The organism is Alteromonas confluentis, assembly GCF_001757105.1.
GTDB classification, from domain to species: domain Bacteria; phylum Pseudomonadota; class Gammaproteobacteria; order Enterobacterales; family Alteromonadaceae; genus Alteromonas; species Alteromonas confluentis.
In genome coordinates this window covers 1-53,614 of sequence record NZ_MDHN01000002.1, presented here as the reverse complement: position 1 = coordinate 53,614, position 53,614 = coordinate 1, and the positions used below count along the sequence as shown (strand labels likewise).

Here is a 53,614-nt window from a genome sequence, read left to right as displayed (position 1 = left end):
ACAACACCAGCACCTACAGTACGACCACCTTCACGGATTGCGAAGCGCAGACCTTCTTCCATCGCGATAGGAGCAATCAGCTCAACTACGAATTTCAGGTTGTCGCCTGGCATTACCATTTCAACGCCTTCTGGCAGTTCAACGGCACCAGTTACGTCAGTTGTACGGAAGTAGAACTGTGGACGGTAACCTTTGAAGAATGGAGTGTGACGACCGCCTTCATCTTTAGACAGTACGTATACTTCCGCTTCAAACTTAGTGTGAGGAGTGATTGAACCAGGCTTAGCCAGTACTTGACCACGCTCAACGTCGTCACGCTTAGTACCACGCAGCAGAACACCAACGTTCTCACCTGCACGACCTTCGTCAAGCAGCTTACGGAACATTTCAACACCGGTACAAGTCGTTTTAGTCGTATCTTTGATACCAACGATTTCTACTTCTTCACCAACTTTAACGATACCTTGCTCAACACGACCAGTTACAACAGTACCACGGCCTGAGATTGAGAATACGTCTTCGATTGGCAGGATGAACGGCTTGTCGATAGCACGCTCTGGCTCTGGAATGTAAGAATCCAGTGCTTCACCCAGTTCGATGATTTTCTTTTCCCACTCTGCGTCGCCTTCAAGGGCTTTCAGAGCAGAACCTTTGATTACTGGCAGATCGTCGCCTGGGAATTCGTATTCAGTCAGAAGTTCACGAACTTCCATCTCAACCAGTTCCAGCAGCTCTTCATCATCAACCATGTCACATTTGTTCATGAATACGATGATGTAAGGGATACCAACCTGACGACCCAGCAGGATGTGCTCACGAGTCTGTGGCATAGGACCATCAGTCGCCGCAACTACCAGGATACCGCCGTCCATCTGAGCAGCACCAGTGATCATGTTTTTAACGTAATCAGCGTGTCCTGGACAGTCTACGTGCGCGTAGTGGCGAGTAGGCGTGTCATATTCTACGTGTGAAGTAGAGATGGTGATACCACGTGCTTTTTCTTCAGGCGCGTTATCGATTTGATCGAAAGCCTGAGCTGAACCACCGTAAGTCTTAGACAGTACAGTAGTGATCGCAGCGGTCAGAGTGGTTTTACCGTGGTCAACGTGGCCGATAGTACCCACGTTTACGTGGGGTTTCGTACGTTCAAACTTTTCTTTTGCCATTTTTCTCGTTTCCTAAGTTAAAAGTCCGACCCAATACAGACCGGACCGAACCTTCATTAAGATTTAGTTTCTTGATTCGATAATCGCTTTTGCAACATTGCTAGGCGCTTCAGAGTAATTGAAGAACTCCATAGAGTATGACGCGCGACCCTGCGTTTGTGAACGCAGATCGGTGGCATACCCAAACATTTCTGAAAGCGGAACCTTCGCGCGAACAATTTTGATCCCGCCAATTCCGTCTTCCATTCCTTCGATCATGCCGCGACGACGATTCAGATCGCCTACAACATCACCCATCCAATCTTCTGGAGTTGTTACTTCAACTTTCATAGTGGGTTCGAGCAATACTGGATTTGCCTCAGCACAACCTTTCTTGAAACCCATAGAGCCGGCGATCTTAAACGCCATTTCAGAAGAGTCAACATCATGGTACGAACCATCGAACAAAGTAACCTTTACATCAAGTACAGGATACCCTGCCAGGACACCATTTTGCAGCTGCTCCTGAATTCCTTTGTCTACCGCAGGAATGAATTCTTTTGGTACAACACCACCAACGATTTCATTAACGAATTCGTAGCCTGCACCTTCTTCCTGTGGCTCGATACGCAGCCAGACGTGACCAAATTGTCCACGTCCGCCTGACTGACGGACAAACTTGCCTTCCGCTTCGACCTTACTGCGAATGGTTTCACGATAAGCAACCTGGGGTTTACCCACGTTACATTCAACCTTAAATTCGCGCTTCATACGGTCGACAATAATATCGAGGTGCAGTTCACCCATACCGGAAATAATCGTTTGACCGGTTTCGTCGTCGGTTTTCACCTTGAACGACGGGTCTTCTGCAGCCAGTTTACCCAGCGCAAGACCCATTTTTTCCTGGTCTGCCTGAGATTTTGGCTCTACGGCGATGGAAATTACCGGATCAGGGAATTCCATACGCTCAAGTGTAATAACATGATTCGGATCACACAAGGTGTCACCGGTAGTCACGTCTTTCAGTCCGATAGCTGCGGCAATGTCGCCAGCACGAACTTCTTTTAATTCTTCGCGGTCTTTCGCGTGCATCTGCACGATACGACCAAATCGCTCACGCTTTGCTTTCACTGGGTTGTACACAGTGTCACCGGTGTTTACCACACCTGAATAGCAACGGAAGAACGTGAGAGTACCGACAAACGGGTCGGTAGCAATTTTAAATGCCAGCGCAGAGAACGGCTCATTGTCATCAGCATGACGTTCTGCGTGTGTTTCTTTGCCATCATCGAGCACACCATCAATGGCCGGAACGTCTACTGGCGCCGGCAGGTATTCGATAACGGCATCAAGAACAGCCTGAACGCCTTTGTTCTTGAAAGCACTACCACAGGTAGCCAATACGATTTCGTTGTTCAGTACGCGGGTACGCAGACCCTGACGGATTTCCTCTTCGGTCAGCTCTTCGCCTTCCAGGTACTTTTCCATCAGTTCTTCTGACGCTTCGGCAGCCGCCTCGATCATCTCGGTGCGGTACTTTTCAGCTTTATCAGCAAGTTCAGCTGGAATATCTTCATAGGTAAAGGTCATACCCATGTCTTCAGCATTCCAGTTGATGGCTTTCATCTTGATTAAATCGATGACGCCACGGAATTCTTCCTCTGCACCAATATTCAGTTGAATCGGTACACAGGTCGCGCCTAAACGCTTGCGGATCTGACCCACAACACGTTCAAAATCCGCACCGGCACGGTCCATCTTATTGACGAAAACCATGCGCGGTACGTGATATTTATCAGCCTGACGCCAGACTGTTTCTGATTGAGGTTCAACCCCGGAAGACCCACAAAACACAACCACCGCACCATCGAGTACACGTAAAGAACGTTCTACTTCAATAGTGAAGTCAACGTGTCCCGGTGTATCAATGATGTTGATACGGTGTTGATCGTACTGCTGCTGCATTCCAGACCAGAAGCACGTGGTCGCAGCAGAAGTGATCGTGATACCACGCTCTTGCTCCTGCTCCATCCAGTCCATAGTGGCAGCGCCATCATGCACTTCACCAATTTTGTGTGATAGTCCTGTATAAAACAGAACACGCTCAGTAGTTGTGGTCTTACCCGCATCTACGTGGGCGACAATACCAATATTACGATAACGCTCAATTGGGGTCTTACGAGGCATACGTCTCTCTCAGTTTAAACGTTGATTACCAACGGTAGTGTGCGAACGCTTTGTTCGCTTCGGCCATACGGTGAACGTCTTCACGTTTCTTAACCGCAGAACCTTTGTTGTCTGCTGCATCTAACATTTCAGCTGCAAGGCGTTGTGCCATGGACTTTTCGCCACGTTTACGTGCCGCTTCAACCATCCAACGCATACCCAGCGCGTTACGACGAACAGGACGAACTTCTACAGGAACCTGGTAAGTAGAACCACCCACACGGCGTGATTTAACTTCCACTGTAGGACGGATGTTGTCCAGAGCGTCTTCGAACACGTCTAAGTGTGCTTTGCCGGTTTTTTCAGCAACAATATCAAGCGCACCGTAAACAATCTTTTCAGCAACTGATTTCTTGCCGTCGAGCATTACGACATTCATGAATTTAGCAAGCAGTTGTGAACCAAATTTTGGTTCTGGTAGGATTTTACGTTGACCTACGACTCTTCTTCTTGGCATTTTACAATTCTCCGTATGAATTCAGGGAAATCCCAAAACTCTAATTACTTCAGTTTGGCCTTACTAACGGAGAACCGTTAAGATTTAGGCCGTTTTGCGCCGTACTTAGAACGGGCTTGACGACGATCGTTAACGCCTGCGCAGTCCAGAGTACCGCGAACAGTGTGATAACGAACACCTGGTAAGTCTTTAACACGACCACCACGGATAAGAACAACGCTGTGCTCTTGTAGGTTGTGGCCTTCACCACCGATGTATGAAGACACTTCGAAACCGTTAGTTAAACGTACACGACATACTTTACGCAGTGCAGAGTTTGGTTTCTTAGGCGTAGTGGTATATACACGAGTACATACACCACGACGTTGTGGGCAAGCTTGCAGTGCAGCTACGTTGCTTTTTGCAACTGGCTGACGACGTGGCTTACGCACTAACTGGTTAACTGTTGCCATTAACTAGCTCCTGTTAGTAAATAATAAAAACCCGATACCATGGTCGGGTCTGCTAAACGGCTTAATGATTCCAAGACTTTATGTAAATGTGCTCTACATTTACCGGCCCCCAAATAAAAAAACCGCGCCCCTCGTTCAGACTGTCTCAGTTAAAAAATAACGGACTTACCTGAAATTGGGTCGCGGAATTCTAATGATCTCATAAGCCAGTGTCAAGATGTACAAAGGATAACCAAGGGATTATTCACTGTTCTACACCAAAACATCGTTGAGCAGCAGTTACCTACTACTCAACGAAAGGTCTTACTCGCCTGAGTCATCTCCGGCGTTTAATGCTTCGGTCAGTGCCTGTTCTGCTTCAGCCGCAGATACAGACATTTCCTCGATAGCTTCAGCACGCTTCTGCATACGACGCTCGTGGTATGCGAAACCGGTACCTGCAGGGATGAGTCGACCAACAATTACGTTTTCTTTCAGACCACGTAAATCGTCTTCTTTGCCCTGTACCGCAGCTTCTGTCAGTACGCGTGTTGTTTCCTGGAACGATGCTGCAGAGATGAAAGACTCTGTAGACAGTGACGCCTTGGTAATACCCAGCAACTGTGTTTCGTACAGTGCAGGCAGTTTACCGGCTTTTTCCATTTCACGGTTCGCGATCTTAACGTGAGCCACTTCGACCTGTTCGCCTTCCAGGAACTGTGTATCGCCTGGTGCGGTGATAATACACTTACGCAGCATCTGACGGATTACCACCTCGATGTGCTTATCGTTAATTTTTACACCCTGCAGACGGTAAACTTCCTGAACTTCGTTCACGATGTAGTTAGAAACCGCACTAATACCACGCAGACGCAGGATATCATGTGGAGACTCAGGACCATCGGCCAGAACTTCACCGCGCTCTACAGATTCACCCTCGAACACGTTCAGCTGACGCCACTTAGGAATCATCTCTTCGTAAGCATCTGCACCATCTTTCGGTGTGATAACCAGACGTTTCTTACCTTTGGTTTCTTTACCGAAACCAATGGAACCGGAGATTTCAGCCAGGATTGCAGGTTCTTTCGGCTTACGTGCTTCGAACAAGTCAGCAACCCGTGGCAGACCACCGGTGATGTCACGTGTTTTCGAGCTTTCCTGAGGAATACGTGCTAACACGTCACCAGCGTGTGCTAGTTTGCCATCTGCCGCTTCGATAGTGGTAAAGCTAGGCAGACGAATTTCCTGCAGACCAGTCTCGTCACTTTCCAGGATCAGCTTAGGTTCTTTCGCATTGAACTTAGACAGATCTTTAACCACAACACGGGTCAGACCGGTCAGTTCGTCCTGCTGCATCTCGGTGTTAGAGTCGTCGATATCAGCAAATGTGATCTTAGACGGACGCTCAACCACGATTGGGTGACTATGCGGATCCCAGTTCGCTACTACTTCACCGGCTTTAACTGCTGCGCCATCATCTACAGACAGAATTGCACCGTAAGGCACTTTATAACGCTCTTTCTCACGGCCGAAGCTGTCGATAACCGTCAGTTCGGTAGAACGTGAAACGATAACCACTTTGTCGTCCTGGTTGCGAACGAACTTAGCGTTATGCATTTTCAGGCTACCTTCAGTCTTAACCTGAACACTGCTTTCTGCTGACGCTCTTGATGCCGCACCACCAATGTGGAATGTACGCATGGTAAGCTGTGTACCTGGCTCACCGATTGACTGAGCAGCGATAACACCAACAGATTCACCTTTCGCCACCATGTGACCACGTGCAAGGTCACGACCGTAACACTTAGCACAAACACCGAAGTCGTTGTCACAAGTGATAACCGAGCGAACCATCATCTGGTCAACAGAGTTCTGCTCCAGCATGTCTACCAGTGCTTCGTCCAGCAGCGTGTTACGCTCAACCAGCACTTCGTCAGTACCTGGCTTGATTACGTCTTCTGCTACCACACGACCCAGTACACGCTCACGCAGCGGCTCTACAACGTCACCACCTTCAATCAGTGGTGTCATCTTCACGCCTTCAAACGTACCACAGTCGTCATTGGTGATAACCAAATCCTGTGCAACGTCTACCAGACGACGAGTCAGATAACCCGAGTTCGCAGTTTTCAGTGCCGTATCGGCAAGACCCTTACGCGCACCGTGAGTTGAGATGAAGTACTGTAGTACGTTCAGACCTTCACGGAAGTTAGCCGTGATTGGCGTTTCGATGATTGAGCCATCTGGCTTAGCCATCAGACCACGCATACCAGCCAGCTGACGAATCTGTGCGGCACTACCACGAGCACCGGAGTCGGCCATCATATAAACAGAGTTAAATGACGCCTGCTCTTCTTCTTCACCGTCACGGTTGATTACGGTATCAACCTTCAGGTTATCCATCATCGCACGGGCAACTTTTTCGTTGGCGTTTGACCAGATATCGATAACTTTGTTGTAACGTTCACCAGCAGTAACAAGACCGCCTTGGAACTGTTCCTGAATTTCAATAACTTCAGCTTCTGCAGCTTCGATAATGTCTTTCTTCGCAGCTGGGATAACCATATCGTCGATACCAACAGACGCACCCGCGATCATCGCGTAGTGGAAACCGGTATACATGATTTGGTCAGCGGCAATAACAGTATCTTTCAGACCCAGCGTACGGTAACACTCGTTAAGCAGTTTAGAGATCTGCTTTTTACCCATCGCTTGGTTGATAATTTCAAACGGCAGACCCTTAGGCAGGATCAGAGAGAAAATCGCACGACCAACAGTAGTGTCAGTTAATGTTACTTTCTCAGTTTTGGTGCCGTCTTCAGCAATATCATATTCAGTAATACGTACTTTTACGCGTGCGTGCAGTTCTGCCGCATCGGTACGGTACGCTTTTTCAGCTTCGTGCGGGCTGGTAAATACCATGCCTTCGCCGCGGCCGTTTACTTTGTCACGGGTCAGATAATACAGACCCAATACAACGTCCTGTGAAGGTACGATGATTGGCTCACCGTTCGCAGGAGACAGGATGTTGTTGGTAGACATCATCAGGGCGCGTGCTTCTAACTGTGCTTCGATAGTCAGAGGTACGTGAACCGCCATTTGGTCACCGTCGAAGTCAGCGTTGTATGCCGCACACACCAGTGGGTGCAGTTGAATCGCTTTACCTTCGATCAGGGTAGGTTCGAATGCCTGGATACCCAGTCTGTGCAGTGTTGGTGCACGGTTAAGTAATACCGGGTGTTCGCGGATTACTTCATCCAGAACGTCCCATACTTCCGGTGCTTCGCGCTCTACCAGCTTCTTAGCAGCTTTGATGGTAGTCGCCAGACCACGACCTTCCAGTTTGCCGTAAATGAATGGCTTGAACAGCTCAAGTGCCATCTTCTTAGGCAGACCACACTGGTGCAGACGCAGCGTTGGACCAACGGTGATTACAGAACGGCCAGAGTAGTCAACACGCTTACCGAGCAGGTTCTGACGGAAACGACCTTGCTTACCTTTGATCATATCGGCAAGTGATTTCAGAGGACGTTTGTTAGAACCGGTAATTGCACGACCGCGACGACCGTTATCAAGCAGCGCATCTACCGCTTCCTGAAGCATACGCTTTTCGTTACGTACGATGATATCTGGTGCTGCCAGATCCAACAGACGCTTCAGACGGTTGTTACGGTTGATAACACGACGATACAGATCGTTCAGGTCAGAAGTCGCAAAACGACCACCGTCCAGTGGTACCAGAGGACGCAGGTCCGGTGGCAGAACTGGCAGTACAGTCATAATCATCCACTCTGGCTTGTTGCCAGACTGTTGGAATGATTCAAGCAGCTTCAGACGCTTGGTGATTTTCTTACGCTTGGTTTCAGAGTTGATTGAAGGCAGCTCTTCACGCATTGCTGCAACATCAGCATCTACGTCGAGGACTTTCAACAGATCGAAAACGGCTTCAGCACCCATTTTCGCATCGAACTCGTCACCGTGTTCTTCCAGCGCATCCAGGTATTCTTCTTCGTTCAGAAGCTGGCTACGCTCTAATGTTGTCATACCAGGTTCGGTAACAACATAAGATTCGAAATACAGTACGCGCTCGATATCACGTAGAGTCATGTCCAGCATCAAACCGATACGTGACGGCAGTGATTTCAGGAACCAGATGTGGGCAACCGGGCTAGCCAGTTCGATGTGACCCATACGCTCACGACGTACTTTGGTCAGTGTAACTTCAACGCCACACTTCTCACAGATAACACCACGGTGCTTAAGACGCTTATACTTACCGCAAAGACATTCGTAGTCTTTTACAGGTCCGAAAATACGCGCGCAGAACAGACCGTCACGCTCTGGTTTGAACGTACGGTAGTTGATGGTTTCAGGCTTTTTCACCTCACCGAAAGACCATGATCGAATCATGTCCGGTGAAGAAAGACCAATTCGAATATTATCGAATTCTTCGGTCTTGTTTTGTTGCTTTAGAAACTTTAATAAGTCTTTCACATTACTCTCCCAGCGGAGTCAGTCTCTATAGCCCGGCGAACCGGGCCATCAAATCATACTATGGCGTTAGCCGTATTACTTTTCTTCCAGCTCGATGTTGATACCGAGTGAACGAATTTCTTTAAGCAATACGTTGAAGGATTCAGGCATGCCCGGCTCCATTCTGTGATCGCCATCAACAATGTTTTTGTACATTTTGGTACGACCGTTAACGTCATCCGACTTAACAGTAAGCATTTCCTGCAGGGTATATGCCGCACCGTATGCTTCCAGTGCCCACACTTCCATCTCACCGAAGCGCTGACCACCGAACTGTGCTTTACCACCCAGAGGCTGCTGTGTAACCAAGCTGTAAGAACCAGTAGAACGGGCGTGCATCTTGTCGTCTACTAAGTGGTTCAGTTTCAGCATGTACATGTAACCTACCGTTACCGGACGTTCGAACTGGCGACCAGTACGGCCGTCAAACAGGTCAATCTGTCCGCTTTCTGGCAGGTCAGCCAGTTTCAACATTGCTTTAATTTCTGCTTCTTTCGCACCAGAGAATACTGGCGTCGCAACAGGTACACCTTTACGCAGGTTTTCTGCCAAGCGACGTACTTCGTCATCAGTGAAGCTGTCGATGTCTACTTCCTGGTGATTCTCACCTAAGGTGTAAACTTCTTTCAGGAATTCGCGCAGCTTAGCCAGCTCTTCCTGCTCTTTGATCATGCGATCAATCTTCACACCCAGACCATGAGCCGCCATACCTAAGTGGGTCTCAAGGATCTGACCGATGTTCATACGCGATGGTACACCCAGCGGGTTAAGTACGATGTCTACCGGCGTACCGTTAACATCGTAAGGCATGTCTTCAACAGGGATTACTGTTGAGATAACACCTTTGTTACCGTGACGACCAGCCATCTTGTCACCAGGCTGGATGTGACGTTTAACCGCAAGGTAAACCTTAACAATCTTCAATACGCCAGGAGCAAGGTCGTCACCCTGGGTGATCTTACGACGCTTGTTCTCGAACTTCTTATCGAAGTCAGATTTGATTTCGATGTGCTGTTCAGCGATTTGATCCAGTTCCAGCTGTGAATTTTCGTTAGACAACGGAATTTCCAGCCACTTCTCACGAGGCATAGAATCCAGACGCGCTTCGTCAACACCGGCATTCAAGAGCAGGTTACGTGCACGAGAGAAGATACCGTCCGCCAGGATATTGAATTCGTCAGACAGGTCTTTCTTAACCTGACGTAACTGCATATCTTCAATTTCCAGAGCACGTTTGTCTTTCTCAACGCCGTCACGGGTAAATACCTGAACGTCGATAACGGTGCCGTGTACAGAGTTAGGTACACGCAGAGAGGTATCTTTTACGTCAGACGCTTTCTCACCGAAGATAGCACGTAGCAGTTTCTCTTCTGGTGTCAGCTGGGTTTCACCTTTAGGCGTTACCTTACCAACCAGGATATCGCCGCCTTTCACTTCCGCACCGATATAAACAACGCCAGATTCATCCAGCTTGCTCAGTGCAGCTTCACCAACGTTAGGAATATCAGAAGAAATCTCTTCTGGACCCAATTTGGTGTCACGAGCAATACAGCTCAGTTCCTGAATGTGGATAGTAGTGAAACGGTCTTCCTGAGCAACACGCTCTGAAATCAGAATCGAGTCTTCGAAGTTGTAACCATTCCAAGGCATGAACGCGATACGCATGTTCTGACCAAGTGCCAGCTCACCAAGGTCTGTAGAAGGACCGTCAGCCAATACATCACCAGCCACGATTGGGTCACCAACGTTACAGGTAGGCTTCTGGTTAATACAGGTGTTCTGGTTAGAACGGGTGTACTTAGTCAGGTTGTAGATATCGATACCTGCTTCACCTGGAAGCATTTCGTCTTCATCTACCTTGATTACGATACGGCTTGCGTCTACGTAATCAACCATACCGCCACGCTTAGCAACAACAGTAACACCAGAGTCAACCGCTACGGTTTTCTCCATACCAGTACCTACCAGCGGCTTATCAGCACGCAGTGTTGGTACTGCCTGACGTTGCATGTTCGCACCCATCAATGCACGGTTGGCGTCATCGTGTTCCAGGAACGGGATAATGCTCGCAGCAACAGAAACGATCTGCTGAGGCGACACGTCCATATATTTAATTTCTTCCTTCGGCATCAGCGTAGTTTCACCACGGTGACGTGAAGGGATCAGGTCGTCAATCAGAGCGCCGTTCTCGTCACAAGCAACATTTGCCTGTGCGATTTTGAACTGGCCTTCTTCGATAGCTGACAGATAATCGATTTCGTCAGTGATAACACCGTCTTCGATGCGCCGGAAAGGTGTTTCAAGGAAACCGAAATCATTGGTACGAGCAAAGCTCGCCAATGAGTTGATCAGACCGATGTTCGGACCTTCAGGGGTTTCGATTGGACACAGACGACCGTAGTGCGTTGGGTGTACGTCTCGAACCTCAAAGCCTGCACGTTCACGAGTCAGACCACCCGGGCCTAATGCAGAAATACGACGCTTATGCGTTACTTCTGAAAGCGGGTTGTTTTGGTCCATGAACTGAGACAGCTGAGAAGAACCGAAGAACTCTTTAACTGCTGCAGAGATTGGCTTCGCGTTGATCAGATCCTGTGGCATTACGTTGTCGAGGTCGCCCAGAGACAGACGCTCTTTAACTGCACGCTCAACACGTACCAGACCTACACGGAACTGGTTCTCGGCCATTTCGCCAACTGAACGAATACGACGGTTACCCAAGTGATCGATATCATCTACTTCGTCCTTACCGTCACGGATAAGGATAAGTTGTTTCATTACAGAAACGATATCGTCTTTGTCCAGGGTACCAGAACCGACTAACTCTTCACGACCTAAACGACGGTTGAACTTCATACGACCAACAGATGACAGGTCGTAACGATCTTCAGAGAAGAACAGGTTGTCGAACAGCGTTTCGGCAGCATCTTTTGTTGGTGGTTCACCAGGACGCATCATGCGGTAAATTTCTACCAGTGCTTCAAGGCGATTTGTTGAGCTGTCGATACGCAGGGTATCAGAGATATAAGAACCGTGATCCAGTTCGTTGATGTACAGCGTTTCGAATTCTTTGTTACCAGCCTGGCTTAATTCAGCCATGGTTTCCAGTGTCACTTCATCGTTAGCGCTTACCAGTACTTCACCGGTTTCTTCGTTAACGTAGGTGCGACCATATACACGACCGATCAGGTATTCAGCTGGAACTTCTAGTTCTGTAATGCCTGCTTTTTCCAGCGCGCGGGTATGACGTGCAGATACACGACGACCGGTTTCTACGATAACTTCACCGTCTTTACCGATAATGTCGAACTGTGCAGTTTCACCACGCAGACGATCAGGCACAACTTCCATTAACAGTTTGTTGTCCTGAATACGGATTTGTACTTTCTCGAAGAACAGATCAAGGATCTCTTCGGTAGTCATTTCCAGTGCGCGCAAGATAATCGTTGCAGGCAGCTTACGACGACGGTCAATACGTACGAACAGGTTATCCTTCGGATCGAATTCAAAATCTAACCATGAACCACGGTAAGGAATAACACGTGCGTTATAAAGAACTTTACCAGAAGAGTGAGTCTTACCTTTGTCGTGATCGTAGAATACACCAGGTGAACGGTGTAACTGAGATACGATTACACGCTCGGTACCATTGATGACGAACGTACCGTTCTCAGTCATCAGTGGGATTTCGCCCATGTAAACTTCCTGTTCTTTGATGTCTTTCACCGTACCCGGTGCAGCATCTTTATCGAACAGTACTAAACGCAATTTTACTCTTAATGGTGCCGAATACGTGACGCCGCGAATCTGACATTCTTTAACATCGAAGACCGGTTCGCCAAGGCGGTAGCTCACATACTGCAGCTCTGAACTGCCAGAGTAGCTTTTAATTGGGAACACAGAACGGAAAGCAGCTTCCAGTCCGTACTGACCATCTGCATCGATTTCAATAAATTTTTTGAATGAATCTAGCTGAATTGAAAGGAGGTATGGAATTTCCAATACCTGTGGGTGTTTGCCAAAATCCTTACGGATACGTTTCTTTTCGCTATAAGAGTAAACCATGGGTTCCTCAGCCTGCTGATTTTTGACCCAACCTGCTGTCTGAAACTTCACCAGACAACAAACTTCCACGACCCTTTTTCGGGGTAATTGCATAGCATACACCAAAATTTAACCAAATAGTTAGTTAAGACTTTGGTTTTCTGCCGAATTATTTTTATCCCGATGTGCTTTTGGTGGTTACAGTAAAGGGTTAAAAACTGTACACCCTACAGCGCAAAAAGGCTGGTGGTCAATATTAACCACCAGCCTTGCCGTTTCAGGCAGGTAATCTAAACAAATTAGATTACTTAACTTCTACTTCTGCACCAGCTTCTTCAAGCTCTTTCTTCAGTGCTTCAGCTTCGTCTTTAGCTACGCCTTCTTTGATAGCTTTAGGAGCTGATTCTACCAGTTCCTTAGCTTCTTTCAGACCTAAGCCAGTCGCGCCGCGAACTGCTTTGATTACTGCAACTTTGTTTGCGCCGAATGAAGTCATTACAACGTCAAATTCAGTCTTTTCTTCAACTGCAGCAGCTTCGCCGCCAGCAGCTGGACCAGCAACTGCAACAGCAGCAGCAGATACGTTGAATTTTTCTTCAGCTGCTTCGATCAGTTCAACCAGTTCCATTACTGGCATTTCAGCGATCGCGTTTAAGATATCTTCTTTAGTCAGAGCCATTTCTCTAAACTCCCGGGATTAAAATGTTAAAAAAATCAATATGCCAAAAACGCCAATTACTTGGTGTCTTTGACCGCCGCCAATACACGCACAAATTTGGCAGGAACTTCGTTGATTGTTTGAACGAACTTGCCAACTGGTGCCTTGAAGGTTGCAAGAAGTCTTGCAAGCGCTTCGTCGCGGGTAGGCAGAGCAGCTACTGCATCCAGTTTTTCTGGACCAAGCAGACCACTACCGATAGAAAGTGCAGTAACTTTCAGCTTATCGTTCTTCTTACCGAAGTCTTTGAAAAGACGTGCTGCACCGCCTGGTGCATCGATAGAGAAGCCATAGATAAGCGGACCAGTTAAGGCGCTTTCCATATCTGCAAACTGACTGTCAGCTAATGCACGCTTGGCCAGAGTGTTACGTACAACCTTCAGGTATACGCCTTGCTCACGAGCCTGTACACGCAGAGCTGTCAGTTCTGCAACTTCCATCCCACGGTATTCAGCAACGGCTACGGATAGAGCGCGAGACGCAACGTCAGATACTTCTGCTACGATCTCTTTTTTTGCTGCTAAACCTAGTGCCACTGAGTTCACCTCATAAAATCTGATTTCCGTTCCGGTTTCCCTTCCCTTCCATCAGTGTTCACAGATTGATACATCTACTTAAAGTAGCTGTACCGCTCTACGGTGTTCGTTATCCCAGAGAGTCTGAGTCGAAACCACCGTCTGCGCAGGCTGTTGTATTAAGTTAAGCGTTGGTGCAAAAGTTCTCTTACCTCTTTTGCCGCTTAGCGCCTGCGGTCTTGGACGGGAGCTATCGTTATTCGCTTTTGGCGATATACAACAGCTCCAACCCATAACCTTTAAGAGACAGACGGGCTATGCCATCTGTAAAAAGTCTTACAGACCTACAGTACCTTTATCAACAGATACGCCAGCGCCCATAGTGGTGCTCAGGCTTACCTTCTTGATGTAGAGGCCTTTAGCTGAAGAAGGCTTAGCTTTCTTCAGTGCTTCCAGAAGGGCTTCCAGGTTCTCTTGAATCTGGTTAGCTTCGAAAGCAATCTTGCCGATGCTAGCGTGGATGATACCATTCTTATCGTTACGGTAACGAACCTGACCAGCTTTAGCATTCTTAACTGCAGTTGCAACGTCAGGCGTTACAGTGCCAGTTTTAGGGTTAGGCATCAGGCCACGTGGACCTAAGATTTGACCCAGTTGTCCAACAACGCGCATTGCGTCAGGGCTAGCAACTACTACGTCAAAGTCCATCTCACCCGCTTTAACTTTCTCAGCCAGGTCGTCCATACCTACGATGTCCGCACCTGCTTCTTTAGCAGCTTCAGCGTTTGCACCTTGAGTGAATACTGCAACGCGAACGTCTTTACCAGTACCGTTAGGCAGTACAGTTGCACCACGTACGTTTTGGTCAGATTTCTTCGCATCGATACCCAGGTTGATAGCAACGTCTACGCTTTCTGCGAACTTAGCAGTAGCCAGTTCTTTCAGCAGAGCAACGGCTTCGTTGAAATCGTAATCTTTAGTCGCGTCTACTTTCTCGCGGATCAGGCGAGCGCGTTTAGTCAATTTAGCCATTCGATTAACCCTCTACGTTCAGACCCATGGCGCGAGCAGAACCCGCGATAGTGCGTACAGCAGCGTCCAGAGAAGCAGCAGTCAGATCAGGCTCTTTAGTCTTGGCAATTTCTTCCAATTGAGCGCGAGTAACAGTACCAACTTTCTCAGTGTTAGGACGGCCAGAACCACTCTTGATGCCAGCTGCTTTTTTCAGCAGGTAAGACGCAGGAGGAGTTTTGGTTTCGAATGTGAAAGAACGGTCTTCGTATACAGTAATTTCTACTGGTACCGGAGCGCCTTTCTCAAGACTTTCAGTTTTTGCGTTGAAAGCCTTACAGAATTCCATGATGTTCACACCATGCTGACCCAGTGCAGGACCAACTGGTGGAGAAGGGTTAGCAGCGCCAGCTGCAACCTGAAGCTTAATTAAGCCAGTTACTTTCTTAGCCATTTTAATGCTCTCGTTAGTGGGTATAACGCCTCGTAAATACTCGAGAATATTTACTCAATCGGCTTCCCGTTCGGTTTCGAAGGGCGCGTAATGTACAACAAATGTTCGGATAACACAACCCTGCAGTGTAAAAAAGTCGCTTTGCGCGATAAAAAATAACGTCCATCAGTTCAGTACTCATCACTGACAAACGTGGGCACAATGTGGGCTCTTTAATTAGATGGCTACGCCGCTAAGATTTACTTCCTATGAAAAAACTGATCTTTATTTTGCTTGGTTATGCTGTCTTTGAAATGTTGGACGGCCTCTATCAACGCTTTCAGGGCGCGACGCATAGTGAAGCGATTATCCATTACATCTATGCTTTCGTGATTGCAAACGTGGCTGTTAGCCTGAGTATTTACCTTCGCCTCGCGAAGCCTAAAACAGAGACAGGCGAAATCTAATCAGTGCCTTTAAAACAAAAACCCAGCCTGAGCTGGGTTTTTCAATTTTGCCTGGAAAACTTCGATTAGCCTTTTTCGACCTGACCGAATTCCAAATCTACCGGCGTAGAACGGCCGAAAATCAATACTGATACTTTCACGCGGCTCTTTTCGTAATCCACTTCTTCGACAACACCGTTGAAGTCTGCGAAAGGACCGTCGGTAACACGAACCACTTCGCCTGGTTCGAACAGTGTTTTTGGTCTTGGCTTGTCGGTATTCTCTTCCAGACGGTTAAGAATCGCGTCTGCTTCACGCTTAGTGATAGGCATAGGACGGTCAGACGTACCACCAATGAAGCCCAGTACACGCGGTACACTTTTCACTAAGTGCCATGACTGTTCGTTCATTTCCATTTCTACCAATACGTAACCTGGGTAGAATTTACGCTCAGACTTACGTTTCTGCCCTGCGCGCATTTCAACAACTTCTTCAGTAGGTACCAATACCTGGCCAAAGAACTTTTCCATCTCGTGCATCTTGATGTATTCAAGCAGTGTTTTCTTAACACGAGACTCGTACTGTGAATACGCCTGTACCACGTACCAGCGCATCTTGTTTTCAGATGTTTCTTTCTCTGGCGCAGCGGTTTCTGCTGCTGCCTGATTTTCTTCTGGTGTTTGATTTTCTTCAGACATATTACATTCCAATTCCGGTAATGAAGCCAACTAAACGAACGATGATGCCGTCCAGTCCCCACAGCAGAAGTGCCATGATGAGGGTTGCGGCCATAACGATAAGTGTAGTCTGGTTTGTTTCCTGGCGTGTTGGCCAGATAACTTTACGTACTTCCATACGTGATTCTTTGGCGAAGGTCAGAAACGCGCTACCCTTCACTGTTGTTGCCGCAATAAAGCCTGCTACAACCACTACCGCCACAGCAACCAGTGCACGCACCAATACCGAAACCTCACCGTACATGTGGTTTGCAGCAATCAGACCAGCCAGTAATGCAAAGATAACCAGCCATTTCATCATGTCCAACGGATTGGACGTACTTTCCGTTTTTTCGCTCATTTCACGATCCTAGCAATACTGCGACATCAGTCTTTGCGAGATGCTCACAAAGTTAAATTCTGGCAGGGGTGGAGGGACTCGAACCCCCAACCATCGGTTTTGGAGACCGCTGTTCTACCAATTCGAACTACACCCCTGTTGTCAGTACAGACAAATTTCAGTTGCACTACCCTTGTGAATATTTGGCGTTTCTTTAAGGAAAATCGCGGATTCGCAAGGGAGGGACGCGTATTATACCCATCCCGTCCACAGATACAAGCTAACCAATCACATCTGCTGTAATAGGTATACCCTTTTGTTATTCCACACCAATAAACCCGCCGGTTTGGTGCGCCCATAATTTTGCGTAAATACCATTTTTTTCAACCAGTTCTGCGTGGGTACCAGCTTCAATAATTTCCCCCTTATCCAGCACCAGCAAACGATCCATTTGTGCGATGGTAGATAACCGATGAGCAATGGCCAGCACAGTCTTATTTTCCATGACTGAATTTAAACAATCCTGAATAGCGGCTTCGACTTCTGAATCCAGTGCCGAGGTCGCTTCATCAAGAATCAAAATTGGGGCATCTTTCAGCAGAACACGGGCAATAGCGATACGTTGGCGCTGACCGCCAGAAAGTTTCACCCCTCGTTCACCCACATGGGCATCGTAGCCGGTACGCCCCTGGCTGTCTGATAGCGTCAGAATAAATTCATGGGCTTCAGCCTGCTTTGCTGCGGCAATCACCTCTTCCTCTGTGGCGTCTGTCCGGCCATAAATGATGTTATCGCGCACCGAACGATGCATTAGCGAGGTGTCCTGCGTCACCATACTGATTTTTTCGCGCAGGGTTTCTTGTGACACACTTCGAATGGGCTGACCGTCGATTATGATTTGGCCGCTATTGGTGTCGTAAAAGCGCATCAACAGGTTCACCAATGTGGACTTCCCGGCACCAGAACGTCCCACCAGGCCGACTTTCTCACCGGGTTTGATGTTGATGTTCAAATTTCTAAACACGTCAATGGCGCGCTCGTCGCTGCCGATATACGAGAAGTTCACCTTATTGAAGTCGATGGCCCCGCCTTTTACAGTCATTGCATTGGCATTGTCAGCGTCTTTCACTTCTACCGGTTGGGCCAGCGTATTCATGCCGTCCTGCACAGTACCTAAATTCTCAAATAACGATGAAACTTCCCACATGACCCAATGTGACATACCGTTGAGGCGCAGCACCAGACTAATCGCTACGGCAATATCGCCGGGAGAGACAATCTCGTGCATCCACAGGTAAACCGACAGCGCACCAATGGCAAAAATGAGGATGGCGTTTGCCATTTCCACACAATTTTCCAGAATCGTCACCAACCGCATCTGCGGATAGACCGTTTGTAAGAAGCCGTCCATGCTGTCTTTTGCATAGTCTGCTTCGCGACGACTGTGAGAAAACAGTTTAACCGTTGTAATGTTGGTGTAGCTGTCGACTATCCGGCCGGTCATGACCGCACGGGCATCAGCCTGAGCCTGAGACACGGCTTTCAGTTTTGGCACCAGTACACGCAGAATACATAAATAAACAACGAACCAGATAAGTAACGGTACAGCCAAACGCCAGTCAGTGGAGAAAATCAGCACCACCATGGAGATGAAGTACACGCAGATGTACACCATCAGGTCGAGCAATTTCATCACTGTTTCGCGTACCGATAATGCAGTTTGCATTACTTTAGTGGCGACGCGTCCAGCAAATTCGTTATGGAAAAAACTGAGACTTTGCCCGAGTAAATAGCGGTGTGCCTGCCAACGAATGCGCATGGGGTAATTCCCCATCAACGACTGACGGTTAAACAGTGAGCGCAGCAAAATACAGCCAGGGATCAATACAACTACGACAAATCCCATTCCCATGAGGGTCCAGAATTCGTCCTGCAGAAAGGTCTCTCGATCATGTTGTGAAAACCAGTCGACGAGTTGCCCCAAAAACCCAAATAACGTGACTTCCAAGGCCGCAATCACAGCACTCAGCAGTGACACGATGGCAATAATGCCCCACATCCCCTGAGAGTAATAACGACAAAATGCAACAAGCCCCTTCGGCGGTTGCGTTGGGGCTTCGTCTGGGAACGGTTTAGTTAGCCGTTCGAAAAATTGAAACATAGATGAGCTCGGGAGTTATTCTTTGAACCCTAGCTTAGTGAGGATAGATTGCACTTTTTCAAGATGATCATCCCGCCATTGTGCTAATGACACTGATGAATCCTTTTCATTTCTCTTTTTAGCCGTCTCCAGCACGCTTGCTGCATCAGCCAGTGGAATAACCGCAATGCCCTCTTCGTCAGCAACAATAATGTCACCAGGATTCACGGTTACACCGCCACATTCGATGGGTTGATTGAGAGGAGAAAGCACTTTTTTGGCGCCCGGCTTAGGGCAAACGCCGCGCGCAAAAACTGGAAATGCCATGTCTCGCACTTCCTGTACGTCTCGGATCACGCCGTCGATGATAAATCCTGTCACTCCCCGTTGTTGGGCAATGGCACACACATTTCCGCCCGCCAACGCGTACATATCATCGGCCTGTGCAACAATGATATCGCCAGGATTTGCGCGATATATTGCCGCATGAAGCATGAGGTGATCGCCGGGTTCACATTTTACCGTGAAGGCCGGCCCTGCAATGCGTGGGACAGGGTGCCAAAGTGACTGGATGTCGTAATGAATAAACTGACTACGTGGCAATGCATCGGCATAATCGCACACAGAAACGGATAAAAACGCATCGTACATGGAGCCTCCTTTTCAGCCTGGGGTGTGAGTTGCTCACTCACACTATATCAGGCTGAAAAATAACCGCTGCCAAAATTGATGAATAGCGGCTATAACCAACGCTTTCTACCGGTTGTCAGCCAGTACCGGACACAGGTTCGCCAGCAGATTATCTAAAGAGGTTTCACCAATAGCCATTGTACAAACCTGTTAAAGCTTACGCGCGCGAACGCGCTTGCCTTTGATTCTGCCTTCCCGGAACAACTTCAGAGCCCGTTTCGCACTGCGCTCTTTAACAGACACGAAACTTTGCGAGTTTTGAACCTGAATTTTACCGATATCTTCAGCCGCAATGTCCGCATCTTTCACTAACGAACCAAGAAAGTCACCTGGACGAAGCTTTTCTTTTTTACCTGCATTCACGTGCAGACAAACAAACACAGGCATTGTGATACGGTTTGCATGAAAGCGTAAGCTTTGCGCCCCTTTCACCGGGATTTTAATTTCTGCAAAGGCTTCAATTTTGTCGAAATGGTCTTTTTCACGGTCGCTGACCAGTGTCACAGCCAGGCCTTTAGCACCCGCGCGACCGGTACGCCCAACCCGGTGAGTATGAGTATCGGCATCTTCGCTCACATCAACATTAATCACACAATCGACTTCTTTGATATCGAGACCACGGGCAGCAACATCTGTCCCTACCAGCACCGAAAGCGCCTCGGCAGCGAAACGCGCCAGTACATCAGTTCGCTCACGTTGCTCCATTTCGCCTTGCAGGCCTGCCACGGAAAAGCCAGCGGCAGCCAACTCTTCCACCACTTCTGTCACTCTTTTACGGGTATTACAGAACAAAATGGCTTTTGTTGGCTGAATGGTAGTTAACACCGCTTTTAACGCATTAAGACGCGTATGCTCTTCTACCGAATACGCTTGCTGCTCAATATCAGGGTTGGCCACATTTTCAGCTTTAGCGGTGAACGAGAGCGGGTCGGCAAGGTATTTGTTTGCCATCCGTTTGATGCCGTCGGTCCAGGTAGCGGAAAACAGCAATGTTTGCACGGGCTCTGCGGTATACGAAAAAATTTCATCGACATCATCGGAAAAGCCCATATCCAGCATGCGGTCGGCTTCATCTAACACCCGCGACGGCACTTCGCTTAAATCAATACGCTTTTTCTGTAAGTGGTCAAGAATACGACCTGGCGTTCCCACAATGACATGGGCGCCATGTTTAAGCGACTGAATTTGCGGCCCCATTGGCTCACCACCGCATAACGTCAGCACTTTTAAATTAGGCATACACTGCCCTACGGCGCGATATTGCTCAGCGACCTGGGCGGCCAACTCACGGGTTGGGCACAACACCACCACCTGAGTAGCAAAACGGGTTACTTCCACTTTATTCAGCGTTGCCACCGCAAAAGCGACGGTTTTTCCGCTACCGGTTTGTCCCTGCGCCATAATGTCGCGGCCATTCAGGGCATCAGGTAGTGTGCCCGCCTGCACCGGAGTCATGGAAGGAAAGCCCAGTCTTTCTAGCGACTGACTTAAAGAGGAAATAATGCCGGTGAGTTGGTTAAATTGTGTCATTCAAATTGTTCGTTACTGTAAAGATAGATGATGCCATCCCTGACTGAAAATGCAGTGTTGTTTCTCAGATTGATATCTGAAACCCAACGTTCTGCCCATTGCACGTATTTGTCTTCGCTTTTTACTTTTTTAGCTGCCGCCTTTAATTTTTCCACCAACGCCATACTGGTTCCCGGCTTAGATAGCACTAACCAGGTAGTGACCTCCTGGTAAGGATAGTCCATCGAAATGTCCTGACATGAAGACTGAACCTGACGACATCCTAACTTTAACGACCAAGGTGAGGTGAAAACGAAATCAACGTCATTGTTATACAGGGCGCTGATGGTTTCTCCCCAGGAATCATATTCAAGGGTAGCCAAATTCGCGGCGGCAGCAATTTCAGCTCGAAAATCATGTTTTAAGGTACCCACGATTTTACCTTTTGGTATTTGATCTATTCCTGTCCCTGCTGACTCACCCAACCCAAAGAGCCCATAGGTGTTTCGGGTTATTGGTGTAATCCAGTGTAAACGCTCTTCCCGTTCAGCCGTTCGTGCCACAGCAAAGGACAACACATTGGGCTTATGCAGGGTCTCGCGCAACAGTCGTTGCCACGGTACCGCCAATACCGACGCACTGATGTTGGCCTCGCCCAGTACTCTTCTAACTAAGTCAGCATTGTAGCCAACCATTTCGTTAATGGAATTTAACTTGGCGAAATCGCCTGATAACTCCCCCAGCACCCAAAGATGTTCGTTCTTTGGTGCTTCACCGTTATCAACAACAAAAAGCACACCATTTTCCAACTGTCCCGACAAACCTGACGTTGCCAGTTGTTGATTAACCTTTTCGGTTAGCGCTTCGAATTGCTGTTGAGATTTGAATTTTGCCGCAGCCGCGCTAAGTAAATTGGCAAGTTCCGCGTTCTCTGGCACTTTGGGTAGCACGATATAACTAACAACCGTGCTTCGAGTATAGATGGGGTTCAGTTCACTACAGTCCATGTGTGCGTTCTCACACATTAACCTTAGGCCAGCAGAGGAATATAAAAGCGCGTTAACCCTGTCGGCAAGCAACAATTCTATGGCTTGTTCCCAGCTGTTAACCGCGAGTATATCGGCGACTTCCGCTTGTTCAAGCAAGGTATGGCGATAATCATTTCGACGAACGGCCACACCCGATAATTCAGAAAGCGAGGTAATCCCCGTTTCAGCCAACTGGCTATTGGCTTTCACATAAACATGATTAGGAATAGCCGTAACCGGCGATATCCAGTAATACTGATCTTCACGTTCAGGTGTTCTGACCAGCGACGCGCCCAATTGAGCGGGGTTATTTTTAAGGTCGGTTAGCATTCGGGCGAGCGGTTCAGGACGAATCTGACCTTCAAGCTCGGCTTCTTCAAGCATGCCCCGAATGAGATCGACGGTGTATCCTGAAAACTCACCATTTGCATTCACCTCATTAAACACCGGTACCGGCGTAACGATGACAGAAATGGCGTCTGCACGGGCATTGAACACCGTGCAGCAACATATCAGAACACAACAGGCGAACCGGCTCAGGCCAGAGACTGCTCCAGTTTCCATTTTAAGGTCTTCCCTGCATAGAAAGGCACCATTTCGGAGCCATCAGCTAACGTTACCACCTCTGGTACCTGCCAAGAAGAATTTACCAGCGTAATAGTGCCTTTATTTACGGGTAAACCATAAAACGCTGCACCATGCAGACTGGCAAAGCCCTCGAACTTATCGAGAATACCTAACTCATCAAATATTTCTGCGTAGAGTTCGATGGCACTCCATGCGCTGTAGCATCCTGCACATCCGCATGCATTTTCTTTGCGGTGTTTAGCGTGCGGCGCAGAGTCGGTGCCTAAAAAGAACTTTGGTGAACCCGTTGCCACGGCTTCCTGCAATGCCTTTTGATGGGTATTTCGTTTCAACACAGGTAAACAGTAGTTGTGCGGACGAACGCCCCCAACCAGCAAGTCATTTCGGTTCAGCAATAAGTGCTGCGGCGTGATAGTGGCTGCTACGTTGTCGCCAGACGCCATAACAAATTCGGCCGCATCGGCAGTAGTGATATGCTCAAAAACCACTTTTAAATTCGGGAATGCATTCACAATCGGACGAAGGTGAGTATCGATAAACACCTTTTCACGGTCGAAGATATCAATATGGTTCTCGGTAACCTCACCATGAATAAGTAGCAGAACACCGTGTTCCTGCATAGCTTCAAATACCGGGTAAAGTGCCTCGATACCTTTTACGGCAGCGTCAGAGTTAGTGGTGGCACCCGCTGGATACAGCTTACAAGCCACAACGCCCGCGGCTTTTGCATCGGCGATGTCCTGCGGCGTGGTCTGGTTTGTCAGGTACAGTGTCATCAACGGTTCAAACTGACTACCGGCAGGTCGAGCCGCTTCAATACGTTGCTTATATGCCATCGCCATTTCAGCGTTAGTCACAGGCGGGACTAAGTTAGGCATCACAATAGCACGGGCGAAACACCGTGCAGTGGCGGGTACAGTTTCAGCCAGCATCTCGCCATCGCGGAAATGGAGGTGCCAGTCATCAGGGGTACGAATGGTAAGCGTTTGCATCGTTTAAAATTTGCCTGTGTAAATAACATCTAATGCAATTATGCCTGATTAGAAACAATGCTGCATCCAATCAGGCATGGCTTTTCGCGTAAACTTGAGGATTTGTTAGATCAGGATTTTTTCGTGTAGGCAGCAATGATAACGATGCGGGTACCGTTTACCCGGCCTTCGATGTGCAGCGGATTGTCGCTAAGGCCAATGTTGCGAACTGCCGTACCACGCTTAGCAGTAAAGGTAGCACCCTTTACGTTTAAGTCTTTCACCAGATGAACCGTATCACCGGCAGCCAGCGGCGTACCATTGCAGTCGAGAGTTGGCTCACGGTTTAAATCAACCAATCCTGCTTCACCCCACTCACGGACGTTATCTTCCAGATAAGCAATATCCAAAAGATCCTGCGCCCAGGATTCTGATTTCAACTTGTTGAGCATCCGCCAGGCAATTACCTGTACCGGTGCTGTAGGCGACCAGATTGCATCATTCAGGCAGCGCCAGTGAGCCACATCTACATCGGCTTCACCGTTTAACTGATCGCGACAAACCTGGCAGGCAGCGATATGTGTATCGGCTTCGCTGTCTGGGGAAAAAGGCACTTCGTACAGTGCAACAACATCTTTACTGCCACATAGTTCGCAGGTATTGCCTGCGCGATCCATCACACGATTTTCCACATTTTACTCCGGTAGAAAAAGCCGCAATTGTAGCAGGGTTTCTCATGTCGCGGAGAAAATTCAGTAATCTATTGATCTTGCTCTACATAAATTAATTTGCTGGTATCAAAGCCGAGTGAATCCGCTTTGCCAACGAGTTCCTTCAACGTGGCTTCATCTAATTCAGGCGTTCTGGACAACACCCACAGGTAATCCCTGTCTGGCCCGGTTACCATGGCGTAGCGGTAATCTTCGTCCAATTCAACAATGATATAGCTAGCGTAAAAAGGCCCAAAGAAAGACACCTTTAAAAAGCCCGTATCTGCGTCTTCAACAAAATAGGCTTTACCTTCCGCTTCTTCCCATTTTCCACTATCACGGTTAAAGCCGCGGTTTACCACGGTGACCCCGCCATCTTCACGCAAACTGTACGAGGCCGTTACGTGACTCAAACCTTCTTCAAAAGAATGGGGTAAGCGGACAATTTCGTACCAGGAGCCAAGATATTGCTGCAGCTCAAAGTCGACTACCGGCTCAACGCCGTCAGGCTTCGACGTACACGCAGACAAAGAGAAGAAACAAGCAAACAAAAGCGCCAGTGAACGCATGGAAAACTCCATTTCGGTTGATGCACAAACAGGTTGTAAATAACTCACACATATATGCGATAAATGAGAAAAAAGATCCATTCCGTTACATTCGATTGCAAGCTACTTTCGTCTGTCAAAAAACGTGGTACTCTGACCTATCAACAGGTTACAGGATTAATTATGCTGGAAGATTACTTCGCTGACGCAAGCCGTCTGGTTTATGGGTGTATGGGATTAGGCGGAGACTGGGATTCATCACCAGTAACCGCTGCACACATTAAGCAGGCTGAAGACGTGATTGAAACTGCGCTGGATAATGGCATCACCGTATTTGACCATGCTGACATCTACACCCTCGGCAAAGCTGAGCAGGCTTTCGGTCAGGTGTTGAAAAACACCCCGTCACTCCGAGACAAAATGATACTGCAGTCAAAATGTGCCATTCGCTTTGCTGATGATGCAGGACCAAAGCGTTATGACTTTTCTGCAGCCTGGATCACGGGGTCTGTGGAAGATATTTTACAGCGTTTGAACATTGAGCAATTAGACGTACTGCTTTTACACCGCCCAGATCCACTGATGGAACTGGATGAAGTTGCCACTGCGATCAGTGATTTACAAGCCAGCGGAAAAATTAAGCATCTTGGTGTATCCAATATGCATGGCCACCAAATCAACTATCTTCAAAGCGCGCTGGGCACCCCGGTAGTCGCTAATCAGCTTGAGATGAGCCTGGCTTTCCGCGACTGGCTGGAAGACGGCATTACCACCAACAGCGCGCACAACCGCCAAATGGGCTATGCACCAGGTACGTTGGAATACTGCATGATGAATAATGTGCAGCTGCAAGCCTGGGGAAGTCTGGCTCAGGGTAAGTTTACCGGCGGGAAAGCGGAGTTTGAAGAGGATGTAGCCACCGCAGCTTTGGTGAGTGAAATGGCTGCAGAATACGGTGTTTCCGCAGAAGCCATTGTCCTTGGATGGTTAATGCGCCATCCAGCGAACATTCAGCCAGTCATCGGCACCACTAATCTCACCCGCATCCGGAATTGTGTTCAGGCAAATTCGGTGAATCTAAGCCGGGAACATTGGTATGCATTGCTCGAATCTGCTCGCGGCAGCGATGTGCCATAAGGAAAAATATGTTAGATGGATTTCACCACGTCGCTGTTATTTGCAGCGACTATCCTACATCCAAAGCGTTTTACACAGAAACACTGGGATTCACCGTACTCGATGAGAATTACCGGGAAGCCAGAGATTCATACAAGTGTGACCTGGCCCTGCCTGACGGTTCACAAATCGAATTGTTTTCATTTCCTGGCGCCCCCGCTCGCCCTTCTCGCCCGGAGGCCCAAGGCTTAAGACATTTGGCATTTCGGGTTCAGGATATTGATGCGGCCGTGACTACGCTTACAAGCAAGCATGTAGAGTGTGAAGATATTCGCACAGACCCCTACACCGGCAAGCGCTTCACCTTTTTTCAGGACCCTGACGGTCTGCCCCTTGAGCTATACGAGATAAGTTGACGGTGAGTACCGTCAACGTCTTAGCTATCTAACAAAGCCAACGCACCCAGTAATCCGGAACGCGTGCCCAGACCGGGTAATACGATAATGTCGTTTAGCCCGGTTCCATCTGGAAAAACAATGTAGTCAGCCAGACTGTCAGCCGTTTTAGCGATTATCTTCTCTAACATGCCGTCTTTCTGCATAACGCCGCCGCCAAATACAATTTTTTCGGCGCTGAAGCCTACCAGCAGGTTATGACTAAGCTGTGCCAGTACATCAGCGAGCTTGTCCCACGCCTCATGGTCATCACCGAGGGTTTCTGACGGTTGCCCCCAGATTTTACCTAAAGCGGCGCCAGACGCTAAACCTTCAACACAGTTACCATGGAACGGGCAAACCCCTTCGATGCCTGCCGGCGGAATGACCTTAAAGTGGCCGATTTCCGGGTGAACCAAACCATGTAGCGGTTTACCGTTAATGACGACACCGCCGCCGACGCCGGTCCCAACAGTGACATAAATCACCACATTGGCGTTTTGACCAGCACCCCAGCGATGCTCTGCCATCGCTGCCGCGTTCACATCGGTATCAATAGCAACCCGACATCCAAGGGCGTCACCTAGATAGGGTGCAACGGATGTAAAGCTCCAATTCGGTTTTGGCGTTTTGGTTACGTAACCCCAATAGGTCGAATCGGGTTTTAGGTCCAGCGGACCAAAACTGGCGATGCCCATTTCACTGAAATCTCTGCCAAGCGTTTTTTGATGCTTGAAGAAGCCCACGCAAGCCGAAAGGGTCTCGGCCGGCGTGGTAGTGGGGACTCGCAGTTCTTCAATAATGTTCCGGTTTTCATCGACAATCGCACAATTAAATTTTGTACCACCGGCTTCGATGACAGCATAAAACGGATCACGCAGTGCCATAGTCACTTGCCTCAATTTGTTGCAGCCTTTGCTGCGTGGGGTTACGAAGATAATTAAATAATAATCCGGCAAACAGTAGCGAAGCGAAACCTGTAGCAACGATAAAACCATACTTCGCATCGCCACCCATTGCGTCACTCACTACGCCCATGATGAATGGCCCAGCAGCGGCACCGGCTGCAGTGAAGAACAGGATAACACCCGCCACCGATCCATGCTGGTGACGAGGGAAGCAACTAATACCTTTTGAATTAAACGTGGGATAAATGACTGACATAAAGATGCCGGTCAATGGGAAGAGATACAACGCAACTTGTTTGCCGCCAACCAGACCGCCAACAAAGCAAACCAGAATGGCACCACTGAATAACAGTAACACCAGCGCCCAATTGAAATGCGCCATCATCCAAATACCGACAAAACGTCCGGCAGCACGAAGAATAAAGAACGCAGTCACTGAATAAATGGCTAACGTACGGGCTGCACCGTCACTGTAACAGTCGTAGGTCGCTTTCAGTGAAGTGGCATCGCACACCAGATAACTTGGCATCCACACATAAATTGCACTTTCAGCAGCAACATACAGAAACGCACCAACAGAGAAACCCAGTGCGTAAGGGTTTTTGACCAGCGCCAAACTCTGACGCACGGTAACCTTTTCGCCGTTGTTGTGGGCAGAAGGTTGATAAGTGGGATACTTCACCCATACAGCAACAACGATGAGCAAGGTACAAATACCACCAGCAATAATATAGAGATACTGCCAAGGCACGCCTTTATGGATAAGGTAAGCCACAATTAGGGGGCCGATAATAGCGCCGACGCCAAAAAAGGCCTCAGCACCGTTCATCGTAGCGGTGTGTTGCTTAGTTGAACCAGAGATATCACCAATAAGTGCCAGAGCGCCGGTCTTGAATATACCCACAGCGATACCGGATAAGGTCATCAGGCTAACAATAAACACAAAATTGTTGGCCATAAAAAAGCTGTAGCATGCCAGCCCGAAAACACTTAAACCAATAACGATGGTGGTCTTTCGCCCTAACCTGTCAGCTAGGAATCCGAGCAATAATCCAGACAGCGCAATGCCAAGCATGGGCAAGGAATGCATCAGACTGGCCTGCGCGTTAGTTACTTCAAAGGCAACTTTCACTTCTTTTATAATTTCACCCACTGAATCCGATGTCATCGCAAACATCATGAACATCAGATAGGTTAACCAGCGTATAAATTGACTGTTAGATTGCTGCATACTGCCGCCTCTGAAATAATTGATCGAACCGCCGACCCATTAACATAGTTTTATCATCACAAAAGAAACAACTAACACGCATTATTTCTTTGTCACAAACCCTATCGCTCTGCACAACCTGTAGTCACTGAGCAAAAAGGCATTTATAAAATTTTGCAAAAACAACTTAATCGTTTAAGATAAGGTAACAGACATGGTTAAATCTGTAAACATCGTTGTGAATTTTATGTGAACGAAGCAAGTCTTATTCGATACTGTTTCGTCCGGGAGTTGAAAATGAATTACGCCGCAGACAGCAAACAGTGTTTAGAAAGAATAGTTGAGTCCCTCGACCTGTCTATGCTGAGTAAGCGCGACAGCGCGCTGTTTCTAAAACGCCTCGATCAACACTTTCCTGCATTATTCGAGCGCTATACGACTGTCTACGGCCATCAGTTTGACTGCTATTATCATTTGCAAAAACTGGTCGAGTTGCTTCGCGACGGCACCAAGAGCCGCAAGGCGAAATTAAAGCAGCAAGATACGGCAAAGGAAAAAAATCCTCTGTGGTATCGCAGCGAAGAACAAGTCGGCATGGCATGCTATGTGGACTTAATCGGCCCCACTCTTAAAGATCTGCATCAGAAAATTCCGTACTTCAAAGCACTGGGGGTAACGTATGTTCACCTCATGCCACTGTATGCTTCTCCGGAAGGTGACAGTGATGGCGGCTACGCGGTATCGGATTATCGTAAAGTTAACCCTTCGCTGGGTACCATGAAGGAATTGGAAGCACTGTCGACGGCACTGCTTGATGAAGGCATCGACTTGGTGTTGGACTTTGTATTTAACCATACGTCAGATGAGCACCCGTGGGCCAAAGCTGCGTTGGATGGTGAGAAAAACTACCAGAATTTCTACTATTTGTTTGATGATCGCACGGTGCCTGATCTTTACGAGCAACATCTTCGCGAAATTTTTCCGCAAGTACGCCGTGGTAGCTTCACCTTTAACGAGACGATACAAAAGTGGGTGTGGACGACCTTTAACAGCTTCCAATGGGATTTAAATTACAGCAACCCAGCTGTTTTTAATGCCATTGTGGGTGAAATGCTCTTCCTCGCCAATATCGGTTGTGCCGGTTTACGCTTAGATGCCCTGGCATTCATCTGGAAAGATCTTGGTACTGACTGCGAAAACCAGCCAAATGCACACCGCTTGATTCAAGCGTTCAATGCTTGTCTGCAAATCGTTGCGCCTGCTGTTGTATTCAAATCTGAAGCCATCGTTCACCCCGACGAAGTACTCAAATATATCCATCAAGACGAGTGTCAATTGTCTTACAACCCGTTGCTTATGGCATTGTTGTGGAACTCGTTGGCAACGCGAAAAACCCGTCTACTCACCCGCTCGCTTAAAAAGAGTTTCAGTATTCCGCAAAATACTACCTGGGTGAACTACGTTCGCTGCCATGATGACATTGGCTGGACATTTGATGACGGTGTCGCTCACGAACTCGCCATGAATCCCCATGATCATCGGTTCTTCCTCAACCAGTTCTTCACCGGTCGCTTTGACGGCTCTTTCGCCAGCGGCGTGCCATTTGCAGAAAACCCATCCAATGGTGACTGCCGGGTATGTGGCTCACTGGCCTCGTTGTGTGGGCTTGAGAAGGCATTGATCATTCTCGACCCTGCTGAAATAGAGTTGGCGATTAAACGCATGCTTTTACTCTATGGCATCACATTCTCCATTGGCGGCATTCCACTGCTTTATTCCAGCGACGAGTTAGGTTTGTTGAATGACTACAGCTATCGCGAGGACCCGAGTAAAAAGCACGATGATCGCTGGGTAAATCGTATTGCGGTAACCAACGAGCAAATAGCTAACGTGCTGAACCAAAAAGCCGATCCGGCAGATTTACGACATGCATGCCAGCGCACTGTTTTTAACGGCCTCACTAATATGCTGGCCATAAGAAAGCAAAATGCCATTTTTGGTGATGCTAATACGCAAATTCTGGATACGGGGAATGTGCATTGCTTTGGGTTTGTACGTTACAACCGCGCGGGTGAAAAGCTACTTGGTCTTTGTAACTTCAGTGAACAACAACAGAATATAAGCGGTGACATTCTGACGATGGTTCAACGTTGTGCGATGAAGGATTTGCTGTCTGACGGTCAGCTTACCGGCAAGGAAAACACACTCACCCTTGAACCTTATCAACTTTCCTGGTGGATAACTGACGCTAAATAGCGTCAGTTTCGATTATTTTTTCCTCAAACGAAACTTTCGCTGCATTTTATCGTAATGAATTGAAAATTTGTGGTGAATGGTTCTTTACAATTCTGTAATTGCGCTATACTAGCCTCAATGCCGCTTTTTATCGTTTGTTTAAAGCCGTTATTCAACACGGATGCAGTTTGCAAAATGATAAACAGCACCAGGATACTGAGCGGTACTGAATGTTGTCACACAATTTGCAGTAACGATTTCACGGATTAGAAATCGGATTATCATCTACGATTAAGGAATTATTATGAATGCTACCCACGAGCAAGAATATCTCTGCCCGCACTGTGGTCATATCAACGCGCTTCAATTAGATACACTCCGCGAGATGTATCAGGAAAAATATACCCAGTGTGCGAAATGTGACTCCAGGTTAGAAGTTGTCCCTGCCGACGGTATCGGCGAAAAAATCAATTTGATTGTATCCTTAGCCTCTTCTGAAATTGCTTACCGATAAGCTTTCTTCTTCATTTTCTCGAATCAATCAGCAAAAAAAAGCCTGACTCAAGAATCAGGCTTTTTTAATATTTATTTTCAACTAGTTGCGGAAGAAATCTTGTCTCAGTAGTGGGTCGGTGAGGAACTGACCACCAAGCGCTGATGTGCGCGTATAGGAATTCGTATCCCGAATACCCCGCGCTTTTACGCAATAGTGCGTAGCATTAATCGTCACGGCTACGTCTTCGGTTCCCGCAAGTGTTTGAATAGCGACCAACACCTGCTGTGTTAAACGCTCCTGAACCTGAGGGCGCTGTGCAAAGAAACCGACAAGGCGATTCAGTTTTGATAGCCCAATTACCGTATCCTTTGGAATATAAGAAACCGTTGCTGTGCCATCAATAGTGACAAAGTGATGTTCACAGGTGCTCGTTAAACTAATATCCGAAACCTGAACCGGCTGATTAAGCTGCATCTTGTTTTCGATAACCGTAATTTTAGGAAAGTTACGGTAGTCCAGGCCACTGAAAATTTCATTCACGTACATTTTGGCAATACGTGCTGGAGTATCAGCCAGGCTGTCGTCTGCGCGGTCGAGGCCTAGCGTATCCATAATGTCAGTCATAGCGGCTTCTATCCGTGCACGTTTTTCATCATCAGATAAGCCGTTACGCACCATTGGCGTTTCCAGACCTTTATCTTCAAGTGCCTTTCTTACCATGATCGCCGAAGCCGACAATCCAGGTTCAAGAGCATCACGTACTACCACTGCTTCATTTGATAACATTAACAATTTCCGAAATAGCCTGATTGAGATTTAACGTAAAGGCTATAATTACAGACCACTTTAATTCATTAGATGACAAATGTTTCATATTGGACATTTTATCACCCAAGGAGTTCGATTTGCCTAATCCAGTGCTCATCACCGGCGCTTCCCAGCGTGTTGGCTTAGCTCTGGCAGAAAACCTGCTGAGCAACAATTATCCTGTAATTGTAACATACCGCACCCATAAAGCCTCAATAGCACAGCTCGAAAAAGCCGGGGCAGTGGCAATTTGCGCGGATTTTAGCACCGACCAGGGCATAGCGGAATGCATTGAAGCGGTGAAAAAGCACACAACGGGCTTACGCGCCATCATTCATAATGCATCGGAATGGAACTCTGAAAAAAACACCAGTGACTACGCCAGTCTTTTTGACAGCATGATGCAAGTACATGCGAAAACGCCCTATTTAATGAATATGGGCTTAAAAGCGTTACTCAATACTCAGCAGGAAGCGGCAGACATTATTCATATCACCGACTTTGTTCAGTCTGTCGGCAGCGAGAAGCACCTAGCCTATGCCGCCAGCAAAGCCGCGCTGCATAATCTCACGTTGTCTTTTGCACAAATGTTAGCGCCCCATGTAAAAGTTAATACCATCGCCCCAGCCCTATTAATGTTTAACGACGGCGATGATGCCGCTTACAAGGAAAAAGCACTGAGTAAATCGCTGATGCAAACTGAGCCCGGCGCGGTAGCGGCCGTTGATGCGGTGAACTATCTGCTTAACAGCACGTACGTTACCGGAGAAACCTTACAAGTAAACGGCGGGCGCCATCTTAAATTCAACTGATTTCAACGTCATTTGTTTTGGTTGCCGAAAACACTAAGGGTATACTTGCGCCCGTTATTTAATTGACTAACTGGAAGCAACATCATGAAAAGCACTTCTCCACTAATTCCTGAGTGGGAAGCCGTCGACGCTGTTATTCTCGCCTGGCCCCACGATAAAACTGACTGGGCTCCGTGGCTTGAGGAAACGCGCGAAACCTATTTAACCGTGATTGAACAAATCAATGCCGCATCCGCTGGCGTTATATTGTTATGTCGCGCTGATGATGTTGCCGATGTTCAAGCGCGCCTGGCCGCAGATGCCCGGGTGCTCATCATTCCGGCTGAATACAACGATACCTGGGCCCGAGACTATGCGTTTCTTACGCGCAAGGTATCTGAAAACGAAGAAATGAAAGGTCAGCCAGTAGAATTTCAATTCAATGGCTGGGGCCAGAAATTCAACGCGACCAGCGATAACCAGGTGAATCAGCGCTATCTGGCACGGCTGTGTCAGTTGCCATTGCTCACCAGTAAGATTGTCGCCGAGGGCGGTGCGCTGGAAATTGATGCTCAAGGCAGGTTGATGTCTACCGCACAGTGTTTACTGAATCCAAAACGTAATGGCGATATCACGCTGGCCGATTACGACGCCGAGTTTACCCGCATGCTCGATTGCAGTAGTTTCACCGTTTTCCATCAGGGCCACCTTGAAGGTGATGACACTGATGGCCACGTAGACACGCTGGTTCGCTTCACACCCGATCATGGCCTGGTTATTCAAGCTGCCGATAATCGTCCTGACGACACCCACTTCGAAGGCTTAAAAGCACTATGCGAAGAGTGTACAGCTGCATTTCCTGACCACCAGCAATACTGTCTGCCGCTGCCAGAAATGTTTAACGACGACAATGAGCGTCTGCCAGCGTCTTACGCTAACTTTTTGATTTGTAATAATGCGGTGTTGTTGCCGGTATATGGTCAGCCGGAAGATGATGCCGCCATTGCGGTTGCTGAAGCCGCGTTTCCTCGACACAACGTGGTTCCAGTAAACTGTGCGACACTGGTTCGTCAGTTCGGTAGCTTGCACTGTATTTCTATGCAAGTGCCGACAAACACATTAACGCCATCTGTCCTGGCCCAACTCAAACAAGGAGTCACTGTTTATGACTAAGAAAACTCTTAAAGTCGGCCTGGTACAACAATCTGTTGCCGACAATGACAAAGCAACGAATTGGAATAAAAGCGCCGAGCAGGTAGCCAAGCTGGCAGCAGAAGGCTGTGAATGTATTTTGCTGCAAGAGCTGCATTCCACATTGTATTTTTGTCAGGAAGAAGATACCAATGCCTTCGATTTGGCGGAGCCGATCCCCGGCCCGGCAACCGACTTTTTTGGCGAACTGGCAGAAAAGCACAACATCGTGCTGGTGACATCGTTATTTGAAAAGCGCGGTTCAGGTTTGTACCACAATACAGCTGTGGTTTTTGACCGTAGCCGTGAAATCGCCGGTAAATACCGCAAGATGCACATTCCAGATGATCCTGGCTTTTACGAGAAATTCTACTTTACCCCTGGCGACATGGGCTTTACACCAATTCAAACCAGCGTAGGTAAACTTGGCGTGCTGGTATGCTGGGATCAATGGTATCCAGAAGCTGCCCGCTTAATGGCTATGGCCGGTGCTGACTTACTGTTCTACCCCACCGCTATCGGCTGGGATATGACGGATACCGAAGAAGAGCGCAGCCGACAGCACGGCGCATGGCATACCATTCAGCGTGCCCACGCGGTTGCCAACTCGGTGCCAGTGATTGTGGCAAACCGAACCGGTTTTGAAGCTTCACCGATTGACGGTGATCCGGGCATTCAGTTCTGGGGTCAAAGCTTTATTGCTGGTCCTCAGGGTGAAGTACTGGCTCACGCTTCCGCCGATAAAGAAGAAACCTTATCTGTTGAGCTGGATATGGAAAGAACGGAAAAAGTGAAGCGCATCTGGCCATACTTCCGTGACCGCCGTATTGACGCTTATGAAGATTTAACCAAACGCTGGAGAGACTAATCTCCAGCAGCTTGCTCTCTGGTGCCAGCCAGAGAGCGTGATTTTGGTGCTTTCGCTGGCGGCGGAAAATCATCATCGGCAATGGTCGACAGCACAAACCAACGAACCGCAATAATATTCCATCCCGCAATCATGATAATAGTAGGAAAAAACAGCACTGTTCCCGCAATCATTATCTTGAATTGAAAAAGCAGAAATGTGCACACCACCATGAGGGGCGGCACACTGTATTTCATAAACGGATTAACTCGAATCCTTTGGTAACAGTGACGGCAAAGGGTTTCACCATCGTTTGCTAACTTCTTCATACAAACGGTAGTTTCATCACAATAGGGACAATGTCGGTGGGTGTGCATGGCGCATTCCGAAAGCTTAATATCTTCCGCAACCATAGCCAATTAAAGGGCCGCAGAGCTACTGTACCAACGGCCGGTTCACACTTTGTAGATGCCGCCTTCGAACAATAAAAATGTTTCCATAGCCTTGCCTTCAAATAGCGCCCTCATTGGTTCAGTTTCGATATCCAATCCACCGGTATACTGACCAAAAGCGGGCATGACAAATACACGGGCGTTGTGCACGAAACATTTTCCAGAGAATCGTTTTCGGGAGACGGTTTTTCTGACTTTCGGGTGGTAATGCCCCACCAATTGAAATGCATTGCCCGCCTCTGGCTCGTGAGATAGCACCATATCATCCCATTCCAGATAATGCGCACTGTGGCCGCCAGCCTGCTCTGGAATAGCGGGATCATGATTGCCTAATACCCACATCCATTTTACACATCGCGATACCAACACAGACAGCAACCGTTGTTCCTCTTCCGACATCCGATAAAAGCCGTCTGCGTCATGAAAGCTGTCGCCCAGACAGATCACCTGCCGGGGCGAATAATCGGCAATGATGCACTGTAATCGTAGTAGTGTTGAGCGGGTATCGAGTTGTGGCAACGGATTAGCAAATCGGCTAAGAAAACTGCCTTTTTCAAGGTGTAAATCAGACACCACCAGCGCGTCTCGTTGCGGGCAGTAAAGTACGCCCCGCGCATCTAGCAGAAAAAGCTGCCCTGCAAACTTAACGGGTAAAACACGGTTGGCCGCAACTTCACCATGTAGCCAGGTATCAGTGATTGCCATTGTTTAGTTACCGCTCAGCAATACTCTGATATCGGCCATCATGTCTTCAGCCTCCTGATATAAACTGGCCTGCTCAATAATGGCGTGAGCGCCAGCGCCTTTAACCTGCTCGCTGCGCACATCCAGTACGATTGGGATTGCCATGGGCGACACCTTCTCCAAATCCATAAAATGCATTTTATCATCGAACCGGATCAGCATGTCAGCGAGGCGACGCAAATCCAGCAAATCACGCTCAGCATCCGCCCGGGTCACTGCCAGCAGAATATGGTCCGGCTCATGCTCCCGCAAAGTGTCATAAATCAAATCGGTAGAAAAGGTCACCTGCTTCATGGTTTTGTGGCTGCTGTGGTAGTGTTGTTCGGTGAGCCCGCTTACCACTGCAACCTGTCGAAATGAACGCTTCAGCATGGGCGCGTGAAGCATCCAGTCTTCCAATTCATCGCCCAGAATATCGGGCTGGAACAGTTTCCGGAGCTTACCTACATCGACCTTCTCAAGCAGGCAAACAGACAAACCATAGTCGGTCACAGAAAAACTCAACGGTTTAAGACGCATTTTTTCCATGCGTCGGGTCATCAGCATGCCCAGTGTCTGGTTAGCCTTGCGGCCCTCGAAGGTATAGAACAACAAGTAATTGGCTTTGCGATGGGGAAACTGTTCAATGAGCACACGGTTCATATCAGGTAGAGCCGAGAATGCTTGTTGCAGCTCCAGCCATTCCTGCACCTGTCCAGGTAACGCTTTCCAGCTTTCCGGTTTATCCAGAATGTGCCTGACCCCTTCTGCCAGAAAGGTAGACATAGGCATCTGCCCACCGGCGTAGCTGGGAATTTTTGGTTCACCGCCTTTGGTGGGTTTCGCGTGCAACTGCATGTCTCGGATGGCTTCAAACTTCAGTATTTCACCGGCAAACAAAAAGGTGTCGCCGGGCACTAATTGCTGAGCAAAGTATTCTTCCACCTCGCCGATAATTTTGCCCTGATTGCCCCGGCGGATGCGTTTTACTTTTAGCCGTCCAGCTTCAACAATGGTACCTATATTCTGTCGGTGTCGCTGGATAACGCGCTTTGACGCAGGGCTAAATAAGCCATCTTCGTTTTGCTCCATGCGCTGATAGCGCTCATAGGCTCGCAGCGCATAGCCACCATCAACCGTAAACTGCCAAAGCTTATTGAACTCCTCTTCACTCACACTTTGATAAGGCGCAGCATCAAGTACCTGCTGATAAATCTCTTCCGCATAAGAAGGCTTACTGCAGGCGCAATTGAGTATAAATTGCGGCAAGATTTCCATCGCCCCTGGGAGCAGTGGCTCACCATCCAATTCACCTGCGGCAATCGCATTCATCGCCGCGCGACATTCCACCGCTTCGAAACGGTTAGCTGGCACCAACAACGCCTTACTGGGTTCATCAAGCCGGTGGTTTGCCCGGCCAATACGCTGTAGCAATCGGCTCACACCCTTTGGCGCGCCAATTTGAATAACCAGATCCACATCGCCCCAGTCAATGCCTAACTCCAGCGCAGAAGTACTCACAATGGCCCTAAGCACGCCCTGACTCATCATGCTTTCCGTTTTCCGCCGTTGCTCTTTCGATAATGAACCGTGATACAGGGCGATGGGTAAACCTTCTTTGTTTTCCTCCCACAGCATCTGAAACACCAATTCAGCCTGAGCCCGGGTATTCACAAACACCAGCGCAGTATCGGCTTGCTTCACCGCTTCATATACCTCTTCCATGGCATAGCGTGCCATGAATCCACCGAACGGCATGCGATGCCGCGAATCCAGCAGTTTAATGTCAGGCTTCACAGTTTGCGGCACCTGAATAACCTCAGCAGGCTCGCCAGTGCGGCCGAGCCATCCGGCAATAACCTCAGGTTGCGCTACCGTAGCAGACAAGCCAACCCGGTGCATATCTGGCGCCAGACTCTGCAATCGCGCCAGCGCCAACGAGGTAAAATCGCCGCGCTTGTTCGCAACCAAACTATGCACTTCATCTAAGATCACGGTTTTTAAGTGACCAAATATCTTTGGCGCGTCGGCATACGACAGTAACAACATCAGCGATTCCGGCGTTGTTAGCAATATATTCGGCGGCTTGCGTCGCTGGCGCTGACGTTTGTGTGATGGCGTGTCGCCAGTACGGGATTCAATGGTTACCGGCAGACCCATGGCTTCCACAGGATCAGTAAGGTTACGCTGTATGTCGTTGGTCAGAGCCTTGAGGGGCGAGATATAAAGCGTATGCAAACCTTCTACGGGATGACGATACAAGTCAGCAAGGCTGGGCAGAAAGCCGGAAAGGGTTTTACCCGCCCCGGTAGGCGCAATTAATAAAGTAGCGTTGTTCTGAGCAACCGCCGACAGCATCTGACGCTGATAATCGCGCAGCTGCCAGCCTTTGCTTCGTAGCCACTGGTAGAAAGGAGGGGGAAGTCTTTTTGCCGTTTTCATTAATAGCATTCTACGGCACAAATAAAGGTGAGGTTTAATTCACTGAATACGACAACAGGAATTCTGGCACTGGCTGGCAGGTAAGTCCCGGAACCTTTGACGTTAAAGCACTGATTTCACATAGCTACAGATGACATAAACTTTTACACCGTCTTTTTAGACCAATGAAATTAAATAATGAAAGCATGATTGATTTTTCATTAATTTAACAAAGTCCTATATTGGTAGTATGGAAAATTGGCTTTAGGGCTATGCTTTGTTTTTTCATAATGAACAATCGAACTTCCACTAAACGTGAGCAGGAGAATATGCAGGATGGTTACATTATCGATAAACGGTGAAACCAAAAAGGTCACCTCTACGGCAGACACGCCATTGCTGTATGTCTTACGCGGTGAGCTTGATGTTATGACACCCAAGTTCGGCTGCGGGATGGCGCAGTGCGGTGCCTGCTCAGTGTTGGTTGATGGTGTAGAGACCCGTGCCTGCATTACACCGATTGTGAGTTTAGAAGGAAAACAAGTCACCACGGTTGAAGGTTTACCCTCTCGTTGGCAACAACAGAAAGGGCTGGCTAACGACCCCAATCGCCTGCACCCGGTGCAACAAGCCTGGATTGACGAGCAGGTTCCGCAATGCGGCGTTTGTCAGTATGGCATGATGATCAAAGCCACCGAATTGCTGGAAAATAACGCTTCACCATCGGACAGCGACATTAATGAAGCGATGACAACATCCGGCCCCTCGCCACACCTCTGTCGCTGCGGATCCTATGCGGCAATTAAAGATGGGATTAAGCGAGCCAGTCAATTGATTGGTGACAACGAAATTATCACCATGACAAGTCAAAAGGGGTAATTCGAATGTCGTCAAACGTTAAAAATCCAGCGGGCAATGTTATATCCCAATACCTCGTTCACGGCGCTAAGTTAAGTCGCCGCCGTTTTTTAGGGGGAGCAGGCGCACTGGTTACCTCGGTCGTGGTGAATCCTGGGTTTGCTGCCGCACAAACCACGGCTCAGTCCACGTCGTTAGATGCCAGCAAACCCAACAGCTGGATTGAAATACACGCAGACAACACCGCATTAATCCGTACCGGTAAATGTGACTTTGGTCAAAGTTCTATCTTTACTGCTTACCGACAAATTGTCGCAGAAGAACTCAGCCTCCCCGTTGAAAATATCACCACTGTAATTTGGGGTGACACCGACGTCACCCCAGATGGTGGTGGTACCTTTGGGCTTCTACGCGGCAATGTTCAGAATTTGCGAAAAGCGGCTGCGTATACTCGCGAAGCCATTAAAGTGATTGCAGCCGAACATTTAAACGTTTCAGTTAGTGCTATCACCATTGATAAAGGCCAACTTTCCGCTGGTGGCAAAGCATTGAGTTACGGCGAAATTGTCGCAAACAATGTGCTTTCACTGGAAATTCCGGTAAGCGGAGAACTAACAAGTTTCCGGGGAGTTGTGGTTACCGGTGAACCGCCGTTCAAGCCTAAAAGTGAATATTCCACCATTGGCCAGCCTCTTGAAAACCCCATCACGCCACCAAAAGTGCGTGGCGATAATATCTGGGTAGGAGATGTGAAGTTACCGGGTATGGTGCATGCCCGTGTGATCCATCCGGCCACACTGGGCTCTACACTGATCAAACCGGGAACGCTGGATAACACCAAATTCCCGAATTCCAAATTAGTGACCATTAACAACTTACTCGCGGTTGTGTCTGACAATGAATGGGAAGCCGTGAAGGCCGCTATGGCCGTTGCGCCCACAACACAATGGTCCGATTGGCAAGGCATTCCGACGACATCAGACGAACTTGAGCAATACCTGCGCGGTAAAAAAGATTCCGGCGAAGTCGCTGAGATCACCAGCTCAGCCTCAAAGGGTGACGTGAACATAAAGTCAGCGAAAACCCTTACCGCCAATTATTTTGTTCCGTACCATAAACACGCTCCCATCGGGCCGATGGTATCAGTGGCGGAAGTGAAAAATGGCAATGTGGTAATACATACGCACAGCCAAAACCCCCAGTTCCTGCGCATGGCCATTGCAAAAATGCTCAAAGAAGACGAAGCCAACGTCATCATCAAAACGTATGTTGGCCCCGGACACTTTGGTCGCTCGAATGGCGGTAATGCAGGATCAGAAGATGAAGCGGCGTTGTTGTCTGTTAAACTTGGCGTGCCTGTAAGGGTTCAATGGATGCGCCAGGACGATATGCAATGGTCCACAAGTTCCTCTACCATGGTTGCAGATATCGCTATCGGTCTGGATGAGAAAGGAAAAATTAATTCCTACAAAGCGTTACACATCGGCCCTCCTATGCAGGATGACCGACCGGTAGGCGCCATTCTTGCCGGTACTGACACCATTGGCGCACCGTCGCCTGATAACCCGTCCCCGCTGCATGGTGCATCCATTTTTATCGCCGATGCCTGGGTGTATGGCGCTGTTGATAATGTGTCTGAGAATGGCCAGGGCATGTATCAATTAGGTCAAAAGGAATCACCCACCAATATAGGTATTCGCGACCATTCTATGCGGACACCCATTCAATACCAGCAGAACTTCCCTCGTGAAACCGCCATGAGTGAAGCTGCTGCACTGGCTGGAATGGATGCCATTGATTTTCGACTGGCTCATACTACTGAGCCCCGCTTCAAAGCCATACTCACAAGATTGAAAGATGAGGCCAATTGGGAGACCCGCCCATCACCCTCACCTCAGGCATCATCAACCGGTGAACAGGTTGTGCGGGGCCGCGGCGTTTCCATTATGTTGCGAGACAATGGTTACTGGGCTTGTGCCGCCAATATTGCCGTTGTGCCATCGTCCGGTGAGGTAAAAGTTGAGAAAATGACCCTTGTCAGTGACACGGGTATTGTTGTTAACCCATTACAGTTACGCAGACAAGCCGAGGCGGGTTGCATAATGGGGGTATCGCAAGCACTGCATGAAGAGGTCAGTTTCGATAATAGCAAGATAACCAGTCAGGACTGGTATTCATACCCTATTTTGAAAATGTCTGAAGTACCTGAAATAAAAGTGGTGATAGCCCCCGATGCCAACGCAGAGATATATGGTCAGGGCTCCGAGAGTGCCAACGCGTTGGCGTCGTCGGCCATTGCCGGGGCGTTTTTCGATGCTACCGGAAAGCCAATCAGACGACTTCCTCTTAAGCCTGCCTACGTGAAAGCCGCGTTATCGTCGTAACAGTATCGAGTTAACGTTGATGTATAAGGCCTCGCAGAGATACCACGCTCTGCGAGGCTTTTTTCCAAAGAGTATGCTGCAAATTCCCCGTGCATTGAATGCGCCATTGAGAGCACCATTAAGAGCCCCACCGTTTCAGGACAACACCTTTTCCCGCTTCCCTCCGTATAAACCCACACTCTCTGACTAAATTAAACTTCATCGAACGGAGTGACCTTTGCACCCACAAGACTGGATATCGGTAGAAGAGGCGGGATTATATTGTCACCCTGCTAAGCTCTATATCGACCCGATGCTGCCGGTAGACAGTGCCGTTGTTACCCATGGTCATGCCGACCACGCCCGGGCAGGCCACCAGCATGTTTTCGCGTCTGCTGAAACCTTAGCAATCATGAAAACCCGCTACGGTGAAGAAATGGCAGAGCAAACCACCGCATTACGAATGGGTTCACCGGTAACACTTGGTAACGACACCGATCCGGTAACAATGACACTCTACCCCGCTGGTCATATTCTGGGTTCGACCCAGGTATTACTGGAATACCGTGGTTACCGGCTGGTGATTTCCGGCGACTACAAACGCCGCCACGATCCCACCTGTCCGCCGTTTGAAATAGTGCCATGCGACGTGTTTATCACCGAAGCCACATTCGGCTTACCCGTATTTACCCATCCGCCGTTGAGTCATGAAATCGATAAACTGCTTACCTCGCTGGCGGTTTTTTCAGATCGTTGTCACTTGGTGGGTACCTATGCGCTAGGTAAATGCCAACGGGTGATTATTGGTTTGCGGGAAGCCGGTTACAGTAAACCGATTTACCTGCATGGGGCGTTACAAAAGCTGTGTGATTTGTACCAACAGTACGACATTGAACTGGGGGAGCTGATCCCGGTGAACGATGTGGCAGACAAGTCTTCTTTGGCCGGTGAAATTGTTTTGGCCCCGCCCTCAGCACTGGCTGATCGCTGGTCTCGTTCCCTGCCCAATGTGCGCACCGTTATGGCATCAGGCTGGATGCAAATTCGTGCCCGCGCCCGTCAACGCCAGGTTGAGCTACCACTGATTATTTCTGACCACTGTGACTGGCCGGAGCTACTACAAACCATCGAAGAAGTTTCTCCAAAAGAAGTGTGGGTGACTCACGGCCGCGAGGATGCATTGGTGTATCAGGCCAACCTGATGGGTTTTAAAGCCAAAGCGCTCTCCATGGTCGGCTACGATGACGATGAGGAAACGGGCTGATGGAAGCATTCAGTGATTTATTGGAACAGCTTTATTTTACCAGCGGCACCAACGCCAAAGCCGCGCTGATTTCCCATTACATTGCTACCACCCCAGATCCAGACAGAGGCTGGGCAATGGCGGCCATCGCCGGTGAACTTAAATTCGATTTTTTTAAGCGCAATACCATAAAGGCTTTGATGCTTGAACGCATCGACGAAAACCTGTTCGCCATGAGTTACGACTACGTGGGTGAAATGAGCGAAACCGTGGCGCACCTGTGGCAGCCGGAAACTCCGCCTTCGGGCGATGTTGAACTCCCCGGCCTGAATGAAGTGGTGGACACGTTTCGCAATGCGAAGCGCACCGAGGTGAAACCACTGCTGGTTGCCTTACTCGATAACATGACAGCCTCTCAGCGCTGGGCGCTGATTAAACTGGGCACACGGGGATTACGTATTGGGGTCTCTGCACGCAGCATTAAGCAAATCCTTGCCAACTATGGTGGCGTACCCATAGAAGAAATTGAAGCCCTCTGGCATGGCGTAGAGCCACCTTACACCGAACTGTTGAGCTGGTTGGAAAACAAAGGGCCAAAGCCGGACATTTCCGATCGCGTTACCTTTCATCCGGTGATGCTTTCCCACCCTATCGATGATGACACTCGGGAAAAACTTGCCGCGAGCGAATGGCAGATTGAACCTAAATTTGACGGCATTCGCGTGCAGCTGGTATCAGCCCCGGCGGGTAAAGCCCTGTTCAGTCGCACCGGTGACGATATTAGTGGTTCATTTCCAGACCTACTGGATACCATCGACCATAATCTGGTGCTCGATGGTGAATTATTGGTGATGCACGGCGATAAGGTCGATACCTTCAATCAATTGCAGCAACGTTTAAATAAGAAAAAGCCCTCAGCAAAACTCATGCAGTCATTGCCGGTAGCGGTAATGGCTTACGACTTACTAGAACTTGATGGCGAATCGCTGATGGGCCTACCGTTAACGGAACGCCGTCTGCGCTTGACAGATTACATTGAAAAGCATCCGGGAGAACGACTGCATTTATCCCCCACCTACAGTGTGACTGATGTAGCTGCACTGGAAAAGCTGCATCAGCAAGTCACCGAAGATACCGCCATTGAAGGCTTAATGCTGAAACGTAAAGACAGCACCTATATACCGGGCCGTCCAAAAGGGCTGTGGTATAAATGGAAGCGAGACCCTCTGCTGATAGATGCCGTGGTGATGTACGCCCAGCGTGGTCACGGTAAGCGCTCCAGCTTTTATTCAGACTTCACCTTTGGCGCGTGGGAAGGCGATACCCTACTTCCGGTGGGCAAAGCCTATTCGGGCTTTACCGATGAAGAACTGAAAAAGCTGGATAACTGGGTACGCCGCAATGCAGTGGGACGTTTCGGGCCGGTACGGGAAGTAAAAAAGGAACTGGTGGTGGAAGTCGCTTTCGATGCGGTGCATCCGTCCAGCAGACACAAATCAGGTGTGGCCATGCGCTTTCCCCGCATTCACCGTATTCGTTGGGACAAACCCGCGGCTGAAGCCGACACGCTGGAATCGGTAAAGGGGTTAATCGAAACCGCTTAGCGCTTTTTAAGAAGTAGTGCTGCTGGAAAGTAAAACCTTAGCTCTGCAACGGGCGACGCGCGGCCCGCACCGCTTTAGGGTGCATCAGTTTTTCCAACGCAGCAAGGTAACCGGCTATCTGCTGGTGGACTTTTTTGTCGTCGGTAATGGCGTTATAGAGCCAATGATAGGTATCTTCATAGTCGTAGGGGCTGCCGTAACCATCAACAAATAGCTGCGCCAATTGTAACTGTGCTTTTAAATTGCCCAATGCCGACGCTTCCCGCAGGTACATGACTGCGCGAGGCTTGTCTTCCTGCACTAATGTGCCTTTGGAATAATAACGACCAAGTTGTTCAAGGGCCGCCGGTAAACCTTGTTCAGAGGCATCACGCATAAACCCGATGCCACGAACCGGATCAGCATCAACACATACGCCCCAAGCCAACATATCACCCCACAAAAATTGATAAGCAGGTTCTTTTAACACCTCAGCATGGGCCTCAATATCCTGATTCAATTGGCAGCGATCAGCCACAATTCGCTCTAGATGCGTATTCTGATTAATCATGGTTATGAGCTCATCCTGCGAGTACAGTTGAACTGCTTTCAGTTCTTGGGCCTGAAGTGAAACGCTTACCAGCGAAGAAAAAACAATAACAAGAAATGAAGAGGCGCGTTTTATCATGACAAAAACCTGAAACTAATCCTGATTGAAAACCGACATTGCGTGCCGGTACACACCGGCCTACTCTCAGTATCGGCCAACCAGTCGGAATCTGAAGATCAAATATTCAGCAATGTTCGCTCTGGCCGGGTTGCAGACAGAGCGAGAATTAAGCTTAGTTCAGTTTCATTGAAAGTGCTGACTGCACATGGCGGGCGTGCTCAGCGAGGTCTACCCCCAAGTCGGTGAGATAACCACCGTCGGGCTGAGTAATAACGCCTTTGGAGTAAAGCCGTTCTGCTGCATGCACTACGGACTGGCTGGCATCATGATGAATCTTGAGGCCCTGCATCAGGCTGGATGCCGGAAACTTAAGAAGAAGATTTAACTCATCGATCATGTCCTGATCTATTAAACCCATCACATTCTCCTGATTGATATTGTTGTTAATCCGCACTTTGGCGAACAGTAATGTAGGCAACTGCCATAACACTACCATTTGCATTCGCTGTCCAGATTAATTTAGGTCAAAATTGTGCACAGTGCACTATGTCAGTAGACAAGAAGCGAACCATTAAGTTTATGAGAGAGAACAAAATCTCATTAAACCGGCGGTCAGTTAAAATGGTATACTTCAGCCATATTCCTCAGGATGCGAGAAGCACGGACAAGATGAAATACAAAGATCTGCGAGATTTCCTGGCGCAACTTGAAGCCAAAGGCCAACTTAAAAGAATAACTCAGGAAGTCGCTCCGAATCTGGAAATGACGGAAATTGCCGACCGTACATTGCGGGCCAAAGGTCCGGCACTGCTGTTCGAAAACCCCAAGGGTTACGACACACCAGTACTGCTTAATTTGTTTGGCACGCCAGAGCGAGTAGCCATGGGCATGGGCCAGAACTCGGTTGAAGCATTGCGGGAAGTCGGTAAATTACTGGCGTACCTGAAAGAGCCTGAGCCACCGAAAGGCCTCAAAGATCTTTGGGAAAAACTGCCTGTGTTCAAACAAGTTCTGAACATGCCAGCTAAAGAGCTGAAAAAAGCCCCCTGTCAGGAAGTGGTGCTGACTGGCGATGACGTAGATTTATCTAAACTGCCCATTCAACGCTGCTGGCCTGGCGATGCAGCACCGCTGATCACCTGGGGACTAACGGTGACCAAAGGCCCGCATAAGAAACGTCAGAACCTGGGTATTTATCGTCAGCAGGTCATCGCTAAAAACAAAGTGATTATGCGCTGGCTGTCACACCGTGGTGGCGCATTGGACTTCCGCGAGTGGTGCCAGACGCACCCCGGCGAACCCTACCCGGTTTCAGTGGCTTTAGGTGCTGACCCAGCAACCATTCTGGGTGCCGTAACGCCCGTTCCCGATACGCTGTCTGAATACGCTTTCGCGGGTTTGCTACGCGGCAGCAAAACCGAGGTGGTGAAATCCATCAGCAATGAATTGCAGGTGCCTGCCAGTGCTGAAATCGTACTTGAAGGTTACATTGCACAGGATGAAGTCGCACCTGAAGGTCCTTATGGCGACCATACCGGTTACTACAACGAAGTCGATACCTTCCCGGTATTTACCGTTACCCACATTACCCATCGCCAAAAACCGATTTATCACTCCACCTACACCGGCCGTCCACCGGATGAACCTGCCGTATTGGGCGTAGCGTTAAATGAAGTCTTTGTGCCCATTCTGCAGAAGCAATTTCCCGAAATCGTCGACTTCTATCTCCCCCCTGAAGGATGCTCTTACCGCATGGCCGTGGTAACCATGAAGAAGCAATATCCGGGTCATGCTAAGCGGGTCATGATGGGTGTATGGTCGTTCCTGCGACAATTTATGTACACCAAGTTTGTTATTGTGTGCGATGATGATGTGGATGCCCGTAACTGGGAAGATGTTATCTGGGCCATTACTACCCGTATGGACCCCGCCCGCGACACGGTTCTTATCGAAAATACGCCCATTGATTATCTGGATTTCGCCTCACCGGTTTCTGGCCTGGGCTCAAAAATGGGTATGGATGCCACCAACAAAATGCCAGGTGAAACGGATCGCGAATGGGGTGTCCCCATCGTAATGGACGAAAACGTGAAAAAGCGTGTGGATGACATCTGGGACAGTCTTGGTATTATGGACTAAATTGCGTGGAGCGACTGGGCGAAGGATTGGCTGTCGAAGCCTTCGTTCAGATGCTCATTTGTGAAAATTGAGTCAGATTCCCGACACAGGCGTTTATGAGGGGAGCGTGTGTGCAATTAAAACCCTCCGCAGCAGGGATGCTGCGGTGGAGAGCCCATGGATGGGTTTACCGCGTGTTTTAATTGCACATGCGCTCCCCTCTCAGCCTGCGTCAGAACTTCAACCAATCAAAGAGTAAATATGTCGGAATTTCAATGTAAGGTTACGGCCATCTCGCCGTTAACTGAGGTCGTTTATAAAGTTGAGTTAACGCCTGCACAACCGGTGGATTTTAAAGCCGGTCAGTACATCATGGTGCACATGGGCGAGAAAGATAAACGCCCGTTTTCCATTGCCAATCCGGCTTTTGACAACGGTCGAATAGAACTGCACATTGGTGCCGATGAGAAAAATGCGTATGCCACCGAAGTGCTCGATAGAATGCGTAGCGAAGGTAAAATCACGCTGAGCGGCGGTCACGGTGAAGCAAATCTGCAATCCGACGGCTCCGACATCATTCTGATTGCGGGTGGTACCGGCTTCTCTTACACCTGGTCAATTCTGCAACAAGCCCTGAAAGACAACCCTGACGCAAATGTCACCTTGTACTGGGGTGGTCGTAATCAGTCAGATCTCTATCTATTCGATGAACTAACAGCATTAGCCGCTAAGCACCCGAACTTCACATTTGCTCCGGTAGTAGAATTTCCTGAAGAAGGCTGGCAGGGTAAAACCGGTTGGGTTCACAAAGCTGTGATGACAGACCACACCGATTTATCCAACAAACAGGTTTACATTGCTGGGCGTTTCGAAATGGCCAAAGTCGCCAGAGATGATTTCGCCAAATGTGGCCTGACTACCGATAAACTCTTCGGTGACGCCTACGCCTTCATATAAAGCCACGCAACCATAAGCGTGGCACTTACAACAGGCTTGAAGGAGTGTTTATGCTACCACGCACACTGGTTGCTACTACGATGCTGCTGTCCGCTTCAGCGATAGCAGCGCCTACCACCAACGACGACCCACGACTACACGATATTGCTAAGGCAATTTCTGCAGACCGTATACAACAAGACATCACCACACTGGTAAATTTCGGCACCCGCCATACATTATCTGAGACAAAATCAGATACCCGTGGCATTGGCGCCGCCCGCCGCTGGATCAAAAAAGAATTCGAACAAATCTCTGCCAATTGCGGCGGATGTCTGGAAGTCATCACAGTGGGTGAAACCATCAGTGGTGAAAAGCGAATTCCGAACCCCGTAGAAGTGGTAAACGTGATTGCCATTCAGCGCGGGACTACCGATCCAGAACGCTACGTACTCATGTCTGGCGATATTGACTCACGGGTATCAGACGTTATGGACTTCACCTCTGACGCCCCCGGCGCAAACGACAATGCTTCTGGTGTTGCCGGCACCTTAGAAGCAGCCCGAGTGCTGAGTAAATATAAATTTAACGGTACCATTGTGTATGCCGCGCTTTCTGGTGAGGAGCAAGGCTTGTTCGGCGGTAAAATTCTCGCTGCAAGAGCGCAGGAAGAAGGCTGGCGTTTAAAAGCAGTACTGAACAACGACATGATTGGCAACATTGAAGGCGTAAATGGCGTTATCAATAACAGTACTGTACGTTTGTTTGCTGAGGGCACCCGGGTGACTGAAACCGAAGCAGAATCCCGCCTTCGTCGGTTTACCGGCGGAGAAGTAGACTCACCAAGCAGAAACCTGGCCCGCTACATCGACAAAATCGCAGACCAGTACATCGAAAACCTTGATGCCATGGTGATTTATCGTCTTGATCGCTATGGTCGTGGTGGTCATCATCGCCCGTTCAATGATTTGGGTTATCCCGGTATCCGCATCATGGAAACCAACGAAAACTATACCCGACAGCATCAGGATTTACGCACCGAAGATGGCATCGTATATGGCGACACGCTGGACGGCGTAAACTTTGATTATGCGGCGAAACTTACCGGCCTGAACGCGGTAAGTTTAGCTGCCATGTCTTGGGCTCCAACGCCACCGGCTGATGTGTCTATCGAAGGGGCGGTGCAGCCATCCACAACACTTAAATGGAAAGCCGCCGATGCAGAACAAAACCCGCAACTGGCCGGTTATAAAGTGTATTGGCGCTACACCGATGCCCCGCAATGGCAATACAGTAAATATGTTGGCGACGTGACAGAAACCACACTGGAAAACATTGTTATTGATAACTACTTTTTCGGTGTTGCCAGTGTGAGTAAAGACGGCATTGAAAGCCCGGTGGTTTACCCCGGCGCGGCAGGCAGTTTCGGCGACTAGTATCGCAGGTACTCTGCCAATTAATCATTTCGCAGGCTAACCGCCAGTTAGCCTGCATTTTATATCCTAGCCGATTTCAACTTGCAGGGTTCAGTTTGAACTGGTTTTGTGAATTTCAAAACCTGAAAGCAATGGGTCGATGAAAGACTGAGTCTGGTTTGAGCGAATTGCGGACGCATATATCTCTTAGACAAAGAGTACGTATGTGTGGAAGGATCTTTATGCGTAAATGTTTGCGTCCCAGTGTACGCATCGCGCACACGCCCCAACTTTTTCTATACTTATATTTTTGATGTATTTAGCTTTTTTAGGAGATCTGAAGGAGCAATATAAATGGTTCTCCTTCCATCTTTAGTGGACAAAAACAACTTAAGATCAGTAAGCTTATTTAAATATGCTCTAGAAGTATTGTCCGTTATCGAATAAGACTTAGAAACTTCCTTTATCGAAAATATTCTTCCAGGTTCTTTGACAGCTTTTTTTATTAAATCTTTTTGGATAAAGTTCAGAGCATTTCCCCAAACTGTTTTTTCTAAAGATTCAGATATTTTTTTAAATTCTGAGACTTTATAGTTAAGATAGTTTTTTAATTCTTCGAATGCTTTGGATATCGTATCTAGTTGAAAATAAATAAAATATGTTAAGTCGTTATTATCTTTTTCAGAATACATATATGATAAGCCATAATCTTTTGGCTTTTCTTTCAAAAGTTTACTGATAGAGATGTATTTAAAGAGTGTGTATTCGCTTTTTAGCATAAACCAGTAGAATAATGCTCGAGCAGTTCTGCCATTCCCATCCCTAAACGGGTGTTCATAACCAATCATAAAATGAAGCACGATTGCTTTTATAAGTGGATGAACAAAGTCACAGCCACCTTGTCCAGAGTGATCCTGATTTGCAAAATCACACAACAATTTTAGCCGACCCTCGATTAGATTAAAGTCAGGGGGTTGGTGTGCTACATTACCATCACCATCCTCGATATAAATATCGTTATGCACTCTGAACTCCCCAGGCACAACATTATTCTCCGTTGTACCTTGGGTAGCAATCCTGTGAAACTCCAAAATCATATCTAACGTCAAATCATCTTTATTCTTTTGCTCTGCATATTTGAGAAGAAGATAATTATTGAGAATCATTCGCTCATCTTCATCAATAGGCTCTCTTTCTTCCTCCAACATTTTCTTTGCTACTTCTCTAGTAGTCGAAGCACCCTCTAGTTGCGCACTTGTAATAGCCTCTTCCATTATCAAGGAAGATACTAGAAATCTGCTCTGTAAGCTGTCACTAGCGGTTGAATCTGCAACAGCTCCAACGTTGCCGCCAGTAATTTTTACTAATTGGTATAATAAAGCTTCCATAGAATGTGGAGTACAGTAAACGAATGGCTTGCCATTTTCGTCATTCAGCCCTATGGGCTTATATTGAGACATTCTTTTAAATTTTACAGCTTTCCACAAACTCTCTGCATTTTTCTTGTCCACTCTCCACTTAAACTGACTCCAATGAAGATAACGCCCTTTTGCATCAGTTACATCACACTGATCCAAAAGTGGGAATATTTCCTCGTAATCATCAGGGAAGTTCAATGGTGGAGGAGTTTCAACTCTTGGTTTGGCCATAACTCACTCTTCGAAAAAATAGAAAATAATGTATGTATAGTGGTGTAAAAACACTTAAAACGCAAATTTTAAAATTTGCGTTTATGCACCCCATTAGGCTTATGAAAGCACTGCTTACATAAAGAATACATAACAGTGAGCGATCCTATAGTTGAACCATATTCGGTGTTTTTTCTCAGGAAAAGTAAAATGTGTGCTTTACGTGCAATCTGGCGTTTGAGGCCATTCGGCCTAATGTCCGCTTCTGACCCAGGCTGTGTGAAAACGCTGATCACTTTTTGGTCTAAAAAGCCGCTTATTATGATCAAGTAATCTAATTGTTTCGGTAGTTAATTGATATAATAATCAGCATGTTAATGAACTTTGATGACTGATTATGACGAATCACATTAAAGGAGAATGTCGTATTCAAGCGACTTTATTCCCAGAGATTTTGGATGACTTTATCAGTGAAGATAACCCCGTTCGTATTGTTGACGTTTTCGTCAATGAACTTGATTTGCAAGAATTAGGTTTTGAACGTGTTCAGGCTAAATCAACGGGCCGCCCAGGTTATCACCCAGCCACTTTATTAAAGCTTTATATCTACGGCTATCTCAACCGTATTCAATCTTCTCGTCGACTGGAAACAGAAACCAACCGTAATCTTGAACTCATGTGGTTATTGGAACGTTTAGCGCCGGACTTTAAAACTATCGCTGATTTCCGACGTGATAACGGCGAAGGAATCAAGTTGGCTTGCCGTCATTTTGTCATTTTATGTCGAGAGCTGAATATGTTCAGTGAGGGCGTTGTCGCCATTGACGGTAGTAAATTCAAAGCCGTAAACAGTAAGACGAATAACTTTACGTCTAAGAAAGCCAATGACCTGATTGCTCGCGTTGAGGCGAAAATTTCTAAATATCTGTTGGAGCTTGACGAAGTAGACCGCAAAGAAGTTCCAGATAATCGAGTAAGAATGGTGAAGGATAAACTGGCTTGGTTTAAGAAAAGGCTAGGTGAATTACAGGAAATGAAGCGGGTAGTAGAAGCGCACCCAGACAAACAGGTATCACTAACCGATCCCGATGCCAGATTGCTTAAAACCAGAAATATGGAACGCCAAGTTTGCTATAACATCCAAAGCGCGGTTGATACAAAGCATCATCTTATTGTCTGTCATGATGTTACAAATACTAACGACCGTGGCGAGCTAGCAAGGATGACCAAACTCACGCAAGAAATATTAAATAGAAAAGATATCACTTCTCTGGCAGATAAAGGCTACTACAGCCGTCAGGATATCAAAGCGACACTGGACCTTGGCGCTGAAACTTTAGTCCCTAAAACAGATACCTCTGGCTCGGAAAGAAAGGGTATCTTCAATCGCTCCAAATTCAAATACGACCCCACTAAAGATATCTATTCCTGCCCTGCTGGCGAAGAAATGATAAATAGAATGAGAACCGTCGAAGATGGTTTGGAATTAGATGTCTACTTCAATCATAACGCGTGCAAGGAGTGTAAAATTCGGAACCAGTGTACCACCTCAAAGCGCGAGCCAAGACGAATGAAACGCTGGATTCATGAGGCAGAAGCTGAAGCCATGCTGGAACGTCTAGCAAACGCCCCCGAAACACCAGTGATCCGAAAACAAACTGTTGAGCACCCTTTCGGGACGATAAAAATGTGGATGGGCGCAACTCACTTTCTGACAAGACGATTCAAAAACGTCAGTACCGAGATGAGTCTCCATGTTCTTGCTTACAACATGAAGAGAATGATGGCAATTATGGGCGTGCAGGCACTAACAAAAGCCATCAGAGAAGGATAATCCCTGACAATCTGACTCGCCTCCGGTAAATTCAGGTGTTGTAGAAAATCGCGATCGAAATCTTCTTCGACGATTTCAAAATATGGATATTCATCGCCTTCGACAAGCAAGTGTGTTTTCACACAGTCTGGACCAA

At 48.1% G+C, this 53,614-nt stretch carries 44 protein-coding genes and 1 tRNA gene; 16 read left to right on the top strand and 29 right to left on the bottom strand.

Annotated features, from left to right (window positions below):
- The 10 genes from tuf to rplK all read right to left on the bottom strand — a co-directional run.
- Positions 1-1,166: elongation factor Tu (gene tuf / locus BFC18_RS00375; protein ID WP_070123210.1), on the bottom strand; the 1,166-nt coding region annotated here is incomplete at its 3' end.
- 63 nt (positions 1,167-1,229) lie between these two features.
- Positions 1,230-3,332 carry an elongation factor G gene (gene fusA, locus BFC18_RS00370; protein WP_070123209.1) on the bottom strand — a complete coding sequence of 701 codons (2,103 nt, stop codon included), beginning with the start codon at positions 3,330-3,332 and terminating at the stop codon, positions 1,230-1,232.
- Between the two features lie 25 nt (positions 3,333-3,357).
- Positions 3,358-3,828 (bottom strand): 30S ribosomal protein S7, encoded by a 471-nt coding sequence (gene rpsG, locus BFC18_RS00365; protein WP_070123208.1) that lies wholly within the window; start codon positions 3,826-3,828, stop codon positions 3,358-3,360.
- A 77-nt stretch (positions 3,829-3,905) separates the two neighbouring features.
- Positions 3,906-4,280, bottom strand: coding sequence for a 30S ribosomal protein S12 (gene rpsL / locus BFC18_RS00360; protein ID WP_070123207.1), 375 nt, complete (start codon positions 4,278-4,280; stop codon positions 3,906-3,908).
- Between the two features lie 303 nt (positions 4,281-4,583).
- Positions 4,584-8,753, bottom strand: coding sequence for a DNA-directed RNA polymerase subunit beta' (rpoC, locus tag BFC18_RS00355; protein ID WP_070123206.1), 4,170 nt, complete (start codon positions 8,751-8,753; stop codon positions 4,584-4,586).
- Between the two features lie 75 nt (positions 8,754-8,828).
- Complete coding sequence (gene rpoB, locus BFC18_RS00350) at positions 8,829-12,857, bottom strand: DNA-directed RNA polymerase subunit beta (protein ID WP_070123216.1); 4,029 nt, start codon at positions 12,855-12,857, stop codon at positions 8,829-8,831.
- A 283-nt stretch (positions 12,858-13,140) separates the two neighbouring features.
- Positions 13,141-13,515, bottom strand: a complete 375-nt coding sequence (rplL, locus tag BFC18_RS00345; RefSeq protein WP_070123205.1) for a 50S ribosomal protein L7/L12 — start codon at positions 13,513-13,515, stop codon at positions 13,141-13,143.
- 56 nt (positions 13,516-13,571) lie between these two features.
- Positions 13,572-14,090 (bottom strand): 50S ribosomal protein L10, encoded by a 519-nt coding sequence (gene rplJ / locus BFC18_RS00340; RefSeq protein WP_070123204.1) that lies wholly within the window; start codon positions 14,088-14,090, stop codon positions 13,572-13,574.
- 315 nt (positions 14,091-14,405) lie between these two features.
- Positions 14,406-15,101, bottom strand: a complete 696-nt coding sequence (gene rplA / locus BFC18_RS00335; RefSeq protein ID WP_070123203.1) for a 50S ribosomal protein L1 — start codon at positions 15,099-15,101, stop codon at positions 14,406-14,408.
- Positions 15,102-15,105: 4 nt separating this feature from the next.
- The gene (rplK, locus tag BFC18_RS00330; protein ID WP_070123202.1) at positions 15,106-15,534 is read right to left on the bottom strand and encodes a 50S ribosomal protein L11; all 429 of its coding nucleotides are present in this window, start codon (positions 15,532-15,534) and stop codon (positions 15,106-15,108) included.
- Between the two features lie 248 nt (positions 15,535-15,782).
- Between rplK and BFC18_RS00325 the strand changes: the two genes are divergently transcribed.
- Positions 15,783-15,980 carry a hypothetical protein gene (locus BFC18_RS00325; protein ID WP_070123201.1) on the top strand — a complete coding sequence of 66 codons (198 nt, stop codon included), beginning with the start codon at positions 15,783-15,785 and terminating at the stop codon, positions 15,978-15,980.
- Positions 15,981-16,045: 65 nt separating this feature from the next.
- Here BFC18_RS00325 and nusG read toward each other — a convergent pair whose 3' ends face one another.
- From nusG to BFC18_RS00275, 10 genes are all read right to left on the bottom strand, one after another.
- A complete protein-coding gene (gene nusG, locus BFC18_RS00320) occupies positions 16,046-16,573 on the bottom strand; it encodes a transcription termination/antitermination protein NusG (protein WP_070123215.1) in 528 nt (175 codons plus the stop codon).
- Between the two features lie 85 nt (positions 16,574-16,658).
- On the bottom strand, positions 16,659-17,036 hold the full coding sequence (gene secE / locus BFC18_RS00315) for a preprotein translocase subunit SecE (RefSeq protein ID WP_070123200.1): 378 nt from the start codon (positions 17,034-17,036) through the stop codon (positions 16,659-16,661).
- A 60-nt stretch (positions 17,037-17,096) separates the two neighbouring features.
- Positions 17,097-17,173 (bottom strand) — tRNA-Trp (locus BFC18_RS00310).
- 161 nt (positions 17,174-17,334) lie between these two features.
- Entirely contained in the window at positions 17,335-19,176 is a 1,842-nt protein-coding gene (locus tag BFC18_RS00305) for an ABC transporter ATP-binding protein (protein ID WP_070123199.1), read from the bottom strand.
- A 15-nt stretch (positions 19,177-19,191) separates the two neighbouring features.
- Complete coding sequence (locus tag BFC18_RS00300; protein WP_070123198.1) at positions 19,192-19,806, bottom strand: RraA family protein; 615 nt, start codon at positions 19,804-19,806, stop codon at positions 19,192-19,194.
- A gap of 189 nt (positions 19,807-19,995) precedes the next feature.
- Positions 19,996-21,375, bottom strand: a complete 1,380-nt coding sequence (dbpA, locus tag BFC18_RS00295; RefSeq protein WP_070123197.1) for an ATP-dependent RNA helicase DbpA — start codon at positions 21,373-21,375, stop codon at positions 19,996-19,998.
- Entirely contained in the window at positions 21,372-22,946 is a 1,575-nt protein-coding gene (locus tag BFC18_RS00290) for a substrate-binding periplasmic protein (protein WP_083272833.1), read from the bottom strand. The genes dbpA and BFC18_RS00290 overlap by 4 nt, the downstream gene beginning before the upstream one ends.
- Complete coding sequence (gene pyrC / locus BFC18_RS00285; protein ID WP_070123195.1) at positions 22,919-23,962, bottom strand: dihydroorotase; 1,044 nt, start codon at positions 23,960-23,962, stop codon at positions 22,919-22,921. The genes BFC18_RS00290 and pyrC overlap by 28 nt, the downstream gene beginning before the upstream one ends.
- A 110-nt stretch (positions 23,963-24,072) precedes the next feature.
- Positions 24,073-24,618: a PhnA domain-containing protein gene (locus BFC18_RS00280; protein ID WP_070123214.1), complete on the bottom strand. Its 546-nt coding sequence runs from the start codon at positions 24,616-24,618 to the stop codon at positions 24,073-24,075.
- Positions 24,619-24,701: 83 nt separating this feature from the next.
- Complete coding sequence (locus BFC18_RS00275; RefSeq protein ID WP_083272832.1) at positions 24,702-25,220, bottom strand: lipocalin family protein; 519 nt, start codon at positions 25,218-25,220, stop codon at positions 24,702-24,704.
- Positions 25,221-25,385: 165 nt separating this feature from the next.
- On the opposite strand from BFC18_RS00275, the gene BFC18_RS00270 reads away from it, so the two are divergent.
- Positions 25,386-26,336, top strand: coding sequence for an aldo/keto reductase (locus tag BFC18_RS00270; protein WP_139138915.1), 951 nt, complete (start codon positions 25,386-25,388; stop codon positions 26,334-26,336).
- Positions 26,337-26,344: 8 nt separating this feature from the next.
- Positions 26,345-26,731, top strand: a complete 387-nt coding sequence (gloA2, locus tag BFC18_RS00265; RefSeq protein WP_070123193.1) for an SMU1112c/YaeR family gloxylase I-like metalloprotein — start codon at positions 26,345-26,347, stop codon at positions 26,729-26,731.
- Positions 26,732-26,751: 20 nt separating this feature from the next.
- Here the strand turns inward: gloA2 and BFC18_RS00260 are convergent, their stop codons facing one another.
- Positions 26,752-27,636: an ROK family protein gene (locus BFC18_RS00260; protein WP_070123192.1), complete on the bottom strand. Its 885-nt coding sequence runs from the start codon at positions 27,634-27,636 to the stop codon at positions 26,752-26,754.
- Positions 27,623-28,843: an MFS transporter gene (locus tag BFC18_RS00255; protein WP_083272834.1), complete on the bottom strand. Its 1,221-nt coding sequence runs from the start codon at positions 28,841-28,843 to the stop codon at positions 27,623-27,625. Before BFC18_RS00255 ends, BFC18_RS00260 begins: the two co-directional genes overlap by 14 nt.
- 321 nt (positions 28,844-29,164) lie before the next feature.
- On the opposite strand from BFC18_RS00255, the gene BFC18_RS00250 reads away from it, so the two are divergent.
- Both BFC18_RS00250 and BFC18_RS00245 read left to right on the top strand, forming a co-directional pair.
- Positions 29,165-31,123 (top strand): alpha-amylase family protein, encoded by a 1,959-nt coding sequence (locus BFC18_RS00250; protein ID WP_070123190.1) that lies wholly within the window; start codon positions 29,165-29,167, stop codon positions 31,121-31,123.
- A gap of 283 nt (positions 31,124-31,406) precedes the next feature.
- Positions 31,407-31,616: an FmdB family zinc ribbon protein gene (locus BFC18_RS00245; protein WP_070123189.1), complete on the top strand. Its 210-nt coding sequence runs from the start codon at positions 31,407-31,409 to the stop codon at positions 31,614-31,616.
- Positions 31,617-31,697: 81 nt separating this feature from the next.
- Here the strand turns inward: BFC18_RS00245 and folE are convergent, their stop codons facing one another.
- Positions 31,698-32,384, bottom strand: coding sequence for a GTP cyclohydrolase I FolE (gene folE / locus BFC18_RS00240; RefSeq protein WP_070123188.1), 687 nt, complete (start codon positions 32,382-32,384; stop codon positions 31,698-31,700).
- 119 nt (positions 32,385-32,503) lie between these two features.
- Between folE and folM the strand changes: the two genes are divergently transcribed.
- The 3 genes from folM (at position 32,504) to BFC18_RS00225 (ending at position 35,255) form a co-directional block, all read left to right on the top strand.
- Positions 32,504-33,217, top strand: coding sequence for a dihydromonapterin reductase (gene folM / locus BFC18_RS00235; protein WP_070123187.1), 714 nt, complete (start codon positions 32,504-32,506; stop codon positions 33,215-33,217).
- A gap of 84 nt (positions 33,218-33,301) precedes the next feature.
- Positions 33,302-34,369, top strand: coding sequence for an agmatine deiminase family protein (locus BFC18_RS00230; RefSeq protein WP_070123186.1), 1,068 nt, complete (start codon positions 33,302-33,304; stop codon positions 34,367-34,369).
- A complete protein-coding gene (locus BFC18_RS00225) occupies positions 34,362-35,255 on the top strand; it encodes a carbon-nitrogen hydrolase (RefSeq protein ID WP_070123185.1) in 894 nt (297 codons plus the stop codon). The genes BFC18_RS00230 and BFC18_RS00225 overlap by 8 nt, the downstream gene beginning before the upstream one ends.
- On the opposite strand, the gene BFC18_RS00220 is transcribed toward BFC18_RS00225, so the two are convergent.
- The 3 genes from BFC18_RS00220 to BFC18_RS00210 are packed head-to-tail and all read right to left on the bottom strand — an operon-like array spanning position 35,252 to position 38,851.
- Positions 35,252-35,653 (bottom strand): hypothetical protein, encoded by a 402-nt coding sequence (locus BFC18_RS00220; RefSeq protein ID WP_170826542.1) that lies wholly within the window; start codon positions 35,651-35,653, stop codon positions 35,252-35,254. The two genes, BFC18_RS00225 and BFC18_RS00220, sit on opposite strands and share 4 nt — an antisense overlap.
- 36 nt (positions 35,654-35,689) lie before the next feature.
- Complete coding sequence (gene pdeM / locus BFC18_RS00215) at positions 35,690-36,391, bottom strand: ligase-associated DNA damage response endonuclease PdeM (RefSeq protein ID WP_070123183.1); 702 nt, start codon at positions 36,389-36,391, stop codon at positions 35,690-35,692.
- Positions 36,392-36,394: 3 nt separating this feature from the next.
- Positions 36,395-38,851, bottom strand: a complete 2,457-nt coding sequence (locus tag BFC18_RS00210) for a ligase-associated DNA damage response DEXH box helicase (RefSeq protein WP_070123182.1) — start codon at positions 38,849-38,851, stop codon at positions 36,395-36,397.
- A 315-nt stretch (positions 38,852-39,166) separates the two neighbouring features.
- On the opposite strand from BFC18_RS00210, the gene BFC18_RS00205 reads away from it, so the two are divergent.
- From BFC18_RS00205 to BFC18_RS00190, 4 genes are all read left to right on the top strand, one after another.
- Positions 39,167-39,709 carry a (2Fe-2S)-binding protein gene (locus tag BFC18_RS00205; protein ID WP_070123181.1) on the top strand — a complete coding sequence of 181 codons (543 nt, stop codon included), beginning with the start codon at positions 39,167-39,169 and terminating at the stop codon, positions 39,707-39,709.
- Between the two features lie 5 nt (positions 39,710-39,714).
- On the top strand, positions 39,715-42,072 hold the full coding sequence (locus tag BFC18_RS00200; RefSeq protein ID WP_070123180.1) for a xanthine dehydrogenase family protein molybdopterin-binding subunit: 2,358 nt from the start codon (positions 39,715-39,717) through the stop codon (positions 42,070-42,072).
- Between the two features lie 217 nt (positions 42,073-42,289).
- Positions 42,290-43,315: a ligase-associated DNA damage response exonuclease gene (locus BFC18_RS00195; protein WP_070123179.1), complete on the top strand. Its 1,026-nt coding sequence runs from the start codon at positions 42,290-42,292 to the stop codon at positions 43,313-43,315.
- Positions 43,315-44,898 (top strand): cisplatin damage response ATP-dependent DNA ligase, encoded by a 1,584-nt coding sequence (locus tag BFC18_RS00190; protein WP_070123178.1) that lies wholly within the window; start codon positions 43,315-43,317, stop codon positions 44,896-44,898. Before BFC18_RS00195 ends, BFC18_RS00190 begins: the two co-directional genes overlap by 1 nt.
- A 37-nt stretch (positions 44,899-44,935) precedes the next feature.
- Here BFC18_RS00190 and BFC18_RS00185 read toward each other — a convergent pair whose 3' ends face one another.
- Both BFC18_RS00185 and BFC18_RS00180 read right to left on the bottom strand, forming a co-directional pair.
- The gene (locus BFC18_RS00185; protein ID WP_070123177.1) at positions 44,936-45,565 is read right to left on the bottom strand and encodes a tetratricopeptide repeat protein; all 630 of its coding nucleotides are present in this window, start codon (positions 45,563-45,565) and stop codon (positions 44,936-44,938) included.
- Between the two features lie 154 nt (positions 45,566-45,719).
- On the bottom strand, positions 45,720-45,965 hold the full coding sequence (locus BFC18_RS00180; RefSeq protein WP_070123212.1) for a TIGR02647 family protein: 246 nt from the start codon (positions 45,963-45,965) through the stop codon (positions 45,720-45,722).
- 251 nt (positions 45,966-46,216) lie between these two features.
- Between BFC18_RS00180 and ubiD the strand changes: the two genes are divergently transcribed.
- From ubiD to BFC18_RS00165, 3 genes are all read left to right on the top strand, one after another.
- Complete coding sequence (ubiD, locus tag BFC18_RS00175; protein WP_070123176.1) at positions 46,217-47,686, top strand: 4-hydroxy-3-polyprenylbenzoate decarboxylase; 1,470 nt, start codon at positions 46,217-46,219, stop codon at positions 47,684-47,686.
- A gap of 240 nt (positions 47,687-47,926) precedes the next feature.
- A complete protein-coding gene (gene fre, locus BFC18_RS00170) occupies positions 47,927-48,622 on the top strand; it encodes an NAD(P)H-flavin reductase (RefSeq protein WP_070123175.1) in 696 nt (231 codons plus the stop codon).
- An 80-nt stretch (positions 48,623-48,702) separates the two neighbouring features.
- Positions 48,703-50,037, top strand: coding sequence for a M28 family metallopeptidase (locus BFC18_RS00165; RefSeq protein WP_070123211.1), 1,335 nt, complete (start codon positions 48,703-48,705; stop codon positions 50,035-50,037).
- 281 nt (positions 50,038-50,318) lie between these two features.
- On the opposite strand, the gene BFC18_RS00160 is transcribed toward BFC18_RS00165, so the two are convergent.
- Positions 50,319-51,665 carry a Fic family protein gene (locus tag BFC18_RS00160; protein ID WP_070123174.1) on the bottom strand — a complete coding sequence of 449 codons (1,347 nt, stop codon included), beginning with the start codon at positions 51,663-51,665 and terminating at the stop codon, positions 50,319-50,321.
- Between the two features lie 376 nt (positions 51,666-52,041).
- Between BFC18_RS00160 and BFC18_RS00155 the strand changes: the two genes are divergently transcribed.
- Positions 52,042-53,478 (top strand): IS1182 family transposase, encoded by a 1,437-nt coding sequence (locus tag BFC18_RS00155; RefSeq protein WP_070123173.1) that lies wholly within the window; start codon positions 52,042-52,044, stop codon positions 53,476-53,478.
- Positions 53,479-53,614: the final 136 nt, after the last annotated feature.

Bases quoted from the DNA above. Each gene is read 5' to 3' on its own strand.
- fre (WP_070123175.1), top strand. From the start codon at position 47,927: ATGTCGGAATTTCAATGTAAGGTTACGGCCATCTCGCCGTTAACTGAG.
- BFC18_RS00190 (WP_070123178.1), top strand. From the start codon at position 43,315: ATGGAAGCATTCAGTGATTTATTGGAACAGCTTTATTTTACCAGCGGC.
- rpoB (WP_070123216.1), bottom strand. From the start codon at position 12,857: ATGGTTTACTCTTATAGCGAAAAGAAACGTATCCGTAAGGATTTTGGC.
- BFC18_RS00225 (WP_070123185.1), top strand. From the start codon at position 34,362: ATGACTAAGAAAACTCTTAAAGTCGGCCTGGTACAACAATCTGTTGCC.
- BFC18_RS00180 (WP_070123212.1), bottom strand. From the start codon at position 45,965: ATGGGTTTAATAGATCAGGACATGATCGATGAGTTAAATCTTCTTCTT.
- BFC18_RS00250 (WP_070123190.1), top strand. From the start codon at position 29,165: ATGAATTACGCCGCAGACAGCAAACAGTGTTTAGAAAGAATAGTTGAG.
- fusA (WP_070123209.1), bottom strand. From the start codon at position 3,332: ATGCCTCGTAAGACCCCAATTGAGCGTTATCGTAATATTGGTATTGTC.
- BFC18_RS00260 (WP_070123192.1), bottom strand. From the start codon at position 27,636: ATGGCACTGCGTGATCCGTTTTATGCTGTCATCGAAGCCGGTGGTACA.
- gloA2 (WP_070123193.1), top strand. From the start codon at position 26,345: ATGTTAGATGGATTTCACCACGTCGCTGTTATTTGCAGCGACTATCCT.
- folE (WP_070123188.1), bottom strand. From the start codon at position 32,384: ATGTTATCAAATGAAGCAGTGGTAGTACGTGATGCTCTTGAACCTGGA.
- BFC18_RS00210 (WP_070123182.1), bottom strand. From the start codon at position 38,851: ATGAAAACGGCAAAAAGACTTCCCCCTCCTTTCTACCAGTGGCTACGA.
- BFC18_RS00165 (WP_070123211.1), top strand. From the start codon at position 48,703: ATGCTGCTGTCCGCTTCAGCGATAGCAGCGCCTACCACCAACGACGAC.
- BFC18_RS00155 (WP_070123173.1), top strand. From the start codon at position 52,042: ATGACGAATCACATTAAAGGAGAATGTCGTATTCAAGCGACTTTATTC.
- rpsG (WP_070123208.1), bottom strand. From the start codon at position 3,828: ATGCCAAGAAGAAGAGTCGTAGGTCAACGTAAAATCCTACCAGAACCA.
- BFC18_RS00230 (WP_070123186.1), top strand. From the start codon at position 33,302: ATGAAAAGCACTTCTCCACTAATTCCTGAGTGGGAAGCCGTCGACGCT.
- BFC18_RS00305 (WP_070123199.1), bottom strand. From the start codon at position 19,176: ATGTTTCAATTTTTCGAACGGCTAACTAAACCGTTCCCAGACGAAGCC.
- ubiD (WP_070123176.1), top strand. From the start codon at position 46,217: ATGAAATACAAAGATCTGCGAGATTTCCTGGCGCAACTTGAAGCCAAA.
- pdeM (WP_070123183.1), bottom strand. From the start codon at position 36,391: ATGGCAATCACTGATACCTGGCTACATGGTGAAGTTGCGGCCAACCGT.
- BFC18_RS00245 (WP_070123189.1), top strand. From the start codon at position 31,407: ATGAATGCTACCCACGAGCAAGAATATCTCTGCCCGCACTGTGGTCAT.
- BFC18_RS00290 (WP_083272833.1), bottom strand. From the start codon at position 22,946: ATGGAAACTGGAGCAGTCTCTGGCCTGAGCCGGTTCGCCTGTTGTGTT.
- BFC18_RS00280 (WP_070123214.1), bottom strand. From the start codon at position 24,618: ATGGATCGCGCAGGCAATACCTGCGAACTATGTGGCAGTAAAGATGTT.
- BFC18_RS00200 (WP_070123180.1), top strand. From the start codon at position 39,715: ATGTCGTCAAACGTTAAAAATCCAGCGGGCAATGTTATATCCCAATAC.
- pyrC (WP_070123195.1), bottom strand. From the start codon at position 23,962: ATGCAAACGCTTACCATTCGTACCCCTGATGACTGGCACCTCCATTTC.
- rplL (WP_070123205.1), bottom strand. From the start codon at position 13,515: ATGGCTCTGACTAAAGAAGATATCTTAAACGCGATCGCTGAAATGCCA.
- BFC18_RS00205 (WP_070123181.1), top strand. From the start codon at position 39,167: ATGGTTACATTATCGATAAACGGTGAAACCAAAAAGGTCACCTCTACG.
- BFC18_RS00255 (WP_083272834.1), bottom strand. From the start codon at position 28,843: ATGTTCATGATGTTTGCGATGACATCGGATTCAGTGGGTGAAATTATA.
- rpsL (WP_070123207.1), bottom strand. From the start codon at position 4,280: ATGGCAACAGTTAACCAGTTAGTGCGTAAGCCACGTCGTCAGCCAGTT.
- rplK (WP_070123202.1), bottom strand. From the start codon at position 15,534: ATGGCTAAGAAAGTAACTGGCTTAATTAAGCTTCAGGTTGCAGCTGGC.
- BFC18_RS00160 (WP_070123174.1), bottom strand. From the start codon at position 51,665: ATGGCCAAACCAAGAGTTGAAACTCCTCCACCATTGAACTTCCCTGAT.
- dbpA (WP_070123197.1), bottom strand. From the start codon at position 21,375: ATGACACAATTTAACCAACTCACCGGCATTATTTCCTCTTTAAGTCAG.
- BFC18_RS00300 (WP_070123198.1), bottom strand. From the start codon at position 19,806: ATGTACGATGCGTTTTTATCCGTTTCTGTGTGCGATTATGCCGATGCA.
- BFC18_RS00325 (WP_070123201.1), top strand. From the start codon at position 15,783: ATGAAAAAACTGATCTTTATTTTGCTTGGTTATGCTGTCTTTGAAATG.
- BFC18_RS00275 (WP_083272832.1), bottom strand. From the start codon at position 25,220: ATGCGTTCACTGGCGCTTTTGTTTGCTTGTTTCTTCTCTTTGTCTGCG.
- rplA (WP_070123203.1), bottom strand. From the start codon at position 15,101: ATGGCTAAATTGACTAAACGCGCTCGCCTGATCCGCGAGAAAGTAGAC.
- BFC18_RS00185 (WP_070123177.1), bottom strand. From the start codon at position 45,565: ATGATAAAACGCGCCTCTTCATTTCTTGTTATTGTTTTTTCTTCGCTG.
- nusG (WP_070123215.1), bottom strand. From the start codon at position 16,573: ATGCGCTGGTACGTGGTACAGGCGTATTCACAGTACGAGTCTCGTGTT.
- secE (WP_070123200.1), bottom strand. From the start codon at position 17,036: ATGAGCGAAAAAACGGAAAGTACGTCCAATCCGTTGGACATGATGAAA.